55 protein-coding genes (2 of these 55 only partly in view) are annotated in these 57,671 nt (G+C 62.2%); 24 read left to right on the top strand and 31 right to left on the bottom strand.

Translation table 11 applies throughout. From position 1 onward, the window contains the following. The 5 genes from YH3_RS09885 to YH3_RS09865 all read right to left on the bottom strand — a co-directional run. Positions 1 to 1,287 carry the 5' portion of an AMP-binding protein gene (locus YH3_RS09885; protein WP_064443315.1) on the bottom strand. It extends 315 nt beyond the left edge of the window, so 1,287 of the gene's 1,602 nt are visible here — the first part of the coding sequence; its start codon is at positions 1,285 to 1,287; the stop codon falls past the left edge of the window. Positions 1,288 to 1,426: 139 nt separating this feature from the next. Then, positions 1,427 to 1,924 carry a YbjN domain-containing protein gene (locus tag YH3_RS09880; protein WP_047268888.1) on the bottom strand — a complete coding sequence of 166 codons (498 nt, stop codon included), beginning with the start codon at positions 1,922 to 1,924 and terminating at the stop codon, positions 1,427 to 1,429. Beyond that, entirely contained in the window at positions 1,921 to 3,249 is a 1,329-nt protein-coding gene (gene mshA / locus YH3_RS09875) for a D-inositol-3-phosphate glycosyltransferase (RefSeq protein ID WP_003941843.1), read from the bottom strand. Before mshA ends, YH3_RS09880 begins: the two co-directional genes overlap by 4 nt. A 42-nt stretch (positions 3,250 to 3,291) precedes the next feature. Further along, entirely contained in the window at positions 3,292 to 4,119 is an 828-nt protein-coding gene (locus YH3_RS09870; RefSeq protein WP_042452989.1) for an alpha/beta fold hydrolase, read from the bottom strand. Beyond that, on the bottom strand, positions 4,065 to 5,291 hold the full coding sequence (locus YH3_RS09865; RefSeq protein ID WP_064443314.1) for an MFS transporter: 1,227 nt from the start codon (positions 5,289 to 5,291) through the stop codon (positions 4,065 to 4,067). The genes YH3_RS09870 and YH3_RS09865 overlap by 55 nt, the downstream gene beginning before the upstream one ends. 111 nt (positions 5,292 to 5,402) lie before the next feature. Here YH3_RS09865 and YH3_RS09860 point away from each other — a divergent pair, with 111 nt between their 5' ends. From YH3_RS09860 to YH3_RS09850, 3 genes are all read left to right on the top strand, one after another. Then, complete coding sequence (locus YH3_RS09860) at positions 5,403 to 6,176, top strand: PIG-L family deacetylase (protein WP_003942001.1); 774 nt, start codon at positions 5,403 to 5,405, stop codon at positions 6,174 to 6,176. Between the two features lie 64 nt (positions 6,177 to 6,240). Beyond that, positions 6,241 to 6,633: a PaaI family thioesterase gene (locus tag YH3_RS09855; RefSeq protein ID WP_003942017.1), complete on the top strand. Its 393-nt coding sequence runs from the start codon at positions 6,241 to 6,243 to the stop codon at positions 6,631 to 6,633. After that, positions 6,630 to 7,634 (top strand): tocopherol cyclase family protein, encoded by a 1,005-nt coding sequence (locus YH3_RS09850; RefSeq protein ID WP_064443313.1) that lies wholly within the window; start codon positions 6,630 to 6,632, stop codon positions 7,632 to 7,634. The genes YH3_RS09855 and YH3_RS09850 overlap by 4 nt, the downstream gene beginning before the upstream one ends. Here the strand turns inward: YH3_RS09850 and YH3_RS09845 are convergent. Next, entirely contained in the window at positions 7,600 to 8,469 is an 870-nt protein-coding gene (locus YH3_RS09845) for a LysR family transcriptional regulator (RefSeq protein ID WP_064443312.1), read from the bottom strand. The two genes, YH3_RS09850 and YH3_RS09845, sit on opposite strands and share 35 nt — an antisense overlap. Before the next feature lie 70 nt (positions 8,470 to 8,539). Here YH3_RS09845 and YH3_RS09840 point away from each other — a divergent pair, with 70 nt between their 5' ends. Further along, positions 8,540 to 8,899, top strand: coding sequence for a nuclear transport factor 2 family protein (locus tag YH3_RS09840; RefSeq protein ID WP_054187841.1), 360 nt, complete (start codon positions 8,540 to 8,542; stop codon positions 8,897 to 8,899). Positions 8,900 to 8,914: 15 nt separating this feature from the next. Here the strand turns inward: YH3_RS09840 and YH3_RS09835 are convergent, their stop codons facing one another. Next, a complete protein-coding gene (locus tag YH3_RS09835; protein ID WP_074447122.1) occupies positions 8,915 to 10,186 on the bottom strand; it encodes an ROK family transcriptional regulator in 1,272 nt (423 codons plus the stop codon). 342 nt (positions 10,187 to 10,528) lie between these two features. On the opposite strand from YH3_RS09835, the gene YH3_RS09830 reads away from it, so the two are divergent. The 3 genes from YH3_RS09830 to YH3_RS09820 are packed head-to-tail and all read left to right on the top strand — an operon-like array spanning position 10,529 to position 14,589. After that, the gene (locus YH3_RS09830; protein WP_042452972.1) at positions 10,529 to 11,506 is read left to right on the top strand and encodes a TauD/TfdA family dioxygenase; all 978 of its coding nucleotides are present in this window, start codon (positions 10,529 to 10,531) and stop codon (positions 11,504 to 11,506) included. After that, positions 11,503 to 13,824 (top strand): arylsulfatase, encoded by a 2,322-nt coding sequence (locus YH3_RS09825; protein ID WP_054187842.1) that lies wholly within the window; start codon positions 11,503 to 11,505, stop codon positions 13,822 to 13,824. Before YH3_RS09830 ends, YH3_RS09825 begins: the two co-directional genes overlap by 4 nt. 15 nt (positions 13,825 to 13,839) lie before the next feature. Beyond that, the gene (locus YH3_RS09820) at positions 13,840 to 14,589 is read left to right on the top strand and encodes an SDR family NAD(P)-dependent oxidoreductase (protein WP_003942076.1); all 750 of its coding nucleotides are present in this window, start codon (positions 13,840 to 13,842) and stop codon (positions 14,587 to 14,589) included. A 15-nt stretch (positions 14,590 to 14,604) separates the two neighbouring features. Here the strand turns inward: YH3_RS09820 and YH3_RS09815 are convergent, their stop codons facing one another. From YH3_RS09815 to YH3_RS09800, 4 genes are all read right to left on the bottom strand, one after another. After that, the gene (locus tag YH3_RS09815) at positions 14,605 to 15,363 is read right to left on the bottom strand and encodes an ESX secretion-associated protein EspG (protein WP_003941991.1); all 759 of its coding nucleotides are present in this window, start codon (positions 15,361 to 15,363) and stop codon (positions 14,605 to 14,607) included. Beyond that, positions 15,360 to 16,898: a hypothetical protein gene (locus YH3_RS09810; RefSeq protein ID WP_064443311.1), complete on the bottom strand. Its 1,539-nt coding sequence runs from the start codon at positions 16,896 to 16,898 to the stop codon at positions 15,360 to 15,362. The genes YH3_RS09815 and YH3_RS09810 overlap by 4 nt, the downstream gene beginning before the upstream one ends. 120 nt (positions 16,899 to 17,018) lie before the next feature. Continuing rightward, a complete protein-coding gene (locus YH3_RS09805) occupies positions 17,019 to 18,215 on the bottom strand; it encodes an Ig-like domain-containing protein (RefSeq protein ID WP_042452959.1) in 1,197 nt (398 codons plus the stop codon). A 32-nt stretch (positions 18,216 to 18,247) separates the two neighbouring features. Then, complete coding sequence (locus tag YH3_RS09800; protein ID WP_064443506.1) at positions 18,248 to 19,291, bottom strand: UDP-N-acetylmuramate dehydrogenase; 1,044 nt, start codon at positions 19,289 to 19,291, stop codon at positions 18,248 to 18,250. A 74-nt stretch (positions 19,292 to 19,365) separates the two neighbouring features. On the opposite strand from YH3_RS09800, the gene YH3_RS09795 reads away from it, so the two are divergent. From YH3_RS09795 to YH3_RS09785, 3 genes are all read left to right on the top strand, one after another. Further along, positions 19,366 to 19,863 (top strand): DUF2505 domain-containing protein, encoded by a 498-nt coding sequence (locus YH3_RS09795; RefSeq protein ID WP_042452956.1) that lies wholly within the window; start codon positions 19,366 to 19,368, stop codon positions 19,861 to 19,863. A 76-nt stretch (positions 19,864 to 19,939) separates the two neighbouring features. Then, positions 19,940 to 20,440, top strand: a complete 501-nt coding sequence (locus YH3_RS09790) for a DUF2505 domain-containing protein (RefSeq protein ID WP_007735352.1) — start codon at positions 19,940 to 19,942, stop codon at positions 20,438 to 20,440. Between the two features lie 7 nt (positions 20,441 to 20,447). Then, a complete protein-coding gene (locus YH3_RS09785) occupies positions 20,448 to 21,236 on the top strand; it encodes a hypothetical protein (RefSeq protein ID WP_003941937.1) in 789 nt (262 codons plus the stop codon). A gap of 70 nt (positions 21,237 to 21,306) precedes the next feature. Here the strand turns inward: YH3_RS09785 and YH3_RS09780 are convergent, their stop codons facing one another. From YH3_RS09780 to YH3_RS09770, 3 genes are all read right to left on the bottom strand, one after another. Next, complete coding sequence (locus YH3_RS09780) at positions 21,307 to 23,340, bottom strand: Ig-like domain-containing protein (RefSeq protein ID WP_064443310.1); 2,034 nt, start codon at positions 23,338 to 23,340, stop codon at positions 21,307 to 21,309. An 81-nt stretch (positions 23,341 to 23,421) separates the two neighbouring features. Continuing rightward, on the bottom strand, positions 23,422 to 24,852 hold the full coding sequence (locus YH3_RS09775) for an Ig-like domain-containing protein (RefSeq protein ID WP_064443309.1): 1,431 nt from the start codon (positions 24,850 to 24,852) through the stop codon (positions 23,422 to 23,424). 310 nt (positions 24,853 to 25,162) lie between these two features. After that, entirely contained in the window at positions 25,163 to 25,741 is a 579-nt protein-coding gene (locus YH3_RS09770; RefSeq protein ID WP_003941523.1) for a hypothetical protein, read from the bottom strand. Positions 25,742 to 25,868: 127 nt separating this feature from the next. On the opposite strand from YH3_RS09770, the gene YH3_RS09765 reads away from it, so the two are divergent. Further along, the gene (locus YH3_RS09765; protein WP_007735358.1) at positions 25,869 to 26,639 is read left to right on the top strand and encodes a DUF2993 domain-containing protein; all 771 of its coding nucleotides are present in this window, start codon (positions 25,869 to 25,871) and stop codon (positions 26,637 to 26,639) included. Here the strand turns inward: YH3_RS09765 and deoC are convergent. Next, the gene (deoC, locus tag YH3_RS09760) at positions 26,636 to 27,301 is read right to left on the bottom strand and encodes a deoxyribose-phosphate aldolase (RefSeq protein ID WP_007735361.1); all 666 of its coding nucleotides are present in this window, start codon (positions 27,299 to 27,301) and stop codon (positions 26,636 to 26,638) included. The genes YH3_RS09765 and deoC overlap by 4 nt on opposite strands. A gap of 64 nt (positions 27,302 to 27,365) precedes the next feature. On the opposite strand from deoC, the gene purU reads away from it, so the two are divergent. Beyond that, a complete protein-coding gene (purU, locus tag YH3_RS09755) occupies positions 27,366 to 28,253 on the top strand; it encodes a formyltetrahydrofolate deformylase (protein WP_064443308.1) in 888 nt (295 codons plus the stop codon). 12 nt (positions 28,254 to 28,265) lie between these two features. Here the strand turns inward: purU and YH3_RS09750 are convergent, their stop codons facing one another. The 5 genes from YH3_RS09750 to YH3_RS09730 all read right to left on the bottom strand — a co-directional run bounded on the left by YH3_RS09750 (position 28,266) and on the right by YH3_RS09730 (position 32,568). After that, a complete protein-coding gene (locus YH3_RS09750; RefSeq protein ID WP_021333908.1) occupies positions 28,266 to 29,297 on the bottom strand; it encodes an alpha/beta fold hydrolase in 1,032 nt (343 codons plus the stop codon). A gap of 168 nt (positions 29,298 to 29,465) precedes the next feature. After that, positions 29,466 to 29,762 (bottom strand): DUF2516 family protein, encoded by a 297-nt coding sequence (locus YH3_RS09745; protein ID WP_003941505.1) that lies wholly within the window; start codon positions 29,760 to 29,762, stop codon positions 29,466 to 29,468. Positions 29,763 to 29,857: 95 nt separating this feature from the next. After that, positions 29,858 to 30,685, bottom strand: a complete 828-nt coding sequence (locus tag YH3_RS09740) for a heparin-binding hemagglutinin (protein ID WP_003941552.1) — start codon at positions 30,683 to 30,685, stop codon at positions 29,858 to 29,860. Further along, a complete protein-coding gene (locus tag YH3_RS09735; protein WP_003941483.1) occupies positions 30,678 to 31,184 on the bottom strand; it encodes a helix-turn-helix domain-containing protein in 507 nt (168 codons plus the stop codon). Before YH3_RS09735 ends, YH3_RS09740 begins: the two co-directional genes overlap by 8 nt. Before the next feature lie 103 nt (positions 31,185 to 31,287). Continuing rightward, a complete protein-coding gene (locus YH3_RS09730; RefSeq protein WP_064443307.1) occupies positions 31,288 to 32,568 on the bottom strand; it encodes a DUF445 domain-containing protein in 1,281 nt (426 codons plus the stop codon). Positions 32,569 to 32,738: 170 nt separating this feature from the next. Between YH3_RS09730 and YH3_RS09725 the strand changes: the two genes are divergently transcribed. Together YH3_RS09725 and YH3_RS09720 are read left to right on the top strand one after the other, a co-directional pair. Beyond that, positions 32,739 to 33,473 (top strand): TetR/AcrR family transcriptional regulator, encoded by a 735-nt coding sequence (locus YH3_RS09725; protein ID WP_003941527.1) that lies wholly within the window; start codon positions 32,739 to 32,741, stop codon positions 33,471 to 33,473. A gap of 57 nt (positions 33,474 to 33,530) precedes the next feature. Further along, positions 33,531 to 34,385 (top strand): polyphosphate kinase 2 family protein, encoded by an 855-nt coding sequence (locus YH3_RS09720; RefSeq protein WP_064443306.1) that lies wholly within the window; start codon positions 33,531 to 33,533, stop codon positions 34,383 to 34,385. Between the two features lie 16 nt (positions 34,386 to 34,401). On the opposite strand, the gene YH3_RS09715 is transcribed toward YH3_RS09720, so the two are convergent. Further along, complete coding sequence (locus YH3_RS09715) at positions 34,402 to 34,623, bottom strand: hypothetical protein (protein WP_003941546.1); 222 nt, start codon at positions 34,621 to 34,623, stop codon at positions 34,402 to 34,404. Positions 34,624 to 34,737: 114 nt separating this feature from the next. Between YH3_RS09715 and YH3_RS09710 the strand changes: the two genes are divergently transcribed. Beyond that, entirely contained in the window at positions 34,738 to 35,307 is a 570-nt protein-coding gene (locus YH3_RS09710) for a DUF2231 domain-containing protein (RefSeq protein WP_003941554.1), read from the top strand. Positions 35,308 to 35,329: 22 nt separating this feature from the next. Here YH3_RS09710 and YH3_RS09705 read toward each other — a convergent pair whose 3' ends face one another. Next, entirely contained in the window at positions 35,330 to 35,743 is a 414-nt protein-coding gene (locus YH3_RS09705; RefSeq protein ID WP_003941464.1) for a DUF6292 family protein, read from the bottom strand. A gap of 120 nt (positions 35,744 to 35,863) precedes the next feature. On the opposite strand from YH3_RS09705, the gene YH3_RS09700 reads away from it, so the two are divergent. After that, the gene (locus YH3_RS09700) at positions 35,864 to 37,132 is read left to right on the top strand and encodes a glycosyltransferase (RefSeq protein WP_007735371.1); all 1,269 of its coding nucleotides are present in this window, start codon (positions 35,864 to 35,866) and stop codon (positions 37,130 to 37,132) included. 54 nt (positions 37,133 to 37,186) lie between these two features. Here YH3_RS09700 and YH3_RS09695 read toward each other — a convergent pair whose 3' ends face one another. Continuing rightward, complete coding sequence (locus YH3_RS09695) at positions 37,187 to 37,630, bottom strand: STAS domain-containing protein (RefSeq protein WP_007735372.1); 444 nt, start codon at positions 37,628 to 37,630, stop codon at positions 37,187 to 37,189. Between the two features lie 391 nt (positions 37,631 to 38,021). Here YH3_RS09695 and YH3_RS09685 point away from each other — a divergent pair, with 391 nt between their 5' ends. Beyond that, the gene (locus YH3_RS09685; protein WP_003941553.1) at positions 38,022 to 38,453 is read left to right on the top strand and encodes an ATP-binding protein; all 432 of its coding nucleotides are present in this window, start codon (positions 38,022 to 38,024) and stop codon (positions 38,451 to 38,453) included. After that, positions 38,450 to 39,244: an RNA polymerase sigma factor SigF gene (locus YH3_RS09680; protein ID WP_003941515.1), complete on the top strand. Its 795-nt coding sequence runs from the start codon at positions 38,450 to 38,452 to the stop codon at positions 39,242 to 39,244. Before YH3_RS09685 ends, YH3_RS09680 begins: the two co-directional genes overlap by 4 nt. A gap of 37 nt (positions 39,245 to 39,281) precedes the next feature. On the opposite strand, the gene YH3_RS09675 is transcribed toward YH3_RS09680, so the two are convergent. The 4 genes from YH3_RS09675 to aceA form a co-directional block, all read right to left on the bottom strand. After that, positions 39,282 to 40,322 (bottom strand): NAD(P)-dependent alcohol dehydrogenase, encoded by a 1,041-nt coding sequence (locus tag YH3_RS09675; RefSeq protein WP_003941488.1) that lies wholly within the window; start codon positions 40,320 to 40,322, stop codon positions 39,282 to 39,284. Between the two features lie 72 nt (positions 40,323 to 40,394). Further along, positions 40,395 to 42,701, bottom strand: a complete 2,307-nt coding sequence (gene metE, locus YH3_RS09670; protein WP_064443305.1) for a 5-methyltetrahydropteroyltriglutamate--homocysteine S-methyltransferase — start codon at positions 42,699 to 42,701, stop codon at positions 40,395 to 40,397. Between the two features lie 91 nt (positions 42,702 to 42,792). After that, the gene (locus YH3_RS09665) at positions 42,793 to 43,689 is read right to left on the bottom strand and encodes a 3-hydroxybutyryl-CoA dehydrogenase (protein ID WP_003941541.1); all 897 of its coding nucleotides are present in this window, start codon (positions 43,687 to 43,689) and stop codon (positions 42,793 to 42,795) included. A 184-nt stretch (positions 43,690 to 43,873) separates the two neighbouring features. Continuing rightward, the gene (gene aceA / locus YH3_RS09660) at positions 43,874 to 45,163 is read right to left on the bottom strand and encodes an isocitrate lyase (protein ID WP_003941533.1); all 1,290 of its coding nucleotides are present in this window, start codon (positions 45,161 to 45,163) and stop codon (positions 43,874 to 43,876) included. Between the two features lie 503 nt (positions 45,164 to 45,666). Between aceA and YH3_RS09655 the strand changes: the two genes are divergently transcribed. The 6 genes from YH3_RS09655 (at position 45,667) to ramB (ending at position 53,395) form a co-directional block, all read left to right on the top strand. After that, positions 45,667 to 46,290 carry a serine/threonine protein kinase gene (locus tag YH3_RS09655; protein WP_223304378.1) on the top strand — a complete coding sequence of 208 codons (624 nt, stop codon included), beginning with the start codon at positions 45,667 to 45,669 and terminating at the stop codon, positions 46,288 to 46,290. A gap of 59 nt (positions 46,291 to 46,349) precedes the next feature. Continuing rightward, the gene (locus tag YH3_RS09650) at positions 46,350 to 48,863 is read left to right on the top strand and encodes an AAA family ATPase (RefSeq protein ID WP_064443304.1); all 2,514 of its coding nucleotides are present in this window, start codon (positions 46,350 to 46,352) and stop codon (positions 48,861 to 48,863) included. Further along, positions 48,860 to 50,206, top strand: a complete 1,347-nt coding sequence (locus tag YH3_RS09645) for an McrC family protein (RefSeq protein ID WP_064443303.1) — start codon at positions 48,860 to 48,862, stop codon at positions 50,204 to 50,206. The genes YH3_RS09650 and YH3_RS09645 overlap by 4 nt, the downstream gene beginning before the upstream one ends. A 9-nt stretch (positions 50,207 to 50,215) precedes the next feature. Beyond that, positions 50,216 to 50,503: an FmdB family zinc ribbon protein gene (locus YH3_RS34905; protein ID WP_037129638.1), complete on the top strand. Its 288-nt coding sequence runs from the start codon at positions 50,216 to 50,218 to the stop codon at positions 50,501 to 50,503. A gap of 94 nt (positions 50,504 to 50,597) precedes the next feature. Beyond that, a complete protein-coding gene (fmdA, locus tag YH3_RS09640) occupies positions 50,598 to 51,857 on the top strand; it encodes a formamidase (protein ID WP_042923284.1) in 1,260 nt (419 codons plus the stop codon). 125 nt (positions 51,858 to 51,982) lie between these two features. Next, positions 51,983 to 53,395 (top strand): acetate metabolism transcriptional regulator RamB, encoded by a 1,413-nt coding sequence (gene ramB / locus YH3_RS09635; RefSeq protein ID WP_003941547.1) that lies wholly within the window; start codon positions 51,983 to 51,985, stop codon positions 53,393 to 53,395. Positions 53,396 to 53,400: 5 nt separating this feature from the next. Here ramB and YH3_RS09630 read toward each other — a convergent pair whose 3' ends face one another. The 4 genes from YH3_RS09630 to YH3_RS09615 all read right to left on the bottom strand — a co-directional run. After that, positions 53,401 to 54,423 (bottom strand): alpha/beta hydrolase, encoded by a 1,023-nt coding sequence (locus tag YH3_RS09630; protein WP_064443302.1) that lies wholly within the window; start codon positions 54,421 to 54,423, stop codon positions 53,401 to 53,403. A gap of 131 nt (positions 54,424 to 54,554) precedes the next feature. Beyond that, entirely contained in the window at positions 54,555 to 55,574 is a 1,020-nt protein-coding gene (locus YH3_RS09625; RefSeq protein WP_064443301.1) for an alpha/beta hydrolase, read from the bottom strand. Positions 55,575 to 55,642: 68 nt separating this feature from the next. Continuing rightward, positions 55,643 to 57,283: a class I adenylate-forming enzyme family protein gene (locus YH3_RS09620; RefSeq protein WP_047268871.1), complete on the bottom strand. Its 1,641-nt coding sequence runs from the start codon at positions 57,281 to 57,283 to the stop codon at positions 55,643 to 55,645. A gap of 9 nt (positions 57,284 to 57,292) precedes the next feature. Beyond that, positions 57,293 to 57,671, bottom strand: the 3' portion of a protein-coding gene (locus tag YH3_RS09615; protein ID WP_064443300.1) for an ABC transporter ATP-binding protein. The gene runs 326 nt beyond the window's last position; only the last 379 of its 705 coding nucleotides appear in the window; the start codon falls outside the window, past its right edge; the stop codon is at positions 57,293 to 57,295.

Genomic DNA, 57,671 nt, shown 5'->3' with positions numbered 1-57,671 from the left:
GAGGCGGTCGACGATCTTGACGACGCCGTCGCCGTCGACGGTCGCGATGTCACCGGTGTGCAGGTAACCGTCGTCGTCGAGGGTGTCCTTGGTGGCCTGGTCGTTGCCGAGGTAGCCGAGCATGATGTTCGGGCCCTTGCACCACAGTTCGCCGGGCTCGCTGACGCCGTCCGAGCCGAGAGGCGGGTACGCGACCTCTTCGCCCGTTCCGGGGTCGACGAGCTTGCATTCCATGTTGGCGATGGTCGGACCGCACGTGTCGAGGGCGATGTCGTCACGATCGAACGGGATCGCGTGCGAGACCGGGCTCATCTCGGACATGCCGTAGCCCTGGCGGACGTGGCAGTTCAACCGGTCGGCGACGGCCTTGCCGAGCGCCGCGTCGAGCGGGGCCGCACCGGAGAAGATGGTGTGCACGCTCGAGAGGTCGTACTGATCGACGAGCGGATGCTTGGCCAGCGCGACGGCAACGGGCGGTGCGACGAAGATGTACGTCGACTTCTGCTCGGCGACGATCCGCAGGAACTCGACGAGATCGAACTTCGGCATCGTGATGAGGCTCGCGCGGCGATAGAGCGCAGCGTTGAGCAGGACCGTCATGCCGTAGATGTGGAAGAACGGCAGGACCGCGAGAATCTTGTCGTCGGTCTCGATACCCATCCGCGGAATGATCTGGCAGACGTTGGCCACGAGGTTGCGATGAGTGAGCATGACCCCCTTGGGTCGGCCGGTGGTGCCCGAGGAGTACGGCAGCACCGCGAGTTGGGTGGCCGGATCGAAGGAGACCTCGGGCGCCGCTGCACCCTCGCCGAGCAGATCACGCAGCGAGAGGTGGCCTTCGGCCCCGTCGAGCACGAACACGTTCTCGGCCGGGATACCGACCAGGTCAGCAGCGGCCTTTGCCTGCGGCAGGAGCGGCGAGACGGTGAAGAGGAACTTGGCCTTGGAATCGGTGAGCTGCTTGGCGATGTCCTCGGCGGTGTAGAGCGCGTTGATCGTGGTCGCGACGCCACCGGCACGAAGGATGCCGTGGAAGACGGAACCGAAGGCCGGGACGTTGGGCGAATGCAGTCCGACCACGTCGCCGACGGCGAGTCCGCGCGCTGCGAGAGCGCCTGCAACGCCGTTGATCTGTGCGATCAGCGAAGCGTATGAGGTGACTGCGCCCGAACTGCCCTCGACGAATGCCGTCTTGTCGAGGTCTGCGGGGTCGGTATTTCCGAACAGGAAGTCATAGACGCTGAGGTTGGGGATTTCAACGTCGGGGAACGGACTCTTGAAGCTCACTGTGCTCCTCGAAAAGTTGCGCGGCGGGGTGGTGTGACCAACTTACTGTGACTCACGGGAACAGTATTATTCCGTGACGACAGTCACAAGTAAAGGCCACTTTACGTGACACATCCGCGATGTGTCTCACCCCGCTCGATCAGCTCTGCGCGGGCTCCTCCTCGATGAGGTGCTTGAACGGTTCGAGATTCGCCAGCGACTCGCCTCGCGACACCCGCCACGCCCACTCACGCTTGATGGACGAGGAGAAGCCGAGTTCGAGGATGACGTTGAAATCGCCGTCGGCGGCTTCGAGAACCTGACCGAGCACTCGGTCGAGTTCATCGCCGGTCACGGCATGCTCCGCGATCTTGCCGACCAGGTAGATGTCCCCGACCTTGTCGAGTGTGTACGCCACCCCGTACAGACGGCGGTTGCGCTTGAGCAGGAACTTGTAGACGCCTTCGAAGTTCTCGTCCACCTTGCGGCACACGAAGGCCTCGACCCGCACACCGTGATTGCCAACGGTGAGCAGAGTCGACGTCTTGAGTTTGTGTTCACCGGGAAGTTCGACGATGAAATGCGCGTCGTCTTTTCTGGTGAAGTCGAGTTCACGCTCGGTGAGGGCCTGCTCGATGGTGTCCGAAATGCTGCTCATGTACGCACTCCCCCGGTCCGGCGCAGACGCCACAGACCCCGCGCACGGCGGGGCGAGAAGTCGCTGGGACCGGTTCCGTTGTTGTAGTTGACTGCGGCTTTGCGATAGCTCTCGAGCAAACCGTCCGCGGTGTGTTCCCACGAGAAATTTTCGGCGTGACGCGGTGCCTGCGCGGCGAGTTCGGCCAAGCGCGTCGGTGCTGTCACCAAAGATTCGAGGGCGCCGGCCCAGTCTTCGGTGCGGTGTCCTTGAACCAGCAGGCCTGTCTCCCCGTTGCGTACGGCTACTCCCAGTCCGCCGACGTCGGCGGCGATCACGGGAGTTCCGCAGGCTTGAGCTTCGATGGCGACCAATCCGAAGGACTCCGAATAGCTCGGCACCGCAACCAGATCCGAGGCACGGTAGACATCGGCGAGACGCTCAGGAGCCTGCGGCGGCAAGAACGTCACCTGCGCTGTGATGCCGAGTGAGCGTGCCAGTTCGATCAGCACGTCCGGCCGCGCGAGGCCAGTTCCGGACGGCCCGCCGACGACGAGGATGCGCAACGGCAACTCGGGGCGACGGCTGATCACTTCGGCGGCAGCACGCAGCAGAACGTCCGGCGCTTTCAGAGGTTGGATCCGGCCGACGAAAGTCACGACGACCTCGCCCGGGTCCAACCCCAACGACGCGCGGGCGGAATCGCGATCGCCCGGTCGGTAGCGGGTGAGATCGGCGCCGGGAGCCACGACGTCGATACGCGTGGGATCTGCGCCGTACAACTCGTGCAGCGCCTTGGCTTCGTCGGTGGTGTTGGCGACCAGGCGATCGGACTCGGCGACTACTTGCTGCTCGCCGATCTGACGTGCTGCCGGCTCCGGGGTGTCTCCCTCGGCAAGCGAAAGATTCTTCACCGCCGCGAGGGTGTGGGCGGTGTGTACGAGGGGCACGCCCCAGCGGTCGCGGGCCAGCCAGCCGACCTGACCGGACAACCAGTAGTGCGAGTGAATCAGGCTGTAGTACCCGGGCTCGTGGCGCGCTTCCTCCCGCAGAACTCCTGCGACGAAGGCACACAGTTGAGTCGGCAGATCCGCCTTGTCCAGCCCTTCGAAGGGACCAGCAGCAATGTTCCGAACCCGCACTCCGGGAGCGGCGTCCACCACGGGTGCGTCGGCCGAGGACGTCGCGCGGGTGAATATCTCCACCTCGACGCCACGTTTGGCGAGCTGAATGGCGGATTGCAGAACGTAGACGTTCATCCCACCCGCGTCACCGGTGCCGGGTTGCGCCAATGGCGAGGTGTGGACCGAGAGAACGGCCACCCGGCGAGGGCGCGAAATGTGCATGGGCGTCACGACTCCATACTGCCCCCTCACCGGGCGCGAACTCTAACCGAGGCTCGAGATGAAGGTTCGCACTTCGGACACGAATCGTGTCGGATCCTCCACGAACGGGCCGTGATTGCAGCCTTCCCAGTACGACGCCTGGGACTTGGGAATCAGTTCCTCGGCGTGCTTACCTGCGCTCACGTCGACGACGGAGTCGTCGGTTCCGTGCAGAACGAGGACCGGGATGTCCAGGTTGCGAAGCAACTCGTCGTGACCGACAGCACGGTTGAACAGTGCTGCGCGCACCCGCGGACGCGTCGAGAGGCTGTACCCGAACAAGGCCTGCGACGCTGCACCCTTGCCCTCGGGTGGGCCGGTGAGAGCATTGCCGAAAGCGCCGAGTGCACGGATCGCCTCGCGGGGATCTTCGGACATCGCGCCGGGAACTGCGCTACGCATCGCCGAGCCGACCTTGCCACCTTTTTCGCCGCGCCCGATGCTGGTGATCGCCCCGACCAGAACCGCACCCGCCACCGCGCCGGTGCCGTGCGCTGCCAGGTAATCGCAGATCACCAGACCGCCGTACGACCAGCCGAGCAGGATCGCGTTCTCGGTGACGCCTTCGGCCGCAAGAACAGCCGCGACGTCGCCGGCCCAGTTCGCGGAATCGTCGTATCCGGATTCGGGCGCATCGGAGTAACCGTGGCCGCGCAGATCGACGGCGATCAGCCGATAGTCCGCGGCCAGGTCCGCGAGGACCTGCTCGCCCCAGCACTGCGAGGACTGAGCCCAGCCGTGCAGCAACACCAGCGGGGTCCCCGCCGAATTTCCGGTTACTCGATAGACGATGGACGTGCCGTCGACGCTGACGGCTTCACGAATAGACATGCCGTCACGATAGAGGCTGCGACTGCGGCGCCGACGGCGAGTATGTAGGCCGACGGGACGCCGTAGCGATCGATCAGCTGTCCGGCCAGCGCAGACCCGAGCGCCACGCCGACGCCGAGGCCGGTAACCGTCAGGGTCATTCCCTCGGTGAGCTTTTCCGGCGGGACGATCTGTTCGACCAGGGCTGTCGCGATGATGAGCGTCGGTGCGATGGTCGCGCCCGCCAGCACGTAGGCACCCGCAAGTGCGGCCACGTTTCCGACCAACAGAAGCGGGACGCTGAGAACGGCGACCGCCGAGGACGCGATCATCAACTGCCCGCGCAGCGATCGCGCCGGGTGCATCGACCCGAAGATCAGTCCCGCGATTCCCGAACCGCCGGCGAACAGCGCGAGGACCAGCGTCGCCGACCCCGGCGAATTCTGTTCCTTGGTGAACGCGATGGCGCCGACGTCGATGACGCCGAAGATCGTTCCGAGCATCACCATGATCACGATGACGATCCACATCACGTGGTTACCGAGAACCGATCGTCCGCGGCCGGGTCGACGCGGATGCACCTTCGGTTCGGTTCTGCGCTGTATGACCAGCAGCAGGGTTCCGGTGACCAGCAGGATCAACCCTGCCAGTGGTCCAGCCTCGGGGAAGAGCCCGATGCTCAGACCTACCGAGATGACCGGGCCCGCCACGAAGCAGAGCTCGTCCACCACCGATTCGAAGGCGAAGGCGGTGCGCATCTGAGGTTTTCCGACGTAGATCGCGACCCATCGGGCGCGAATCATCGCCCCGATCGTCGGCGTGGCGCCGCCAGGCACAATCAGCACGAACAGCAGCCAGTCGGGAGCTTCCATCCGGACTGCGAGCAGGAGCGCCCCGATCGCGGTGACGCTCACGGCTGCGGCAATCGGCAGGACCGCTCGCTGTCCGAAGCGGTCGACCGCACGCGAGACCGCGGGCGCGATGATCGCCGACGAGAGCGCAAAAACCGCGGCGAGCGCGCCGGCGAGCGCGTAGTCACCACGAAGTTGCGAGATCATCGTCACGATTCCGATACCGATCATGGCGATCGGCAGCCTTGCGACAAATCCGGCGGCCGAGAAGGCGACCGATCCGGGGGCGGCAAAGATCTCGCGGTAGGCGCTCAGCAGGCCTTTGTTGGTGGATTCGCTCATGTCAGCTTCTCGTGCACTGAACAAGGTTCACAGAGCCGAGGCCGACTCGACAAATCGTTTTCACTGTGCGCTCGGGTTGACCTGTCGGTAACTTGCCTTACGATTGCGCGAATGAGTGTCCTGGTGTGTTTCCACGCCCATCCCGATGACGAAGTTTTCACTACGGGCGGCGTGATGAGAATGGCCGCCGACGCAGGTCACCGCGTCGTAGTCGTCACCGCTACCGACGGTGCTCTCGGTGAATTCCCCGACGGACTGTTGGACGAATACGAGACGTTGGCTCAGCGCCGCAGCCGTGAGCTCGAGGCGTCCACCGACGCGTTGGGTGCCAGTCGCGTCGTGTCCCTGCACTACCCGGATTCGGGGATGGTGGGTACGCCCGAGAACGAGAATCCGGAAGCGTTCTGCAACGTCGACGTCGAGAAGGCCGCCGAGCGTCTGGCCGAGGTTCTTCGTGAAGAGAACGCCGATGTCCTGACCATCTACGACCCCAACGGCGGATACGGCCACCCGGATCACATCCAGGTCCACCACGTCGGCGTTCGTGCTGCAGAACTCGCGGGCACGCCGTTCGTCTACGAGGCGTCCACCAACCGCGATCACATGAAGATGCTGATGCAGGCCAACCCCGAGTGGACCGAGGAGGCGCAGCCGCCGGACATCGAATCGTTCGGGCTTCCGGCTGACCAACTCACCACCGCGGTCGATGTCAGTTCGGTGATCTCGTCCAAGCGCGCGGCCATGTACGCGCACGCAACGCAGGTCGGCGATTTCGGCCCGTTCCTCGAAATGCCGACGGAGCAACTCGCCGCGGCATTCGGCACCGAGTGGTTCCGTCGTCGCAACGCGCCGGAAGGGCTGTCGGAAACCGCCCTGCCCCTGTGAGTCACCGCCCTCGATAAACCGAAGTCCCGACGGAGGTTTCGGCGGCTCGTTACCATCGGTAGGCATGGACCTCGAACAACTTGTCGCGAGCATGCCTTTTGCAGTTCACACCGGTATTCAGTTGGACAGCGCGGCACCCGAACAGGTTGTCGGCCATCTGGATTGGGACAGCCACCGCACCACCGCCGGCAACGGAATGCACGGCGGCGCCTTGATGACGCTGGCAGACAGCGTCGGCGCCGTCTGTGCATTCCTCAATCTGCCGCCCGGCGCAAGTACGTCCACCACCAGTTCGTCGACCGTCTTCACTCGCGGCGTGCGCAAGGGCACGGTCACCGCAACCGCCCGGCCACTGCATGCGGGGCGCAGCACCGTCGCGGTGGTGACCGAGATCCGCGACGACGAGGGCCGCCTCGTCGCTCAGGTCACCGCATCACAGGCAGTACTGGGACCGTGAAGCTTCCCGCGTACCGCGCTTCGGGTGCCACCCTGCCGTACGGCAATCTGCTTGCCTCCCATGACGTTGCGATGGAGGGTTACTTCTGGCGATTCACGATGCCAGACAGCGGACGGGTGGTGATCGCGCTCGCCGGAATCAACAAGGCCGACGGCGACAGCTGGTCGACGCTCGGTCTCGCGGCACACCCAGGCGGATTCCTCCGCACTGCTGAGCATCCGAATGGATCGGCCGATCCCCGTATCCTGGGGGCCTACGCCGACAACGCTTTCCGCGGCAATGCCGATCGACTCCAGGTCGATTTCGGCGACAGTCATCTCGACGTACGCATCAGTAATCAGCGATTCTGGCCGCACCGCCGCTTCGGGGGGTCGAGTTACTTCCAATCAGTTCCCGCACTCAATCAGTACTGGCATCCGTGGCTGCTCGGCGGCCGGGTCGAGGGAAGCGCCGTCATCGACGGACAGAGCTGGGATCTCACCGGAGCGCAGGTGTACGGCGAGAAGAACTGGGGAAAGGGAGGATTCCCGGAATCCTGGTGGTGGGGACAGGCACAGGGGTTCACCGATCCTCGAGCCTGCGTGGCGTTTGCCGGCGGACAGGTCAGCGCCGGACCTCTGCGCACCGAAGTCACCGCCGTCGTTGCCGCGCTACCGGACGGAACGGTGTTGCGGCTGGGTAATCCTCTGACGTCACAGGTGGAGACGACGGTGTCCGACGATCGCTGGACGCTTCGGGGTTACAGCCGGAAGTGGAGCGTCGACATCGACGGGACCGCACCCATCGCCGACGCACACATACTTCCTGTTCCGATACCTGCCGAGCGTCGAAACGTGCCAGGAGCGCTCGAGCATCTCGGTGGAACGATGTCGGTCATCGTCCGGCGACGCGGCACCATCGTCTGGAAGGACAGGTCGAGGTTGGCTGCTCTCGAGCACGGCGGATTGGATCGGGCGCAGGCCGAACTCACTCGGCGGGAACAGCTCTCGCAAGATCGATGAGAGCGGAGGCCGCAGGATTCTTGCCGCCCGACGAACGCCAGACCAATTCCAGCCGAGATCGCGCCTCCGGTTCGAGATCGATCCGATGCAACTCCCCCACTGCCGACTCGGGAAGCACGGCCATTCCCAGCCCCTGCGCGGCCAATGAAACGATGATGCCGAGGTTGCTTGCCTCGAGCGCAACCGTCGGCGTGGTGCCGGCCGCGGCGCACGCGAAGTTCAGACACGTCCTGATACCGGTTCCCTCCGGCAGACAGATGACCGATCGCGTGGCGAGCTCGGCAAACGGTAGAGACGACACCTCGGCCAGCGGATGATCCGTTGCCACTCCGGCCACCAGTCGTTCGTCGGTGATCACCCTCGATTCGAGCCCTTCCGGCAGCTCTCCCGCCACCCCGATGACGGCTATGTCGAAGGTTCCGTCCGACACTCCGGCAAGCAGACTGCGCGAATCGTCCTCGGCCAGCGAGATGTCCAGGCCGGGGTGTCTGGTGTGCAACCGACTGAGCAGATCGGTCAGATCGGCGGAGGCACAGGCGGTGACCATCCCGACCGAAACGGAGCCGCGAACAAGTCCGTTCAGGGCATCGACAGCGTCGCGGGTGCTCTGAACGGAAGCAAGTGCAGCGTAGGCGTGTGGGAGGACAGCTCGCCCGGCGTCGGTCAGACAAACGGTTCGACCACTACGGTCGAGCAATTCCTGCCCCAGCTCACGTTCCAGCCTTTTGACCTGCGCACTCACACCCGGCTGGGCTACGTGAAGCCGCTCGGCGGCGCGAGTGAAATTAGCTTCCTCAACGACAGCGACAAAGTACTCGAGTTGCCGAAGTTCCATAACTGCTAATTCTAGCTGCGAGACAAACTAGATCTTGGACTTATCGCCGGTGCGGTAGAACGATGGAAGCATGACAACAACAGATGACGTTCAGAAGGCCGGAACCCCGGAAGACATCGCGAAGCTTTTCGTGCAGTTCGCCAACGCTGGTGACGCAGACGCCGTCGCCGCACTTTACGAGGAGGATGCGGTGATGGCCTTCCCGCCCGGGTCCCTCACCGTGGGCCGCCAAGCCATCCGCGAGGTGATCTCTCAGATGCTGGCAGCTGCACCGAGATTCACCGTCGAGGAATCTCTACCGACGGTGATCAGCGGCGACCTGGCAATGACCTCGACCAAACCTTCCGACGGAACCGGCGGGCGCACGCAGGTCGCGCGCCGCCAGCCCGACGGATCTTGGTTGCGAGTCTTGGATCGACCGGAACTCTGACTACCCTCTTCGCAGTCAGACGGCCGACGCGCGGCGCATAGCCGCAGCGGGATCAGCAAACAGTGAACTCAGTGACACGACCGTGGAAGCGTATTCCTGAACCCGATTGCCGAAACCGGTAATTCGAATGTCCTTACGCTCCAAGGAGGATGCCGTCGAGAAGGCCTCGGCGACATGGGGCACCCCGGCGGGATAGTCGGTAAATGCCTGACCACCCAGAATCACCCGATCCGGGTTGAACAGGTCACGCAGCATCGCCACTGTCCGGCCGAGGACGCGTGCTCGATCAACCAGAAGCTCGTGTGCCGGAATGGAACCCGACGACGCGGCCCGGTAGACGTCCGCGATCGTGACACGCTCGCTGCCCTGGATCACGGCGCCCGAAGACAAAGCCTGCGCGACTACGGCGCGGTCACTGATCGTCGCTTCAAGGCAACCCACGGCTCCGCAGGTGCACCGTGCGGACGAACCGGTGGGGAGGTGCGCGATCGAACCGGGTCCGCTGGACGGCGTGTGTACTCGCCCTTCGAAAGTGATTGCGATGCCGGCAGTTTCACGAGCGTAGAAGTACAAGCCGGTAGTGCCCGGCGTCGGGGCTTCGGCACGATCGGTGCTGAGCAGAAGTTCCGACGCGGCCATCGCCTCGACGTGGGCGGCTACCGATACAGGGAGATCCAAGCCGGCTCCGATGATGGACCCGACCTTGGCGCCCTTCCATCCCAGACGCGGGTGATCGACGACTCCGGTCGCTGAATCGACGCGACCGCCGATGGCCACGCCGACGGCAAGCGGACGACGCTTGTGCCACCGCGAGGCAAAGGATTTGGCCGAGCGCGCAATCGTGGCAAGCGCGACAGCAGAATTGGTGGCAGGCGTCGGAATCTCGACGGCGCCGAGCACCTTTCCTCGAATGTCGCTGGCGATGATGCTGGTGACGACGGCACCGATGTGGATGCCGACTGTCAGATAAGGCTCGTGGTTGACCTCGAACGGAACTCGCGGACGCCCGATTGCTCCGGAGGCCGTCAGGTCCGCGCGTTCGCGCAGGATCCCGAGGTCCAGCAGGCTCGTGACCTGCCGGTTCACGGTGGCGATGCTCAGCCCTGATGCCTTTGCCGCAGTGTCACGTGAGAGCGGCCCACGGGATCGAGCAATGCGCAACACAGTCGCAGACGGACCGTCGGCGATGCGTAGTTCGGGCGCAACTATCTGGGTACGGGTCCGGGTTCCCGAGAGCGCGGTTCGCGATCGGATATTCGGAATGGCGGAGATTGTGGGTGTCGACATGGCTGTCCCTTGCAGAAGGAGGAGAAGGCGCATATCTCTGTCGACCGAGAAATCAGCGTTTCCACTGGTCACACGAAGAAATAGACAGAAAAGGCGCAGAAATTAGCTGCAGAAAGAACGGCGGCGACAACACAGCTCTCGCGCCAGAGGCAGACGCGAACCAAGCGCAGCGGTCACATAGGTGACCCGCAAAGCGGCAGGCTGGTCGGTCGACATGGCTCCAAAAGTAGCAGCTTCACCGAGATTCACAAATCAGGTGCGGTAACGATCACACTGAACGCAACCCTGTCGGGGCGAAATCTCGCGTGTTTGGGTGGGCACACTCCCCACGAAAGGTGCACCATGTCTACAGCTTTCGCCAAGCCGACCCTCACGAATTCGGCATCAACGAACGGAGCGGCCGTTGACGCCGCTCGCGGCACTGTCACCACCCTCGGCGCGCATATCGGCGCCCGAATCGACGGAATCACTCTCGGCGGGCATCTCGACCCGGCGACGATTTCCCTCATCCGGCAAGCACTTCTCGAACACAAGGTGATCTTCTTTCGCGGGCAAGACCACCTCGACAACGATTCGCAGTACGAGTTCGCCCAACTGCTGGGTACCCCGACCACTGCCCACCCCACCGTGAAGTCGCACGGCGCAAAAGTTCTGCCCATCGACTCGGACCTGGGCAAGGCCAACAGCTGGCACACCGACGTCACCTTCGTCGACCGCATCCCCAAGGCTTCGATCCTGCGCGCGGTGCAGCTACCCGAATACGGCGGTTCCACGACGTGGGCGTCAGGGGTAGCCGCCTACAACGGACTGCCGGATCCGCTCAAGGCGCTCGCGGAGAACCTCTGGGCTCGCCACACGAACGTCTACGACTATGCGGCAACCAGCGCCGAGCGGCTCACCGAAGATCGCACGGCCGCCTACCGCGAGGAGTTCCAGTCCACGTACTTCGAGACGGAACACCCGGTGGTGCGGGTCCACCCCGAAACCGGAGAACGCACGCTCGTCCTCGGACATTTTGTCAAGAACTTCGTCGGGTTGAGCACCGAACAGTCGAACGGTGTATTCAAGCTCTTGCAGGATCACGCCATCAAGCTCGAGTACACGACGCGGTGGAACTGGGAAGCGGGTGACGTCGCGATCTGGGACAACCGCGCCACCCAGCACTACGCGATCGCCGACTACGACGATCAGTACCGGCGGCTGGAGCGCATCACCCTTGCCGGCGACATCCCGGTCAACATCCACGGGGAACGAAGCCGCAGCATCGCCGGCGACGCTTCCGAATACTCGATCATCGAAGGCGCCTCGACTCTCCCATGACTTCACCGGATTCCGCCCCTCCTCCGCACGCCCGCGGATACGAAGGCTTCGAGGGTCGAATCGGCCGCACCGCAGCCGATTCGACCCCGTCGTGGCCCACCTCCACGACCCCGATTCCCGGATCACCCAACATCGTCGTGGTTCTGATCGACGACATGGGGTACAGCGACATCGGGCCGTTCGGCTCCGAGATCGAGACTCCCACCCTCGACCGCCTTGCCGCGCAGGGCATTCGGATGACCAACTATCACACGACGCCCCTCTGCTCTCCGTCGCGCGCAGCTCTTCTCACCGGCCTGAATCCGCACCGCGCCGGGTACGGTTTTGTCGCCAACGCCGATCCCGGCTACCCCGGACTGCGTCTGGAATTGGCCGACGACGTCCAGACACTCCCCGAAATCCTCCGCGGCGCGGGCTATGCGACCTATGCCGTCGGCAAGTGGCACCTCGTACGCGACGCCAACCTGGCCCCGGGACGAAGTCGTGACTCCTGGCCGACGCAGCGCGGTTTCGATCGCTACTACGGCTCACTCGAAGGCCTCAACTCCTTCTACTATCCCAATCAACTGATCTCCGACAATTCTGTGGTCGACGTGGACGAGTACCCCGAGGGGTACTACCTCACCGACGATCTGACCGACAAAGCGGTCGGGTACATCAAGGACCTCCGCGCCCACGATCAGGACAAGCCGTTCTTCCTCTACTTCGCACACGTCGCCATGCACGGACCGTTGCAGGCCAAGCCTGCCGACCAGGAAAAGTACCGCGGCCGCTACGACGAAGGGTGGGATCGAATCCGCGAGTCGCGGTTCGCCTCTCAGCTCGTGCAAGGCCTCTTTCCGGAAGGTACGCAACAAGCACCGCGAAACTCCGAACCCGGCTTCGACGTCCCCGAATGGGAATCACTCACGCCGGAAGTGCAGTCCAGGTTCGCCCGCTACATGGAGGTGTACGCGGCGATGGTCGACTCGATCGATCAGAGCGTCGGACGCATCGTCGACACCCTGGACGAACTCGGCGAGCTCGACAACACGATCATCGTCTTCACCTCCGACAACGGCGGCACCGCCGAGGGCGGTTCGGACGGGACCCGAAGCTACTTCGCACAGTTCGCGCATATTCAGGATCCGGACTGGGTGGGCGATGTCCCCCACGACGAATCCCTCATCGGCGGACCTGAATTGGGCGTCCACTATCCACGTGGATGGGGACAGACGTCCAACACCCCGTTCCGGTTCTACAAAGGGCAATCCTTTGCCGGCGGGATCCGTGTTCCTTTTCTCCTGTCCTGGCCCGCTGGACTGAAACCCGGAGCAGACGACAACGGGATTCGCGACCAGTTCGCGTACGTCACCGACCTGACCCCTACGCTGCTCGAACTGGCCGGAATCGACGCACCCAGTGTGCGAAACGGGCTCCCGGTGAAAGAGTTCGACGGGGTGTCTTCCGCGTCCGTTCTGCGTTCGTCTGCCGCTCCGAGCACTCACACCGAGCAGTACACCGAGATGACCGGCAACCGTGGCTACTACAAGGACGGCTGGAAACTGCTGGCTCTCACCCCGGCGGACATCGACAAACCGCACTGGCAGTTGTTCGACGTCCGCACCGACCCGACCGAGCTCGACGACCTGGCATCACGGTTTCCCGACAAGGTTCGCGAACTCGCCGAGGCCTGGGACCACTCGGCGTGGGCGAACACCGTGTTTCCTCTACTCGGCAATACCGTCGGCGCGGTTCGCCGTCCGGAGGAAGGAGCACTCTCACGCCCGGTGCGACTACTTGCCGGAACGCCCCCGCTGGAGCGCTACCGCTCATCCAAGCTGATCGGGTTCCGCGACTTCGACATCACGGTCGAACTCGACGGTTACCGCGAAGGTGACGCCGGTGTCCTTGTCGCCCATGGCGATCCGCAGGGTGGGTACCTTCTCTACGTCGAGGACGGGCATCTGCATCTCGGGTACAACGCGTTCGGTTCCTACTCCGTTGTCGACGCCGGACCGCTGGCGCTCGGCACCGAACGCATCGAGCTGTCGGTGACGGTGGTACCGCGGTTGCGTTGGGATCTCCACGTCAGCGTCGACGGCATTCACGCGGGCCAGCTGCTCGGGCAAGTACAACTGGTGGGAATGGCGCCGTGGACCGGTATCTCGGTCGGTGTCGACGCCAGGGGACCTGTGTCGTGGGAGGTACGACGACGCCATGGTCCCTTCCGGTACAGCGGCGCGCTGCGCGCCGTCACCTACACACCCGGCCGGATACAAGTACCGCGTCGTCACATCGAATCCATCGAACGGGAAGCAGAGTATGCCGCCGACTAGCCCTACGATTGCATCATGACCATTTCTTCCGATGCCCGCATCGCCGTAGTCACCGGAGCCAGCTCCGGAATCGGTGAGGCCACCGCCCGCACCCTGGCAGCTCAGGGATTCCACGTCGTGATCGGTGCTCGCCGCGTCGATCGTCTCGAGAAGATCGCCGAGGAAATCGGTGGTACCGCTCTCGAACTCGACGTCACCGACGAGGATTCCGTCGACGCGTTTGCGGCCGTGGTCCCACGTGTCGACGTGTTGGTCAACAACGCGGGTGGTGCAAAGGGTCTGGCAACAGTCCTGGACGCGGATCTGGACGACTGGCGGTGGATGTGGGAGACCAATGTTCTGGGCACGTTGCGTGTGACGAAGGCACTGCTGCCCAAGCTGATCGATTCGGGTGACGGTCTGGTCGTGACCATCACCTCGGTGGCCGCGCTGGAGGCATACGACAACGGCTCGGGCTACACCACCGCCAAGCACGCTCAAGCCGTCCTTCATCGGACATTGCGTGGTGAACTGTTGGGCAAGCCCGTTCGACTGACCGAAATCGCGCCGGGAGCCGTCGAGACGGAGTTCTCACTCGTCCGGTTCGAGGGCGATCAGGACAAGGCCGACAAGGTGTACGAGGGAATCACACCGTTGGTGGCGCAGGACATCGCCGAGATCATCGGTTTTGTCGCGTCGCGGCCGTCACATGTGAACCTCGATCAGATCATCGTCAAGCCGAGGGATCAGGCAAGCCCCGGTCGGTTCCACCGCACCACCAGCTAGTTCGAATCGTTCTGACTAACCAGTGCGAATCACCCGGTGCAGGACGAGGCCGAGATTGCGTGCAATCTCGGCCTCCGTCATTTCCGTGGAAGCGCTACGGGCACTTACGGTTTCACCAGCGGTGACGATGTACCGACCATCTCCGGCATAGTCGTACCAGTGGAACGTTATTCCGTCGTCTGTCGGTCTGCTGTCCAGCGCTCCTCCCGGGTATGTGGTGACTTCACCTATCGAGGTCCGCTCTCGGCCGAAGAATCTGCTCACTTCCTCGCTCCCGCGCGCACCGGCAGCACTGCTCAGAAAGCTCGCTCTACCGGAAGTTTTCGGCCTTTCGATGCTCACACCACGCTCCGATCCAGCGGGGCAGGTCGGCAGGTGATCGACGAGCATCCGTGGAATTGCCGATGGGCGTACCACGGTGAAAACCACGTCGGAGCCACAGTCGACAGTCCTGCCGGGCAGTTGAGTCAGGAGCACCCCCAGGTCGCCGGCAACAACGCCGTGCAATCGCGTCACCGTACTCATGTTCTGCCCGTGAAAACCGGAAACCTCAACGCGAGCATCAGGATTCGCAAGAGCACCGAGAACGTGATGCAGCCGATCGTCGAGCAACCAAGCCAGGTGTGCTCCCGCTCGACGTCGCTCTTCTGTCAGCTCGTTCATGGTTTCGGCCGTCGGACGAAACCGCAGCGGGTACGGGAGTCGGTCACGTCCGACCGCTTCCCAGAGAATCTGGAATTCGAGGCCGGTGAACTGCCACTGCATGGTGGTCATTCGCCCAGCACCGCCGGGGAGACCATCGGTAGGTCGCCGACCAGGGCATTGCCGTTCTCGACTGTGACGAGGTAGCCGGGGGTGTCGTGAACGTTGTCTTCGTCTTGCCCTTGCCCTCGTCCCGGTGCCATGCCGCCGACGCCACCCATCGCGCCCCGACCGCTCTGCGCGCCCGTCGCCGAGGTACCGCCAGTTCCGTTGACGCCCCCACGCCCGCCATTGGCGAGGCCGCCCACGCCGCCAGGGCCGAGAGCGCCACCTCCGGTTCCACCTGGCCCGAAGCCTCCGGTACCGATTCCACCTGCGGAACCACCACCCGAACCGCTACCCATGAGGCCTGAAGGCACTCCGGAACCGAGCTGAGCACCATTCGGAGTTGCACGAGCTAGGCCATCTGGCGCTGCACCGGCGGACAGTGGACCGGCATATGCCGCCGTGGTCCCGGCCGGGTCGGAATCGGTTCCGGATCGAACTGCATCGACGTTCGGATTCCCTTGGGCATCAACGCCGCTACGGTTGTCACCATTTCCGGAATCGGTGCCGGATGGATTCTGACCGGAACCGTGTCCGGGCGGGTTTGCCCCGCCGGAGTTTCCACCGTCCGCTCCCCCGCCAATTCCGCCACCCGATGTAGATGGCGTGCCGAGCCCGTTTCCTGGACCCGAAAAGTTCCCGCCGTCGGCACCACCACCACCGAATGCGCCGCCACTTCCAGCCCCGCCACTTCCAGCCCCTCCACCGCCGGTGACCGGATTGAATGCGGCCGGGAGGATCGGCACCTGATCGTCCGCACGCTTCATGGACGGCAGATACACGTCCTTCATCACCTGGCGCGCTTGACGTTCGGCTTCTTCCGCTTCGTATTGGGCCTGCTTCCATGTAGCCCCGGGAACCATGCTGAGAAACCTCTCGACCGTCGAGGCGCCGTCGGGGGCCGGAATCGAGCGTTTGGCCTCGTCGAGTGCGATCTTCGCCTCCTCGATCTTGTTCGAGATCAGATCGACCCGCACCTTCAGCTCACCCGCATCAGCCGAGTAGACCAGCACTGCTTCCAGCGCAGCCGAGCCGCCGCGCCCCTGCCAGCCTTCGGTGATCGCACCGTTCACGTCGTTCTGGAACTTCCCGATGCCGGCTTCGACCCGGCCTGCAATGGCCTTCCAAGCCTCACCGATCGCACTCAGGGTTGCCGGATTCATCTCGTTGACGTGGTCGAAGATTTCGGAGTGCGACATCGCATCGAACGGATCGTCGTCCACGATTGCGTGTTCGCTGTACTCGAGCGACGACGTCTGAGCGGTGAGGGCATCGCGCTCACCCCAGGCTCGTGCGCGCTCCACATCGGCGTCGACGGTCGCAGCAGCCATCTCGTCGTCGAACGCGCCGCGGTCGTCGGTTATGGATTGCACCAGAGCAGATGTAGCGATTGCGCTCGCGATGGGAGTGCCGACAACTGGCAATGCCGCCACGCCAGCAGGCACGGCCTGCGTCGCTTCGGAGATTCTTCCCAGCACGTCTTCCAGAAATGGAATGCCCACCGCTGTCCCCCTGAAGTCGAAAACCCCCGTCGGACTCCCCCGAGCCGACAGCACTTACCTGTACAGACGCAAGCAGAGCCCGGACGGTTCCCTCATCCACGGATTTACCGCAGTACAGAGTTACGGCAGTGCCGACATCGACTTCCAGGTCGGCAGATCGATTGCCCAGTCGTAGATGTCGCCGTCCGCAGGAGACAGGTCGATCGACGTGCCGGTCACCTCTACGGGGTCACCGTAGAGGGCGGTTCCGAAGTATTCCTGCGCGTCGGATGTCGACAGGTTGATGCAACCGTTCGTGACGTTCGACGAGCCCTGCACCCCGGTGGTCTCAGGATTGGCGTGGATGAATTCGCCGTTGTTGGAGATGCGCACGGCCCAACGCTCACGCACGTTCTCGTAGAACGGCGGATTGGACATCATGAAGTCTTCGTACTTCTCCGTCACCATGTGAATGCCGCTGCGCGTGACGTTGCGAGGTTCGTTTCCCTCGCCGTAGCTGACGGGAATGTCCATGATCGTCTGACCGTCGCGCACCACCTGCATGCGGTGGCTGGGCGCATTCGCCTTCACGATCTGGCTACGACCGATCGTGAAGTCGAGCGTGAGATCCTGGTCGCCGAAGGCGCCACCGCCGTAGTTCAAGCCGTATAGCTTGGCGTCCAGATGGACAGTCGTGCCCGGCACCCAGTAATCGGCCGGACGCCAATGGGCCCGCGATCCGCCGTTGTCGTCGGCCAGCCAAGCCCACGATCCGGCGGTGGGCGGCACGGTGGTCACGACAAGCGCCTTCTCGACGGCCGCCTTGTCGACGACGGAGTTGTCGAACTGCAACGTGATCGGTGCCGCGATACCAACTTCTTGGCCGTCGGCGATGTTGAGGGTGGCGCCGGTGGTCGACTCCGGGGCAACCGTCGTAAAGCTCCCTTGGACTGGCACGGATTTACCGTCGGTCCCGGTTGCCGAGCCCGACCACGAATACGTGGTGCCGTAGCCGAGTGCCTCACTGACGGTGAACGATGTCTTGTCAGGCGACAATTGTCCTGCAACGGCTTTACCGGCCGCATTGCTGAGGCTGACGTCGGACAGCGTTCCCTGGGTCACGGCTACCGAGACGGGGGCGACCGGGCTGACATCTTTGGTGCCGGGCGCCGGCGTCGACACCACGGTCGCCACCGGTGCTGGCTCGGCGGCCGCCGCGCCGCCCTGTCCGTCCTTGCCACCGATCGTGCAGCCGACGACGGCCACCATCACAGCGAGCAATACAGCTACCAACGCAACAAGACGCGAACGACTTCTCCTACCACCCAGCTCATGCACTTCAACAGGCTACCTGCGGGCTCTGTCAGGAATCAGACGGTGCAGCCCACAGTTACCGGTTCCGGTTCCAGGCGGACGCCGAACGCGGCCTCGACTCCGTCGCGCACTGCCCGCGCGAGCGAGACCACATCCGCACTCGTTGCGGACCCTCTGTTGGTCAACGCCAAGGTGTGTTTGGTCGACAGCCTGGCCGGTGCATCTTCGCCGGGATAACCCTTCGAGAATCCGGCCCGTTCGATCAACCATCCGGCCGAGAGCTTGGTTCCACCACTGCCGGGGAACTGCGGCACGGTGACGTCGCCGAGCTGTTCGGCGATGGCTGCGAGCACGGCAGGCAGCTTGTCGTCGGGCACCACGGGGTTGGTGAAGAAGGAACCCGCGCTCCAGGTGTCGTGGTCGTACGGATCGAGCACCATCGCCTTACCCGTCCGAAGTCCCAGAACTGCCTCGCGGACCTGCGACGCAGGTAACCGCTCGCCTTCTTCTGCCCCCAGTGCGGTGAACAGTTCGCGGTACGCGAGCGGGGCGCTCAATCCGTCGGTCGACGCGTCGAATTCGACGGCGAGAACCAGTGCTGCGTCCGAATGCTTGAGGACGCTCGACCGGTAACCCAAGTCGAGTTTCGACGGTTCGACCCACGACACTTCGCTACTGCGTCGGTCGAGCAATTGAACCCGCCGGAGCCGCGAGCCCACCTCGACGCCGTACGCGCCGACGTTCTGCACCGGCGTCGCACCGGTCGAGCCCGGAATCCCGGACAGGCACTCGAGGCCACCCAGTTCCGCGGCGACCGATTGACCGACTACTTCGTCCCACACGGCACCCGCTTCGGCAACGACGCGGTCCGTGTCGAGGCTCACGGTGGTGTTGGCCACACGAACGACAACTCCGTCGAATCCCGAGTCGGAGATCACGAGATTGGATCCGCCGGCGAGAATCAGCGTCGGGATCTGCTCGCGATCGAGCAGCGTCACGACGTCGATCAACGACTGCGTCGTCGGACATTCGGCGAGCAGCCGCGCCGGTCCCCCGATTCGGAGCGTCGTCAATCCCGACAAGTCAACGTTCTCGGACACGAAAGCGCCTGATTCCACGACGCGTCTGCCAATGGTTACGTCCCACACATCGATAAACGGTAGCCTCCACAATCGTGAGCCGTCGCATCGAGCATTCGTCGAAGTACACAGTCCCCGCCGAGAAGGTCCATGAGGCGGTGACCTCCGAGCAGTACTGGCGCGACCGAATCGTCGCTGTCGGTGGTCCCGGCGCAACGATCGAAGAGCTGACCGTTCGCGACGAGACCGTCGCGGTCACGATGTCGCAGATCATTGCCGCAGAGCATCTCCCCAGCATGGTGTCGAAAGTCGTCAACGGCGACATCGTCATCAAGCGCAGTGAAACGATGGCGCCTTTCAAGGACGGCAAGGCCACCGGCACCTTCTCCGCCCACGTCGACGGCGTTCCCGCCCGTGTCGAGGGCACGCAGGTGCTGACAGGTGACGAGAACTCCGCCACTCTCGAGATCGACGGTGAGGTCGAGGTCAAGATCCCGTTCCTCGGCGGAAAGATCGAAAGTGCGATTGTCGACGAGGTTGTCCGGCTCATCCAAGCCGAACAGGACTTCACCCGGGAGTGGATCACGAAGTAAAACCCTGCGGGCGGCGGCAGTTGTGGATACAGCCAATTTGGCTTGTCACAGCGTGTAACCGGTATTCTTTCCGATCATGGCTCGCCGCATCGACTACTCCGCCCGCTATCAGCACTCCCCCGAGCAGGTCTATGCGGCGCTGGCGGACCGCTCGTACTGGGAGGCCCGTGTCGAGGAGATGCGCAAGCATTCCGAGAACCATGTGGAACATTTCGAGGTCACCGATTCCGGAATCGATCTCGTGCTGCACCACATTCTCCCGCGCACCGATTTGCCGGACATTGCTCAGACGGTGATGAAGAAGGATCTGGTCATCACCCGTAAGGAGTCGTACGGCGCCTTCGGTGACACCGTGACCGGAACGTACGAAGCGTCCATCCCGGCCGGGCCGGGGAGTTTGTCCGGCACCATGGAGTTGTTCGCGACCGATACCGGGTCCACGCTGCGAACCACGTCCGAGGCCAAGGTCTTCATACCGTTCATCGGCGCGAAGTTGGAGCAACTGATGCTCATCAACCTCGTAGATCTGTTCCGCACCGAAGCCCAGGTCACCGCGACCTGGCTCGCTGCACGCTGAACCCGCCGTGAAGAAAGCTCCACCCCCGAAGATCGAGGGGGTCATCACCCGTGGCACGACGGGAATCAACAGACTGCGACGTAGTGACCGGTGGATCGTGCACAACCGCACTATCGCGCACGCCCTGAACAACGCGACCGATCCGTTGATCGTCGACCTCGGGTACGGGGCGAGGCCCGACACCACCTTCGAGATGGCAAGCCGCCTCACCGCTGTCCGGCGGGATCGACGCGTCATCGGGCTCGAGATCGACCCCGCCCGCGTGGTCGAGAGTCGTGACGGTGTCAGCTTCGCCCGTGGTGGATTCGAACTTGCCGGTCTCACACCCGTCTTCGTACGCGCCTTCAACGTGCTCCGGCAGTACCCGGAGGAGGCTGTGGACTCTGCGTGGTCACACATTCAGTCCGGTCTCGCACCGGGCGGGCTGCTACTCGACGGAACCTGCGACGAACTCGGAAGGCGTTGCGCTTGGGTGCTTCTCGACGCTGATCGTCCATTGACCCTGACACTGGCCTGGGACCCCTTCGACATCGAGCGTCCTTCCGACATCGCGGAACGTCTCCCGAAGGCTCTCATCCACCGCAACGTTCCCGGTGAGCCGATCCACGCGTTGCTCAGCGCGGCCGATCGAGCCTGGGCCACCGCCGCGCCGCACGCCTCGTTCGGACCTCGCCATCGTTGGGCTGCCGCATTGGAAATTCTTCGGGCGCAGGGAATTCCCGTGCAACCCGCGCGGCGACGTCTTCGTGACTGCATCCTGACCGTGCCCTGGCACGTCGTAGCGCCGAATCCCTGAACTCACAGACGGGAAACGCCCCGCCGCGGAGGTGTTCTCCGCAGCGAGGCGTCTGTGTGCAGGCGTCGGGCTAGGACCCGAAGATGTTTTCCAGGCTTCCCAGTGAACCGGTCGAACTGCCGCCGTTGCCGGGATCCCCGCCGTCGGACGCTGCCGTTACCCTGACAGTGACTGCGGCCTGGGTCTCGGAACCGAGATAGCCGTCAGTTCCACTGAACACCGCGGTGATTCGGCGATCTCCGAGTTCGGTGAAGGTGTGCGAGAGCGTGGCCTTACCGTTCACCACCGCAACTGGTCCACCGATCGGGGTGGTTCCGTCCATGAACTGAACCGTTCCTGCGCTGAGCGTAGGTACCACTGCCGCAACAAGATCGACCTTCGCGCCCTTGACCGCTGACGCCGGAGCGCTCACGGTGATGGACGTTTCCTGATCCTCCGCGGCCGGAGCCGTGACCGAAACCGACTGAGCAGCCGAGGTAGAGGTGAGGAATCCCGCGGCACCCGAGTACACGGCCGTGATGTCATGCGTGCCGACGCTCGCGAACTCGTGCATGATCGACGCCTTGCCCTCGACGACCGGCACCGGCGAGCCGAGATTGCCCGAGCCGTCCTTGAACTGCACTGTGCCGCCCACCGGCGTCGGCGTGACGGTTACCGACAGACCAACTGCCGTACCGGTTTTTGCATCCGCCGGAACGGTCAAGACCGTCTGGGTCTGCTGGTCGGTGGGAGCCGGCGCCTTGACGTTCACGGTCTGGGCGTTCGATGTCGAGCCCAGGTAGTTACCCGAACCCGAGAACACTGCGGTGATGCTGTACTCACCCGCCACGTTGAAGGTCGGCGTGGTTGTTGCCTTACCCGAGGCGTCCACGGGAACCGGGGATCCCAGATCCCTGCCACCTTCCTTGAACTGCACGGTTCCGCCTGCAGCACCGGTCGAGACGGAGGCAGTGAACGACAAGGCCTCCCCTGTCGAACCTGTCGACGGGCCGACGAGGGTAGTCGTTGTGTTCTCCTCGACCACCACCGGAGCGACTGTCAACGCATGTGGCGCCGACGTCGAAGTCTGGTAGACACCGGAACCGGAGTACACCGCCACGATCGAATGCGCTCCGACTGCATAGGAATTCGTCAGCGAAGCCTTGCCGTTGGCATCGACGGGAACGGCGCCGCCGAGGTCGGTTGCACCGTCCTTGAACTGCACCGTGCCACCCGCCGGAGTGGGCGACACCGTAGCCTCGACGGTCACGGACTCACCTGCAACTGCACTTGCGGGACCGGTGATCGCGGTTGCAGTGCTCTTGTCCGCTTCGGACACTACGACGTCGACAGCCGACGACGTGGAGGTCGCCACCTTTGCATTACCGAGATACTTGGCCGTCACGCTGTGGGTTCGGACGTCAGCCGGTGTCCAGGCAAGCGTTGCAACACCATTGGCGAGCGCGCCCGCACCGACCTTGGTGGCACCGTCGAAGAACTCCACCGAATCACCGTCGGCACCACCGGTCACCGTCGCGCTCAACGGAACAGGTTGTCCCAACTTCACGCCACTGGTCGGTGACAGCGTCGTCGTCGAGACGTTCTTCTGAACGTTGATCGACGGACCACGACCATTCGTCGTGTCGTCAACGAACACCGTGCCGTCGAAATGCACCGTCGTCGACAAATCAGTACCACGAGCACAATCCGCACCGACGCGATACTGGAATTCGAACGTCTTGACGTCACCACCCCACATCGGCCATTCCGTAGCACCCGCACTCAAACGAACAGAATCAGTAGCCACCTCGTTGACACGGAACGCACTACCGTTCACCGTCGCCGAACCATCGACATACGTCATACACGCCGGATGAAAATCGCGCACCGCATACAGATTGTGAACCGCGGCAGTTCGCTTGAACACCGTCTTCGACGTGATCACATCACCCTCGGACGGCGTCCCGTTACTGATCGTCCGAGTCACCTTGTACCCGTCGGAATTGAACTCCGCCGTCACCGGAGCCGCACCAGCAACCCCGACACCCGCAACCACCGCGAAACCCGCAGCAACAGCAAAAACACTCAAACCTGCAACTGCACGGCGTGCAGAACCTACAGACATAGCTTTTCCTTCTCGAGAAGTGAGCGAAATGGGTGATGCCCCACCGCCGAACGCGGGCGGGGCACCACCAGGTGTCGGCGGCTAGGAGCCGAAGATGTTGCCGAGGCTGCCGAGCGAACCGGTGCCGTTGCCTGGTTCTTCACCGTCGACGGGTGCGGCGATCTGGACGGAGACCTGATCGGAGGATGCCGTCACCGTGCCGGCACCCGAGTACTCCGCCGCGACAACTCGCTGTCCCTGAGTTGCGGGCTTCCACGAAAGGCTGGCCTTTCCGGATGAATCGACCGTAGCCGTGCCGATGACGGTCTCGCCGTCCTTGAAGGTGACTGTGCCACCCGCATTGGCGGGGCTGATTTGAGCGGAGATCGTCTGGGCAACGCCGACCTGGCCCGCCACTACGCTGAGATCTGTTGTGGAGCTTGTTGTTCCGGCGGGCTGTTCGGCGACTGTCACATTCGCGGTGGTACTCGACCCAGTGACGCCGGATCTGCCGGAGAACACAGCCTCGACGGTCTGCGCACCGGCAACCGTCGGAACCCAGGCGTAGGTCGCTTCACCGTTGCCTGCCACCGGCACCGAAGCGAGCACCGTTCCGCCGACCTTGAACGTGACCGTTCCACCGGTGCCCGACGCGGACACAGTCGCTTTGAGATTGGTCGACTTGCCGACCTGCGCGCCCGAGATCGGCGCCAGCGTCGTACTGGACTGAGCATCGGCCTGCGAAACGTTCACGATCAGCGCTGCCGAAGCGGAACCGACGGCACGCGCCGTGTCGGCGAACTTCGCTGTGATCGAGTGGTCTCCACGGGTCGTCGGTGTCCAGGCAAGTATTGCAACACCATTGGCGAGCGCGCCCGCACCGATCTTGGAACCGGCGTCGAAGAACTCCACCGAATCACCGTCGGCACCACCGGTCACCGTCGCGCTCAGCGTCACCGGCTGCCCCACCTGAGCGCCACTGACCGGTGACACGGCGGTCGTCGACACGTTCTTCTGAACGTTGATCGACGGACCACGACCATTCGTCGTGTCGTCAACGAACACCGTGCCGTCGAAATGCACCGTCGTCGACAAATCAGTACCACGAGCACAATCCGCACCGACGCGATACTGGAATTCGAACGTCTTGACGTCACCACCCCACATCGGCCATTCCGTAGCACCCGCACTCAAACGAACAGAATCAGTAGCCACCTCGTTGACACGGAACGCACTACCGTTCACCGTCGCCGAACCATCGACATACGTCATACACGCCGGATGAAAATCGCGCACCGCATACAGATTGTGAACCGCGGCAGTTCGCTTGAACACCGTCTTCGACGTGATCACATCACCCTCGGACGGCGTCCCGTTACTGATCGTCCGAGTCACCTTGTACCCGTCGGAATTGAACTCCGCCGTCACCGGAGCCGCACCAGCAACCCCGACGCCCGCAACCACCGCGAAGCCCGCAGAAACAGCAAAAACACTCAACCCACCGACAACACGACGAACACCACTCACGGACATCCAGATCCCTCTCGACAACGGGGCAGACAGGCGTCCAGGACAAGCGTCCGTCTGCTTTCGATGCCGTGACGTTATCCCATTGACTGTAAAGTAACTACGCTTTTCGCAGATTTAGTTCATCGGCGACATCGCCGAACTGCAATAACAGTGGGCTGAACGTCCCGAACCGCACATCTGGATGCGTTCTTACCTGCGCTAAAGACAAAACAGTCGCCCGAAAATAGCGATTTACAAATCTCTGATATCGGCGTCATCTTCGATTTCGGGCGTGATGCCAGAAGGTCGCAGGAGCCTCGAAGATCTCTCTCGGCTACAGGCTTGCGGCCAGAGCCAACTCGACCCGAACAGCAACGTCGACGCTCGCGTTCTCACACGAGAGATACAGCTCGTGCGCGTCCAGTCGACCTATCGCGACCGCATCGGCGACTACTTCGTTGAGCAGGACTTGAGAAATTCCACCGGAAGCGAGGTCGTGCACGGTACGCAAAGGCGTGGTGATGCGGATGGGCCCGATCTGTTCACACTCGTCGTCCGCGAGCGGCAGTCGGTGCAGCGCTACCTGGCGGGTCGGCGCCGCGAGAGGGTGCGCAACGGAGAGGTGAATGAAGCGAGGTTGCAGGTGCCCGAGGCCATGCAGATCTGCGGCACTGTAGTGCGAGACGGTGGCGCTACCGGCGAACCACGTGCACCACTTCGCGAACTCGTCCAAGGCGGTATGTCTGACGCGTTCGAGGCGAAAAAGCCCGCGGCACTCACATGTCCATGTTCCGGATTCCGTCATTTCTTCCATCAACGCCAGACCGAAACCCAGTTCGGATGCCTGGAGAGCCGTGACAAATCCGCACTGTCGCAGCGCCAGCAACTCGAGTGATTCGTAGTCCGAAGCCATGACCACCTCCGGTGACCGTCGAAAACGCCGTTTCGAACAGACTACGGGCGAGTGTGTCGCGCATCACAGGAATGAGGAAGTGCGTATTCACAGAGTTCGTTCAGACTCGTCGGGAAGAATCTGGCGAATGACTGTCGCAGCGAACAACCCTCGTCCGCGCAACCGAGTGCTCATCATCCTTCTCGTGGTGATCGCCGTACTCGTCGCGGCGCTCGTCGGTGGAGAACTGTACGTACGCAACCAGGTGAAGACCTGCATGGCCGATCAGTTCCAGAGCGAACTGGGATCCCAGGTCGACGTCGGGTTGAGCTGGAAGCCCGTACTCCTGCAGGCAGTCGACAAGAAGGTGCCGTACATCAGCATCGACAGTGACGACTCTTCGTTCGGCCCCGCAACGGGAATGCAGGTTCACGCGAAGGTGAACGACATCAACTTGCAGCCCTCGGCGGGCAACAGCGGCACCATCGGCAGCTCCAGCGCCGACGTCACCTGGTCTACCGCAGGCATTCTCGCCACCTTGCAGGAACAGACCTTCGGCGGGCTCGTCTCCGGCGTCACCGCCGACTCGAGCGCCGGAACACTCGCGTTCGACGTCGGTCCGGTCGGGCTCGCGAAGCTCACGGTCAAGCCCACCGTCACCAACGGTGTGGTCGACGTCCAGACCGTCGGCGCCGAGATTCTCGGATTGGGTCTGCCGACCGATCTGGTCGACGGCATCGTCCAGACACTCACCGACAGCCTGCAGACCTACCCGCTGGACATGAAGCCCACGAAGCTGACCGTCACCGACGACGCTATCCAGATCTCGTTGGAGGGCGGCGCTTACGCCATGCCCGTCGCCGACGCGAACAACCAGAACACCTCGGCGGTTCCGGACAGCTGCGGCCTGCTGACCTAGTCGGCCAGACCGTCCAATACTGCTCGACTTCCGGATAGTCCGAGGCGGGTGGCGCCGGCCGCGATCATGTCGAGCGCTGCCTGCGTCGTACGTATTCCGCCACTGGCCTTGACTCCCACGCCCGGGCCGACCGTCTGCGCCATCAGTGCGACGGCCTCAACCGTCGCTCCACCCGCGGGGTGGAAGCCGGTCGAGGTCTTGACGAAGTTCGCCCCGGCATGCACAGCTGCGCGGCAACATTCGACGATGGCCTCGTCGGACAGCGCTGCGGTTTCGAGGATCACTTTGAGGATCGCACTCTCCCCCATCGCCTCGCGGACGGTGAGGATATCGGCCAACACCGCGCTGTAGTCGCCGGCGACCGCCGCTCCTACGTCGATGACCATGTCGATCTCGGCTGCGCCTTGATCGACGGCCAGTCGCGCTTCAGCACCCTTGACCAGCGAATGATGTTTCCCCGACGGGAATCCGACGACGGCCGCCGTCACAAGTCCCTCGGCGCGAATCGGCAACATCGACGGCGAGACGCAGACAGCCAGCACACCGAGGCTGCGTGCTTCGTCGATCAGGGCGGTCACATCGGCCGCGGTGGCTTCGGGTTTGAGGAGAGTGTGGTCCACCATCGCGGCAACCTGGGAACGAGTGAGTGCAGCTTCAGACATGTTGGAAAGCTTGGCACACCACCACGCGACCGTCGCTGCAGCCGCACCTGAGAGACTAGGCCGCATGACCGCTGCACCATCGATCGATGATCGTCGCTTTGTTCTGTCCCTCGGCTGCCCCGACACCACGGGCATCGTCGCACGCATCTCGACCTTTCTCACCGACGTCGGTGGATGGATCGTGGAGGCCGCATACCACGCCGATGCCGACACCGGATGGTTCTTCACGCGTCAGGCGGTCCGTGCATCGTCGGTGAGCATGAACATCGACGAGCTTCGTGAACGGTTCAAAGCTGTTGCGGCCGAGATCGGTCCGGAAACCGAGTGGACTCTTCACGACTCCGGCGCACCCAAGAAGATCGTGTTGCTCGTGAGCAAGGAAGGTCACTGCTTGCATGACCTCCTTGGCCGCGCCGCGGGCGGGGAACTCCCCGCAGAAATCAGCGCCGTCGTCGGAAACCACGAAGATCTGCGCAGTGTCACCGAGCGCCACGGGATCGACTTCCACCATGTTCCGTTCGCCAAGGACCCGGCAGAACGGGGACCGTCCTTCGAGAAGGTCCGCGCCCTGGTCGACGCTCACAATCCCGACGCCGTGGTTCTTGCCCGATTCATGCAGGTGCTGCCCGAATCACTGTGCGAGCACTGGGCCGGGCGCGCGATCAACATTCACCACAGCTTCTTGCCGTCGTTCATCGGTGCCCGCCCCTATCACCAGGCGTTCGCCCGCGGCGTGAAGTTGATCGGCGCCACCTGCCACTACGTGACCGCCGAACTCGATGCCGGTCCGATCATCGAGCAGGACGTGATCCGTGTGGACCACGCCGACGATGTCGCCGACATGGTCCGTCAGGGTCGAGACATCGAAAAGCTCGTACTCTCCCGCGGACTGCGCTGGCACCTCGAGGATCGTGTGCTGGTCCACGGGCGCAAGACGGTCGTCTTCAGCTAGAGCTGCGTTGCGCTAGAGATTGCGCAGTCGCACGATTTCCTTGTCGAACTCGTCGATGTTCTCGATCGACGACATGTGACCGACGCCCGGCAACACGATCAACCGTTCGAGGTTGCCGGCGTCGTCGAGGACTTGCGCAAGCTTGCGCGCATGGACCGGCGGAGTGAGCCGATCGAGCGAACCGACGAGCACGGTGGTCGGCACTTCGAGATTGTCGAGTCCCTCGTGAATGTCGAGGGTGCTCAGCGCCGCTCCCCAACCTCCACGGATGCGGGGCTTGCACTCACGAACGATGTTCTCGCAGAACTGAATCTCGGCCTTGGTCGCGTTCGGTGACATCGAGACGTACTGGATCGCCTTCGTCATGGCGCCCGAGGAGACGAACGGAACGGGCGAACTGAGGATGGCGCGGCCCACGGGGACCGGCACGCGAGGGAAACGATTGGGCAGTGGGATGACCGTGGTCTCGGCGATCAACCTTTCGCTCGCGGTGCTCGCGAGCATGACCGCCGACGCGTACTTCTTGACCTCGTCGGGGTGACGACCCGCCCAGGCGATGATGCTCATCCCGCCCATGCTGTGACCGACGATGACGGCCTTCTTGTCCTCGCGAACCGTGGCCGCCAGCACTGCAGAGAGATCGTCGGCAAGGACGTCCGGGCCGAGCGGAAGATTGCCGACGGTGCTGCGGCCATGACCGCGCTGATCGTAGGTGATGACCCGATATTCGCCGGCAAGCGCATTGACCTGCGGGTACCAGAATTCGGTGGAGCACGTCCAGCCGTGACTGAGAACGATCGGATCGCCGTCGACGGGACCGTAAGCCCGGACATTGATGATCGCACCGTCGTCGGTGGTCAGTTCGCTGATGTCAGCTTTGAGCGTCGGAGTCTTCAGGAGTGCATTGGGCTCGACGTCGCTCGAAAGAGTCAACCCACGCGTGGATCGCCGATGACGGATCCCAGCGACGGCCGCGACGAGTGCTCCCACTCCGACGGCGCCTGCCAGTACTCGAAGCTCTGTGGTGCGCGAACGACTGGACATGCATTTACCCCTGACTGCTGCTGACGACAGACGGATGCAATCTATGTGTGACTGCCGTTAACCGACACTATCACTCGAACAACGCCCGTTGTCAGCGTTGGAGAGAAGAGTGGGGCAGCACACCATGAGCCGGGAACCACGGCTCGGAATGAGCGGGAGTACGGCAAACTACCAGCGAGAACCGCCGTGCTGAATGTCGTCCACCCGCGGGCGAACGTCGACGAGATACACGCACACTGCAACGACCGCGATGATGCCCAGGAGCCCGACTGGGGACGTCGCCAAGAGAATCAACGCCGCGACGATCAGAATTCCCAGCCAGATCGGCTTGGTCAATTTGTTGACCGCGGTGAAAGCGTCAGGACGCTGCCTGACGGCATGAACGATCGCGTAGACAGCACCCACCAATGCGAGCACTTTGAGTGCGAGAAAGATCAGACCGACTAGCCCATCGACTTGAGTCACAACTACATCCTAAGTTCTCATCCGGTTCCCGACGAACACGAAGGCTCCCACACTCGGCTGAGTGAGGGAGCCTTCGTCAGGTGGAGCTGGGCAAATCAGGCCTTCTTGGCCGGAGCAGCCTTCTTGGCCGGAGCCGGTGCGGTGGCCTTGGCGGGAGCAGCCTTGGCGGGTGCAGCCTTGGCCGGAGCGGCCTTCTTCGCGGCGGTGGTCGCGCGCTCCTGGACGTCGGAAGCAGCAGCGGTCACGCGAGCGGCAGCTTCCTTGGAAGCCTCGTCAGCCTGGTCACCGAGGTCGAGGACCTTCAGTGCAGCCTCGTCGCCTGCGTCGGCGATCTTCTCACCGGCGTCAGAGATCTTCTCGCCGACCTCTTCTGCGGTGTCGGAGATGCGTCCGGCAGCGCGGCCGGCCAGCTTGGCAGCCTGCTCGCCTACGGCGCGCGTCTGACGAGCAACGGTTCCGAGTGCGTCTTCGGTCAGCTCGACGGCGTCGCCGAGTGCCGACTCTGCAGCAGCGATGCCTTCTTCGACTGCGGGCTGCTTGCGGATGCGCTCGACTGCGTCTTCGCCACGTTCTGCGAGGGAGTTGTACAGATCTCCGGCAACCTTGAGGTATGCCTCGGCGACCTTGCGGAGTTCCTCGGGTGAGAACTTCTCGCGCAGCTCGGCGAGCTCTTCGGGCAGCTCGGACGGCAGGCCTGCGAGACGCTCGCGCAGCGCATCGACGCTCTCGGCAACGTCACCCTGGACGGAAGCGAGCTTCTCGCGAGCACCGTCGACACGGCCGTTGACATCGCCCTGGGTGTTCTCGGCGCGCTCACGAACCTGAGCAACTACATCGGCCACGGCCTGGACAACCAGGTCGCCTGCGCCGACGGCGGCGTAGAGCGAGGTCTTGACGCTGTCGATGGCGTTCTTGTCAGTCATCTTGTTCTCCTAGTGAAGTCTCGGTGTCTGGAATTGCGGCCGATTCAGCGAAATCGGGCGCTGCGGCTGGTCTTGACGACTCGTTCTCGCGACAGAACGAGTCGTAGATTTCGAGCAGTACTTGCTTCTGCCGTTCGTTGATGGCCGTCTCGGCCAACACCGCGTCCCTGATGGGACTGTGCGGGCGTTGCTCGAGATATCCCGCTTGGACGTACAGCACTTCTGATGAGACTCGAAGGCCCTTGGCGATTTGCGCCAGTACGTCCGCCGACGGTTTGCGCAATCCGCGTTCGATCTGACTCAGATACGGATTGCTGACGCCAGCGAGTTGAGCGAGTTGGCGCATCGAAACTTGGGCGGCTTCCCGCTGTGCACGAATGAACCCCCCGATGTCGTGTGCCGCAGAGCTGACGACGCGAGCTGCCAAGTCGCTTGCTCCGGCTGCGGCACCGGATGATTCACGATCTCCGTCATCGGAGTTCGTCGACTTCGCTGGCATTGCGTCCTCCCTTTCCAGTGGACATTTCCCAGGATAGGAGAGGGTGCTAACTATTGCAAGCACTACTGCTAGCACTCGTGGTGGACGTCACATACCGGACAGCTCAGCCGAAGATGAGCGTCGAAATCGTGTAGATCAGCAGTCCGGCGATCGAGCCCACAACGGTGCCGTTGATACGGATGAACTGAAGATCTCGACCGACCTGCAACTCGATCTTCTGGCTCGCTTCGTCGGCGTCCCACCGCTCGACGGTGTCACTGATGACTCCAGTGATCTCGTCGGTGTAGTTCTCCGCGATGTACTTGGTGCCCTGCACCAGCCAGCCGTCGACCTTCTCACGCATGGACTCGTCGTCACGCAGCCTGACTCCGAAGCCGGCGACGTTCTCGGCGACCTTGGTCCGCAGGGTGCTGTTCGGATCGTCGACGGACTCCATGATGAGCCGCTTGGCAACCTGCCATGTCGACGACGCCAGACCCGTCACTTCCTCGCGACCCATGATCTCGGCCTTGATCCCCTCGGCCTTCTTGATGGTCTCCGGGTCGTTCTGCAGATCATCGGCGAAGTCGATCAGGAAGCGGTTGGCGGCGAGGCGTACCTCGTGTTCGGGGTTGGAACGGACCTTCCAGGTGAACTCGACGAGTTCCTTGTATATCTTCTCCCCCAGCATGGCGTCGACGAACTTCGGCGACCACGCGGGCGAATCGCGAACGATCACACGATCGATCGTCTCCTGGCTGCCGAGAGCCCACTGATGCGCCCGCTCGGCAAGCAATTCGATGATCGGCAGTTGCTTGTTGTCCTTGAGAAGTTCACCGAGCACTCGGCCGATCGGCGGTCCCCACATGGGCTCGGCCAGACGCTTCACGATCGTGTTGTCGATGATCTGGGCGATGTCCTCGTCGCGAAGAACCTCGACCATGCCGCGCAAGACCGTCGACGTCTCGGCGGCGACGCGAGCGGAATTGGCAGGTTCGGCCATCCACGTGCCGAGCCGCAGCGGAATCTGCGCCTGCTGCACCTTGGCCGACACAACCTCGGGAGCCAGGAAGTTTTGACCGACGAATGAGCTCAGGCTGGCTCCGAGCTGGTCTTTCTTACGCTTGATGATGGCAGTGTGCGGGATGGGAAGGCCCATCGGATGACGGAAGAGCGCGGTGACGGCAAACCAGTCGGCAAGCGCGCCGACCATGCCTGCCTCGGACGCGGCCCGGACGTACCCGACCCACTCTCCGGCGCCGCGGGATTCCTGCCACCGGCAGAAGATGTAGACCACCGTCGCGAAGCCCAGAAGGCCAGTAGCGAAGACCTTCATCTTGCGAAGGTCCCGACGCTTGGCGGCGTCGTCGAAGGCGGAGAGGCTCAGTTGCTGCACCCTCGCCATTGTGCCGAAAGGTGTGACGCGGCGTAGCGCGAGCGACACGAAGTCCGATTCTGCAGGACCTAATCCCCCGAACTGCGGATGTGAGTGCCCGAGATAAAGGCGCGGACATTAAGCTGGACCGGAAAGTAGACCGATCGGACGTGGCTCGCACCACAGATATGAGATGACTCGTGGCCAAGAATGCCGTGCAGGACAACGAGCAGGTAGACGGCCCAGTCGTTGCTGATGCGAAGCCCGAGAAATCCGACGGTCGGAAGCGTCGTTGGCGTGAGCACAAGATCGCTCGCCGCGAGGAACTCGTCGACGGCACCATCGCCGCCATCCGCGCGCGCGGCCGTGAGATCGGCATGGACGAGATCGCGTCCGAGATCGGTGTCTCCAAGACCGTGCTCTACCGATACTTCGCCGACAAGAGCGACCTCACGACCGCCACGATGATGCGGTACGTCGAGACCATCCTGTCGCCGCGTATCTACGAAGCGATCAGTGGCGATCTCGACGATTTCGAACTCACCCAGGCGAGCATCACCGCATACGTCGAGACGGTGGCATCCGACCCCGACATCTACCTCTACGTCATGGCCAACGGCGCCGGCGCCAACCGCGACGTCGTTGCCGATTCCGAGCGCATGATCGCCGAATTGCTCTCCACGGTGTTGGGCAATCGTCTTCGCGAGATGGAGATGGATTCCGGCGGTTCGCTGCCGTGGGCGTTCGGGATCGTGGGCGGAATTCAGCTCGCGACGCACTGGTGGATCTCCAACAAGTCGATGTCCGCGGAATCGCTGATCGACTACCTCACGATGATGACGTGGGGCGGCATCACCGGCATAGCGGCGGTCAACGGATCACCGGCCAAGTTCAAGTCGGTTCCGCATCCCCTCGTCAAGCCTGCCGAGGACTGACTCGCCCGAGACCGAACTTTCGGGCCACCGGGCGCGATCCTGTGGCACTCTTTCGGCATGGCACAAGACTCGCTGTGGGAAACACCGGCCGCCAAGACCCTGCGGGCGGAGCCCGGGTTCGAACTCGATCAACTCGATCGCAACAGCACTCCGGGATTCACCGGAAACAAAGCTGACGGCGAACGTCTGCTCGAGGAGCGCGGCGCGGTTCTGTCCGACCTGCAGGAGTTGCTGTACGCCAACGGCCGGTCAGGGGACAGTCGTTCAGTCCTGCTGGTCCTGCAAGGAATGGACACCGCAGGCAAGGGCGGCATGGTCCGACACGTGATCGGTCACGTGGATCCTTCGGGAGTTCAGCACGCGGCCTTCGGCGTCCCGACCGAAGAGGAAAAGCAACATCACTACCTTTGGCGGATCAAGAAGGAACTCCCCCGCGGCGGCTATCTCGGTGTGTTCGATCGCTCCCACTACGAGGACGTCCTGGTAGTGCGCGTCCACGATCTTGTCCCGGAGGATGTCTGGAGCAAGCGCTACGACGAGATCAACACGTTCGAAAAGGAACTCGTCGACGCCGGAACCACTATCGTGAAAGTCGCGATGTTCGTCTCGCTCGACGAGCAGAAGAAGCGACTCGAAGAACGTCTCGACCGCCCGGACAAGTATTGGAAGTACAACCCCGGCGACGTGACCGAACGCGGTTTGTGGCCTGCATATCAACAGGCGTATCAGGCAATGCTCGACAAGACGTCGACCGAGCACGCGCCGTGGTACGTCGTGCCGTGTGATCGGAAGTGGTACAGCCGCATTGCGGTCACGGAGCTACTGATCGACGCTCTGGAAAAGCTCGATCTCGACTGGCCCCCTGCCGACTTCGACATCGAGGCGGAGAAGGCACGACTCGCACAGTCTTGATCAGAAGCAGGCCTGATCAGAACAGGTGTGGGGACTCGCGGTGCACTTTGTGGTCGTGACGCACAGTACTGGCGTACAGGGCTACCGCGAGGCTGATGCACGCGACGCCGGCGAGGCCGGCGATCAATGCCCAACCACCCTGGCCTGAACCTGCCGCCACCAGAAAACTGCCGAGGCAGACCACTGTGGCCAGCACCAGGAAATACGACGCCCACGCTGCAAAGAGATTGAGCTTCATCGTTCGCTCCTCCGGTCGGATCTCTTTCGTTTCGACCGTACGCCGGAGCATGACGGTCGACAAGACACTGCCGTCGCGAGGTTTCCCGACGTCTACGCCGGGTAGCCGAATTACATGGACATCGGAACTCTTTATCGCGGAATCGAATCCGCTCGCGGACTGGACGGTCCGTCCACTGGCCTCAGGCGCAGAATCCTCGAGATCACGGAGCGATCCGACCGATCGCGCACTGTCGCCGCACTTCTGCGCGGCGCCGCCGTCGGGCATCCCATCCATCCTGCCCTCGTGACCATTCCCGCGGGCGCGTGGACGGCTTCGTTGGTCTTCGATGTTCTAGGCGATCCGCAGACTGCACGACGGCTGATCGGGCTCGGATTGGTTTCGACTCCGCCGGCTTTGCTGACGGGATGGCTGGACTGGTCCGAACGTGGCGACGTCGCACGCCGAGTGGGGCTGGTGCACGCGGCGTCGAATGCAGTGGGGATCTGGTCTTTTGCGGCGTCGTACAGGCTACGCGGAAAGGACTCACTCGCGCTGGCGCGAGTGCTGTCGGTGCTGGGGCTCACCGCGGTCGGTGTCGGTGGCGCGCTCGGTGGTCACATCGTTTTCAAGCTCATGGACGATCCGGCCGTGGAGGCTGCAGCGACTCCGGTTCTCGATCCCATCCTGGATGTAGTCAACTGAGCCGATCGGACCTCGATACTGTTCAGGCGTAAGCACTTCCGGAGTAGCTCCGCAGTTCTCGCGCGGTCTCGTCCGAATCCGCCAATGGTCTGTTCATGACCCAGTGTGGGCTGCGCGTGCCCAGTGTCGCGGCAAAATCGGCGACGGCGTCCGGGGTCGGCACTGCGTGTTCGCCCAGATATCCGAGAACGATGAGGTCCTCCCCTGATCTGGTCTCCACGGCCAGGGCCCAACCGCACGTCTCCTCCCACAGCAAAGCCACCTCGCGCCCGGGGAAACGCGGCACAGTTCGGTCCAATGCGATGTAAGCCTCCAGAGGGTGCTCGCGCCTGCAACACCACTGCTCGATGCCGGCCCCCACACCGACCGCCACCCGTTGTACGTACCGCTCGAACCCGAGTCCGACGGTTGCGTCGACCAGCATTTGTTCTGTCATCGAACCTCACTCCTCGCCATCGTGTTTGGAATGTGCCCAGCGCTGACCGCGTCGAAACCCGGTTCAGATCACGGACTCCGGGTATCCCCAGACGAACCGATCAAGTGGAGAGGGGACCCGATGAAGTACTCGCCCGCTATGGCTCCCGGACGAATGCTGAAGATCTCCATGGTGTCGGTGAACGCCGATCCACTCGCACCGGTGGGCTGCTCGGCAGCCGGTGCACAGAACCTGCACGTCGACGAACTGTCTGCCGCCTTGGTTCGTGCCGGACACGACGTCACCGTCTTCACCAGGCGTGCCCACGCCGGTGGGCCGGACCGCGTTCGCGCCCGCGCCGGGTACTCCGTCGACTATCTCGAGGCCGGCCCGACGCAGGCTCTCCCGGATGCCGACATCCTCCCTCACCTGGGAACCTTTGCCAGCATTCTGCGCGCTCAGTGGAGTACCGACCGACCCGATGTGGTGCACTCGCACTTCTGGATGTCCGGTGTGGCAACGGAACTCGCGACCCGATCGCTCGGCATCCCCGTACTTCAGACATTCCATTCCCTGGGATCTGCGGCGCACCGCCACCTCGGAGCAGCCGACGACAGCCCCTCGGAGCGGACTCACCTGGAACCGTTGATCGCCAGGGGCGCAACCCATGTCATCGCGACCAGTTCGGACGAAATCTTCGATCTGGTCCGGCAGGGATCACCGCGATCACGGACCACGATGGTGCCCTCGGGCGTGGACACCGAAGCATTCACCCCGGAGGGACCCGCCGCGAAGAAAACCGCACCGCATCGATTGATCTGCGTCGGAAGACTGGTGGAGCAGAAGGGCTTCGATGTTGCCGTCGCCGCGCTGGCTTCGCTGCCGGATACGGAGTTGGTGGTGATCGGCGGGCCACCCGTCGCGCAGCTGAGCACCGACGAAGTGGCGATCCGCTTGGTCAAGCTCGCCGAGCGCCTCGGCGTCGCAGATCGCGTCCAATTGTTGGGACGGGTTCCGCACCGCCAACTACCGAAACTGATGCGATCGGCCGACGCCCTCGTGTGCACCCCTCGATACGAACCGTTCGGAATCGCGGCGCTGGAAGCAATGGCGTGCGGAGTTCCCGTAGTCGCGACTCCTGTTGGCGGACTGCGGGATACGGTGATCGACGGACTCACCGGGCGTCGGGTCCCGGTCAACAACCCGGTGGAAACCGCGCGCGCAGTCCGCCATCTTCTCGACGACGAGGATGAAGGCGCGGCGTTTGCACGGCAGAGCCGGGCCCGAGCGTGCGAATCGTATTCGTGGGATCACGTCGCCACCGAAGTGGTCCGCACCTACGGCCGCTGCGTCACAGCACCGCCGAGAGCCCGCCAACACAAGGGCACTCACCGAAGTGAAGTGCACTGACGCTGACGGGCTCTACGAAACTGAATTCGCGAAGCTTGGACTGAAACTGCGTGATCAAGCGGGGAAACGTCGGGTCTCTTCGAGTCCGATTGCATGATCGAGCGACTCGTAGCAGGCAAACATCGACTCCTGACCAGCTGCTTTGAGCAACCTTTGCACCGGGCGGGCGCAGACGAGCGCGAGTGTGCCGCCCACGTCGCGTGATCGCGTCGACAGGACCGACAGTACGGACAAGCCGCACGTCCCCATGAATTCGAGTTCGGATAGATCGACGACCAGCGTCCGGTCCGCGGCCACGTGGTACGTCAAGAAGTCACGAAAAGCATTGGCGCTCATCAGATCGATCTCACCACGAACTTTGATCACAGCGGTGTGTGCACTGATGCGGTGCGCGTGAAACGATGCGGTCGCTGTCCCGGTCGCGGGAGGTCCGTAGTCTACCGATCCCTTCGCCGCGTTCGTAAAGCCTGAAATAGATGATCCTGGAACAACAGTCATGGTTCTCCCATCCCGCAACGGTTTACACTCTGCAAAAGAGAAGGGACCTCCGAAGGAGACGCACGATGAACGGGTCTCCAGAAATACGGATAAATCCCTCATCGGCTGTGTGCTCAACCTCGGTTTGAAACAGTACGCCAGCATGACGGACGTCACAAGTGCGTTGCGACCATTCGTTTCGGTGTTCCGAACAAAAATGTGGTTTGGTCTGCGGTTCCGCGAGGTAATCCGATGTTGCGATCGCCAACGGTCGTGAGCAGAATCGTGTCGTTTACCCCGGCACCACCATCGACCAAATTTCGTGTTCGGGGGTCACTGTGAAGGTCGGGATGGGTATCGTTCTCGGCACCAGACTTCACCGCGACCCCTGGTACGACGATCCGGAGAACTTATGGCACACCTCAGCGCACTCGAGCCCGATCAGGATCAGACTCAGCCAGTTGTGGAGTTGAGGATTCAAGCGACTCTCGATCAGCTGTCGATTTTGCGTGCACTGGCCGCCACCGTTGCCATTCAGGAAAACTTCGACCTCGACGCCATCGCCGACATCAAACTGGCCATGGACGAAATCTGTACGCATCTGATCGTTCGCGCTGCGCCTGATTCGGTTCTGGTGTGTCGGTTCGTCTTCACGCCGCCGCAATTGCACGTGTCCGTGTCCACGACGACCACGGAGTACGAGGACAGCAGTCAGCGTTCGTTCGGGTGGCACATCCTCACCGAACTCACCGATTCGATATCGCTCGACCAGGAAGAGAACCTCGGCGGCGTCGGCTACATCACCACCATGAAGTTCACCAAGGCCCTCAGCGGGCGCCTGTGACCGCTTCCGCAGACGGCCCGTCACGCCCGCGTCGGCGGTCCACCGACGAATATCGGGACGTAATACCAGTTTTCGAGGAACTGCGGACCCTCGAGCCCCACAGCCCGGAGTACGAACGAGTGCGCACTGCACTCATCACCAGATGCCTACCGTTGGCCGAGCACATCGCCAGACGATTCGACGGTCGTGGCGAGGCACACGACGATCTGGTTCAGGTGGCGCGTCTCGGTCTGGTCAACGCCGTCGACCGTTTCGATTCCACGCGCGGATCCGATTTCGTCTCCTTCGCAGTTCCCACCGTGATGGGCGAGGTTCGACGACACTTCCGCGACACCGGTTGGGCATTGCGGGTTCCCCGCCGGATGAAGGAGTTGCACTTCCAACTCGGGCAGGCCATCAGCGAGCTGTCACAACAGCTCGGGCACGCGCCGACCGTCGACGAGTTGGCCGAGACGTTGGGGATCGAACGCGAAGAAGTTGCCCAGGCCTTGATCGCCGGCAACGCGTATCAGACGGTCTCGGTCGACGGTGCCGCGTCCAATCACACCGACGATCTCCCGCTCGTGGAGACACTCGGTGACTACGACGCAGCACTCGAGAACGTCGAGAATCACGAGGCGTTGCGTCCGCTCCTCGACAAGCTGCCCGAGCGAGAGCGGACGGTGTTGATGCTCAGATTCTTCGGAAATCTGACGCAGACACAGATCGCCGAGAAAGTCGGTGTGTCCCAGATGCACGTGTCGAGGTTGCTCGCGAAGACATTGAGTAATCTTCGCGAGCAACTCGACTGAGCTCCGCGAACAATTCGACTGAGCAGGACCGAGCGGGTCAGATTGTTGCGGTGTCGATCACGAATCGGTATCGAACGTCGCTCTTGATCACGCGCTCGTAAGCGTCGTTGATGTCGCTCGCCGGGATCAGTTCGATTTCTGCGCCGATGCCGTGCTCGGCGCAGAAGTCGAGCATCTCCTGTGTCTGCGGGATACCGCCGACCATGGAGCCGGCGAGGCTACGACGGTTTGCGGCGAGCGAGAATGCTCGAACTTCGATCGGCTTCTCGGGCAGGCCGAGTTCGACGAGAGTGCCGTTGATGGCAAGCAAGGACATGTAGGCGTCGATGTCGAGGTTGACCGAGACCGTGTTGAGGATCAGGTCGAACTCGCCGCGAAGAGCCTTGAACGTCTCACGGTCGTTGGTCGCGTAGTAGTGATCGGCGCCGAGGCGAAGCCCGTCGTCTTTCTTGCCGAGCGTCTGGCTCAGGACGGTGACTTCCGCTCCGAGCGCCTTGGCGATCTTCACACCGACGTGCCCGAGGCCGCCGAAACCGATGATGGCGACCTTCTTGCCGGGGCCGGCGTTCCAGTGCCGCAGCGGTGAGTACAAGGTGATGCCCGCGCACAGGAGCGGCGCTGCAACGTCGAGTTCGATGCCCTCCGGGATCGAGAGCACGAAGTGCTCGGTGACGACGATGTGCGTCGAGTAGCCACCCTGAGTGCGCTCGCCGTCGCGGCCGGTGGCGTTGTACGTACCCGTCACACCCTTGCGGCAGTACTGCTCTTCACCGGCGGTGCAGGCGTCGCACTCCCCGCACGAGTCGACGAAGCAGCCGACGCCCACTCGGTCGCCGACCTTGTGCTTGGTGACATCGGACCCCACGGCGGCGACGACGCCGGCGATTTCGTGTCCGGGGACGATCGGGTACTTGGCTCCGCCCCACTCGTTGCGAGCGGTGTGGATGTCGGAATGGCAGATGCCGGCAAATTTGATGTCGATGAGAATGTCCAGTGGACCGAGCTCGCGGCGTTCGACAGTGGTCTTCTCGAGGGGACCGTCAGCGGACGTCGCGGCATAAGCAGCAGCAGTAACCATGCACACATGCCTACCCGTGCATGGAGGGACCTGCAACTCGCAGGCCCCTCCATGACTTGTTCTTTACGTGACTTACCCGGCGTCGCGCTCGGCTTGCTCGGCCCGACGACGCAGGCGCCTCGCGGCCGCAACCATATTGCGCAGCGAAGGCTCGAGTTGCCACGGATGGCGGGTCTTGAGGCCGCCGTCCGGGTTTGCCCACAAGCGATCGAGAGAGATCGATTCGCTTGCCTCGGTGAGCAATTCGTCGAGTTCGTCGATGTCGGGAATCCGAGCCGAGCGAGATTCGTAGACACCGGGGCCGACGCCGTGCGTGAGCGCGCCTTCCTTGAGTGCTTCGAGAACCCACGTGATGGAGCGGGTCGCGACGATAGCCGTCACATCGGCGTCCAACCGTTCGATGGCGTCGACCACCGACGACCGAGCGGAGTACGTCAGATGTGTGTGGATCTGTGTTTCCGGCTTCGCTCCACCTGTTGCCAGACGGAACGCGTCGACGGCCCACTCCAGGTAGGCCTCCCGGCCGTCCTCACGCAGTGGCAGCAGTTCACGAATTGCCGGTTCGTCCACCTGGATGATGGCGATTCCGGCAGCTTCGAGATCCGCGATTTCGTCTCGAATGACAAGTGCCAGTTGCTCTGCCGTTTCGTAGAGCGGCTGATCCTGGCGAACGAACGAACGGGCGATCATGGTGACCGGACCCGTCAGCATTCCCTTGACCGGCTTGTCGGTCAGCGACTGCGCGTACGCAATCCACTCGACCGTCATCGGCTTCGGACGTGCGATGTCGCCGTAGAGAATCGGCGGACGCGTGCAACGAGATCCGTAGGCCTGAACCCAACCGTTGTGCGTGAAGGCATAGCCCTCGAGCAGTTCGGCGAAGTACTGGACCATGTCGTTGCGCTCGTGCTCGCCGTGCACGAAAACATCGAGACCGATGTCCTCTTGCAGACGGATTGTGCGCTCGATCTCTTCCTGGATGCGCTTGTAGTAGTCGTCCCACTCCAAACGCCCCTGGCCGAGTTCGTAACGAGCCTGGCGAATCGCGTCGGTCTGCGGGAACGAACCCAGTGTCTGGGCCGGCACCAAGGGCAGATTCAACCGTTCCTGCTGAGCCTTACGACGCTCCTCGTACGGTGCACGCACACGATCTTCGGGCTTGATCGCGTTCACCCGAGCACGGACAGCGTGCTTGAGCTTGAAGTGCACCTTCGTCGGACGCTTACGCCACTTGTCCGAAGGACCTTCGGCGAGCGCCTTCGCCAGTGAGACGACTTCGCCGACCTTCTGCTTCGCAAAAGCCAGACGGTCTGCGACGTCTCCCGGAATGTCGTACTCGGAGAGCACGTCGTACGGCACGTGCAGCAGCGACGACGACGTGGAGACGACGAGGTCAGGCACAACGTCTTTGAGTTCGTTCAGGTACGTCAAGGTGTTGAACCGGTCGACGCGCCAGACGTTGCGACCGTCGACGACGCCCGCGTAGATGCGCTTGCGCTTGATGTTCGGCACCGCGGCCAGTTCCTCGGCCGTGATCTTGCCGTGCACCAGGTCCAGACCGAAGGCTTCGATCTTGGTGGGCGCCAAGATGTTGAGGGCTTCGCCGAACTTGCCGTACGGACCCGTCACCAACAGGCGCGGGCGCAGCGGGGCCGTCGAAAGCTTCTCGTACGCACGTCCCAGAGCGGCTAGCTCCTCGGGGGTGCGGTCCTCGGTGACCGAAGGCTCGTCCAACTGAACACAGGTCGCACCGGCCTTGGCGAGCTGCTCGAAGAGCTTCTCGTACTCGGGCAGGAGCGCGTCCAACAGGTCGAGCGGGGTGAAGTTCGGATCGGACTTCTCGGTGGCAGGTCCGACCTTCGAAAGCAGAAGCAGCGAGACGGGCCCCATGATGACGGGGCGCAATTCGATGCCGCGCGCCTTCGCACGTTCGAACTCGTCGAGAAGTGCATCCGAGTTGAGCGAGAACACTGTGTTCGCGTCGATCTCGGGCTGACGGTAGTAGTAGTTCGTACCGAAGAAGCGCACCAGCTCGAGAGGCGGGAAGTCCGGGCGGCCGCGGGCCATCGTGAAGTAGAAATCGAGCGGCTCGAGGGCGCCCTCGAGCGGCTTGAACCGCTCCGGCACTGCGCCGAAGAGCAGCGCATTGTCGAGCACGTGATCGTAGAAGGAGAAGGTGTTGCCGGGGACCTGGCTCAATCCCGTCGCAGCCAATTCGCTCCAGGTCGATTCCTGGAGTTCCTTGGCGACCGCGAGAAGTGCGTCCTTGTCCGAAGTGCCGTGCCAGTAGGACTCGAGGGCGCGCTTGAGCTCACGGCGCGGCCCGATGCGCGGATACCCCAGGACGCTGGAGCCGAATGCTGCAGTGCTGCTGGACATGCGGTCGACCTTTCTAACCGAGGGGCGCGAGCGCCCTGTGCGCCTTTGTGGTAGCCGGAACTACCAGAAAGGCGCACAGGGGCGTTGGGCCTTAGCTTGCCTGCTTGGTGGAGCGACCGTTGTCGGCGTATTCGTAGAAGCCCGCGCCGGACTTCTTGCCGGTCAAGCCGGCTTCGACCATACGCAGGAGCAGCGGCGGAGCGGAGTACAGCGGCTCCTTGAACTCTTCGTACATGGAGTCGGCGATGGACTTGACGGTGTCGAGTCCGACCAGGTCCGTCAGAGCCAGCGGACCCATGGGGTGCGCGAGGCCGAGAACCGTTGCCTTGTCGATGTCTTCCTTGGTCGCGAAGCCCGACTCGACCATGCGGATCGCCGAGAGCAGGTACGGCACCAGGAGTGCGTTGACGACGAAGCCGGAGCGGTCGGCACTGCGGACGACCTGCTTGCCGAGGATGTCGCTGGCAAAAGCCTCGGCGCGCTGCGAGACGGAGGCACTGGTCTTGAGCGTCGTCACCAATTCGACGAGCGGCAGAACCGGAACCGGGTTGAAGAAGTGCATGCCGATGACTCGCTCGGGACGCTTGGTCGAGATGCCGAGCTTCATGATCGGGATCGACGACGTGTTGGACGCGAGAACCGCATCCGGGTCCGTCACGACCGCGTCGAGCTCGGCGAAGATTTCGCTCTTGATCTTCTCGTCTTCGACGACGGCCTCCACGACGAGCTGGCGGTCCGCGAAATCTCCCAGATCGGAGGTGAAACGCAGACGCCATGCGGCCTGCTCACGCTCACGTTCTGTGATCTTTCCGCTGCTCACGCCGCGGTCGAGCGAACGCAGGATGCGTGAACGCCCGGCTGCTGCAAGCTCGCGAGTCTGCTCGAAGACCAGAACATCGACATGTGCGCGGGCGCACACCTCGGCGATTCCGGCACCCATGATTCCGGCGCCGATAACGCCGACGCGCTGAATTTTTTCGCTGGTCACGTCAGCTCCTTGTTTGTCTCGTGGAGTTTGTCTGGTGAAGGTGTTGCAAAACAAGCACTTCGAACTGCGTCGACGCTGGTGGCCGACGCAATCGGAACTGCCTTGAAGACGAGAGAAAGTAGTGCGGTGATACAAGCAGGGGAGAGACCCGAAGCCGAGCCTCTCCCCCACCCGAAGTCAGTTCTTAGTGGAACTGTCCCTCTTCGGTGGAGCCCTTGAGAGCTGCCGTCGAGGTGTTGGGGTCAACGGTGGTGGCGATGGTGTCGAAGTAGCCGGCGCCAACCTCACGCTGGTGCTTGATGGCGGTGAAGCCACGCTCTTCGGCAGCCTTGAACTCGCGCTCCTGCAGGTCGACGAATGCCGTCATGCCTTCGCGGGCGTAGCCGTAGGCAAGGTCGAACATGCCGTAGTTGAGCGAGTGGAAGCCGGCCAGCGTGATGAACTGGAACTTGAAGCCCATTGCGCCGAGCTCCTTCTGGAACTTCGCGATGGTCGCGTCGTCCAGGTGCGCCTTCCAGTTGAAGGAAGGGGAGCAGTTGTAGGCCAGGAGCTGGTCCGGGAATTCGCTGCGAACGGACTCGGCGAACTTCTTTGCAACCTCGAGATCCGGCACGCCAGTCTCCATCCAGATGAGGTCTGCGTACGGTGCGTAAGCCTTGGCGCGAGCGATGCAGGGCTCGATGCCGTTCTTGACGCCGTAGAAGCCTTCAGCCGTGCGGGTTCCGTCGAGGAACGGGCGGTCACGCTCGTCCACGTCGGAGGTGATGAGGGTTGCGGCCTCAGCGTCGGTGCGGGCGATGATGACGGACGGAACGTCCGCGACGTCGGAAGCCAGGCGAGCCGAGGTCAGGGTGCGGATGTGCTGCTGCGTGGGGATGAGCACCTTGCCGCCGAGGTGGCCGCACTTCTTCTCCGAAGCGAGCTGATCCTCCCAGTGGACACCGGCAGCGCCGGCGCCGATCATGGCCTTCTGCAGCTCGTAAGCGTTGAGAGCGCCACCGAAGCCGGCTTCGGCGTCGGCAACGATCGGAGCGAGCCAGTTGCTTACGGAGGTGTCACCCTCGGTCTTGGCGATCTCGTCGGCGCGCAGCAGTGCGTTGTTGATGCGACGGACGACGGTCGGAACCGAGTTGGCCGGGTAGAGGCTCTGGTCCGGGTACGTGTGGCCCGAGAGGTTCGCATCGCCGGCAACCTGCCAACCGGAGAGGTAGATGGCCTTCAGGCCGGCGCGAACCTGCTGCACAGCCATGTTGCCGGTAAGTGCACCGAGGGAGTTGATGTAGTCCTCGTTGTTCACGAGATCCCACAGGATCTCGGATCCGCGACGAGCGAGGGTCTGCTCCTCGACGACGGTGCCCTGGAGCTTGACGACCTGATCGGCCGTGTAGTTACGAGTAACGCCCTTCCAGCGAGGGTTGGTGTCCCAATCCTGCTGGAGCTCAGCTGCGGTCTTCGGGGTGCCGGTGGTCGACATCAAGACTCCATCTCTTTGATCTGCTGGTCCGGCCTGTTGTGAGCAGTACGTGCGTACTACTTCACATACTTGCCAGGCCCTTCTTGTGTACTTACCGAGAATGGCACATCGAAAAAGTGCCGTCTACCTGTTGCTAATGCCAATCTTCGCTACCTTTTCAACACACTTTGCTAAGTCTGTGAAGATTCCTACGCGACTGGTACTACCCAATCGGACAGGTTCCGTACTGGCGAGTAGGAAAGAAACCGCAGGCTGTGAACGAAATGCACTCAACTCCGCCGCTTGCGAATTCCGGCAGTTCGCACGCCACTCGGAACAGGCCCGTCCGCTACTTCGGAGCCAACTTCACTACCCGCGAGTGACCGCAATCACTCCTCGGCAACAGCCTTCGCTAGGACAATTCCGGGATCTACCCCTGGGAAAGCCGGAGACAACCCGTTCGCCGGCCATATGCTGTCGAACCATGACTTGTCGTTCGACGCCCCCGACCGGGCGATAAAGCGGTGCCGGACAACTATCAGCGGCCACCGAACAACCAGGCATGGTCGCAATCCGGTCCACAGCCGCCGCAGTTGGGCTACCGAGCCGCGCCGCAGTCGTATCCCCCGCCCCAGGGATTCCCGCCTGCACCGCCACGTGGAAATCCGCCGCCGCGTCGGCCCGGCTGGGTGATTCCGGTATCCGTAATCGGAGTCATCACTGTGTTGGCTCTCTTCGGCGGGCTTGCCTGGGTCCTCTGGCCGAAGGACGTCCCCAACTCGGCCGCCGGTGGCGCCGCCCACACCACCATCAGCGCCGCGAACACACCCGGCACCACGACAACCGCTCCCAGCACGACATCCCCGACGACCACACGCGCCGCGAACTTCCCGGCCGGTGCGTCCGCCTGCCCCGGCGGGCAGCCGGCCGGAAGTTACAAGGAGTCCGCGACAAGTGGGGGCAAAACTTCATGTGAGTTTGCCGAGGCGGTTCGGATCGCCTACGGGAACTCCGGTGCAACCGGTGCATCCAGCACCGTGTCCGCACGTAGTCCGGTGACCGGCAAGGAGTACACGATGGCATGCAAGGTGACCTCCGGCATCGTCACCTGTACCGGCGGAGACAACGCGGTTGTGTACTTGCGCTGACTACCCGATTCCGAGCCGTTCTGAATCCACAAACAAACCCCGACCAGGAGTCCAACTTCATGCCTTCGATCAAAGAAGCCGTCGCGAACAAATATCACGTGCGCGAACCTGATTTGGCACAGCAGCAAGAACAGCAACATCGGGATTTCTTGAGGCAGTTCCCACGAAGTCGTTGGCGTGATTTGACACTCGACGACTACGCACTGGGGACCGAATCAAGCATCGATGGATACTCGTACGCTCTCGAGTGGGGAACAACGGTCCTGGGCAGCATCAAAGGCGGCAGCGCGCTGAAACATGTCATCTACTTCAAACGAAAGACGTCGGAGTGGCACTTTCCCACCGACTTCGACCGCGTCGGAGACGCGTGGGATGCGCTTCATGCTTCGTTTCTCGAGATGTTGGACATGGCTGATCACGGCCAATGGAATGACATCGGACAAATCCCAATCCTGAATCGCGCGAAGACAGTTCGACTGAAAACACTTTTCCTGTACTTTCCCGACCAAGTACTGCCTGTCTACAGCCATAATCACCTCAGCTATTTCGCCCGCGAACTCGGAATCGAAGGCGACACAGACCCTCTGGTCGTAAATCGAAGAATTCTCGCCAAACTTCGGACGATCGAGGGACTGGAGTCCTCAGATACCAGAGACCTCGGACAGTTCCTCTACGAGTGGGCAACACCTCCGGGATGGATAGCCGCCAGGTATTGGAAAATCGCTCCTGGTCACAACGCTGACAGGTGGGCCGAATGCCTTGAAGGTGGTTACATCTGTGTGGGCTGGGATGAGATCGGCGATCTATCGCTCTTCGACTCGGTCGAGGATTTCCGTCACGCGTTCGCTGAAACCTACTCGGATCGCTACAACGGCAACAAATCGAAACTGACGTTCAAGGCCAGAGAACTTTACCAACTGACCGAAATACGTGCGGGAGACAAGATCGTCGCCAACAACGGCGTTAGCGAAGTGCTGGCGGTTGGAACCGTTCTTGATTCAACGTACCAGTGGCAACCCGACCGCCCGGACTATCGACACACAATTGCTGTCGATTGGGATGAGTCGCTCGCTACAAGGCTTGATCCTCCTGAACGATCATGGGGCACAGTCACGATCAAGTCCGTCACCCCAAAGTTGCAGTCGCGAATCCTGAACCCGGTCGCCCACGATCCGTCGGACGAGGAGGTCGAAGTCCTCCCGATCGATCCTGCCCAAGAGGCGTTGTACCGGACTTGGATGTCAGTGCTCGAACGCAAGAAACAGATCATCTTCTACGGGCCACCCGGCACGGGAAAAACCCGTGCGGCGAAGGGGTTTTCCCAATGGATTCTCAACCAGCAGTATGCATTGCCCGACGCAGATTCAGATGACTGGATGGAAGCCACCTATGACACCAGCAAGGCTTGGTGGGTCACAGCGAATCCCGAACGCTACTCTTGGAAGAGCATGTTCGACGAGGGTTGGGTCGACTTTTCACGCGGTGAGAAGAAAAAACACTTCAGTCAGATCAATACCGGAGATGTCGTGGTCTGCTATGAAGCGGCACCGACTCAGCGAATAGTCGCACTGGCTCGAGTAGTCTCAATCAACGACGACCTCGAGGATCCGAATCCTCTGATGCTCAAGCCAATTCGAAGGCTCCCACGCGGACCACATTGGAAGACCATCAAGTCGGACTCCGTCCTGGCAGGGTCTGAACCGGTTCAAATCAGTGCCTCTGGCACCCTGTTTGCACTCGATCCCGGGCAGTTCCGCCGTATCCTAGAACTTTCCGGTGTCTCCGATGAATATCTCGGCCAACCCGCAGACGACATCGCACCATATTTAACTCAGGTCACTTTTCACGCGTCCTACTCGTACGAAGAGTTCATCGAGGGATACCGCCCAGTCGAAACAAGTGGAGGTCTCGCACTCGGACTACGCGACGGTATCGTCAAGCGAATTGCTTCAACCGCAGTCGCGGAACCGGACAGCGTGTACGTCCTGCTGATCGATGAGATCAATCGCGCAAACATCCCACGCGTCTTCGGAGAACTCATGACGGTAATCGAGGCGGACAAGCGCGGAATCCCGGTCAAGTTGCCGGCGAGTGGCGATCTGCTTCGCATACCAAATAACTTGCACTTGATAGGAACAATGAATACCGCTGATCGCAGTATTCGTAACCTGGACAGCGCTCTACGACGGAGGTTTGGGTTCATCGAATTGCTGCCCGATGTAGGCGTTCTCGAAGGGGCAGTCATCGACGGACTGGAACTCGATTTCTTCCTGTCGGAGATGAATACAAGGATAACCAACAGCGTCGGTCGCGAACATCAAATAGGCCAGTCGTACTTCTTGCTCGACAGTGAACCCATCACCACCGCGGCACAATTCGCAGAAATCATGAGAATGGAAATAATTCCGCTCTTGCAAGAGATCGTATTCGACGACTACTCCAAGCTCGCCGATTACCTTGGCCGCGAGATCGTTGATGCAGCGAACCAAAGTTTGATCTCCATTGAGGACGACGGCATTTTGATCTCTGCACTGATCAAGGCATACCGCGTCGAACTTGGTGACAATCGGTGACAGCCGTCGTAGAACTCCGGGAATTTCAGACGAAAAACGTATCGGCGCCCGCCCCGCCTCCCCGTACGAGGGAGGCCATCTCCCGCGACTTGGCGGGCCGTATCGATCTGCAGTGGCTCACCGATGATCTCCTTCGGATCACAGCGACGTCGTGGGTCGGAGTTGCACGACTGCCCAGAGGCCCGAGCATCCACGTCCGGCCCAAATTGGCCGGTTCCGACCTGAACGTCATCACGATGATCTGTGCAACCGGAGATATCCGGATCGACGACATGCCCACAATTCACCAACATGTCGACACGACGACCGGTGACAGCGCTGTCGAACTAATATGTCAGTTATTGGTATCCGCTGCGCACGATGTGATGAAGCGGGGAGTAGTCCGGGACTATCGCGCTGCGGGAGATGACTTAACCGTGATGCGGGGACGACTCGACCTGAACCGACAAGCCTCGAGACATTTCTTGCGCGTCGATCGATTGGCGTGCCGTTACGAAGAATTCGACTACGACACCACTGAAAACCGGATCATAACGACCGCACTCCGACTCGCGGGACAGCTGACTTCGAACGCTAATCTCCGTCAGCGTGCATGGATTCTGTACGAGAACTTCAACGCGATGGCACCCACCCCCTTTGTGTACACGCCTTCGATCAGGAAATCGATGACATACCACCGCGGAAATGAACACTATCGGAGTGCTCACGTGTGGTCGCTGGCCTTGCTCGACGGCATCTCGATCAACAAGCCATTCGATGATGCTGGTGACCGCGCAACGACGTTCATGATCGACATGAACCGACTGTTCGAGAAGTTCGTCGGATGGCTACTTGGTCAGATGATTACCGATCAGATCACGCAGATTCGCGCCCAAGGTGTGAACCGATCGGTTTTGCACAGCGGCGACCGGCCATGGGGCTCAATTCGGCCCGACTACGTGGTCACCCGCAACGGAATGCGCAGTGCGATCGATGCCAAGTACAAACTGTACGACCGAAAATCTCCGAGCGCGGCTGACGTCTATCAACTACTGATTTACTCGCAGGCCTATCGCGGAACCGAAGGTCGCCCCCACTCCATCCTGATCTATCCATCGGAAGACAGCGTCAGTGATTTTCGGGTTGACTTGAAACCCGAAGGCTCGATATTGGGCTCGGTTTCCACAGTCGGTATCCCACTCGCTGAACTTGTGCAGGCTGTGCGTTCTGGATTCCCCCTTGCATCAACCACGACCGCATCCGCGCTGCGGCGCCTACTTGGTCTCGATCCAGATACAGGCGATCGTCGAATTGGAGGACACGACACAGGACAAAGACATGCGGGTCCGGCGATGCTCCGATAGCGTGACCGCATGCCTCTGTACGAGTTTCGCTGTACCGGCTGCGGCCCGCTCGAGCGGTCGTTCGCGATGGCCGAAGTGCCCCAGTCGATTACTTGCCCCCAGTGCAGTCTCGAGTCCAAGCGGGTGGTCTCGTCTCCCCGGTTGAGTCACGCGTCGTCGGCCGCGATGGGTCTACTGGACAGCACTGCTCGATCGGCTCACGAGCCTGCCGTGGTCAGTGGGTCGCTACCGGGCCGCGGCCGGCAATCTGCGCCGACGACATCCAATCCGTTGCACCGCAAGCTACCTCGCCCCTGAGCGTCCTCACCGCGCGTCCTCGCCGTGAGTCCCGATCCGACACGAAAGTCCTGCCGCCACGAGTTTTCCGTTTCTTCGAGAATGAGGAGTGCATATGCCTGAACTGCTGTTTCCACTCGATTCCGCCAAGAAATTCACCGACCAGGCAATCGTCGGCCACAATCGGTGGCACCCGGACATCCCGGCGGCGGTGACGGTGAAACCCGGTGATGCGTTTCGTGTCCATTGCCGCGAATGGTTCGACGGCGCAATACACAACGACGACTCAGCCGACGACATTCTCAATGCACCACTGACCACGGTCCACACGCTGTCCGGCCCCTTTGCCGTCGAAGGCGCGAAGCCCGGCGACCTCTTGATCGTCGACATCTTGGATATCGGGCCTATCCCCCAAGAAGATTCGGGTCCGTTGGCCGGCCAAGGCTGGGGGTACACGGGTATCTTCCCTCGGAACAACGGCGGTGGCTTCCTCACCGAACAGTTCCCCGATGCGTACAAAGCCGTCTGGGATTTCTCCGGCCAAACGGCGACGTCGCGTCACATTCCGCACGTCTCGTTCACGGGCATCGTCCACCCGGGACTCATGGGCACGGCTCCGTCGGCAGCCTTGCTCGCCAAGTGGAATGCCCGCGAGGGCGCCCTCATTGCCACCGATCCCAATCGGGTTCCCCCGCTTGCACTTCCGCCCGAGCCCCGCGATGCAGTACTGGGAACCTTGACCGGTGACGAGTACACACGCGTGGCCGGCGAGGCGGCGCGCACCGCTCCCCCTCGCGAGAACGGTGGAAACCAGGACATCAAGAACCTCACCAAGGGCAGCCGAATCTTCTATCCGGTATTCGTGGACGGTGCGAATCTGTCGGTCGGCGATCTTCACTTCTCCCAGGGCGACGGAGAGATCACTTTCTGCGGTGCCATCGAGATGGGCGGCTTCATCGATCTTCGTGTGGACATCATCAAGGGCGGAATGGATACCTACGGCGTTTCCGAGAACGCCATCTTCATGCCGGGCAACACGGATCCGCAGTATTCCGAGTGGCTTGCGTTCTCGGGCACTTCCGTCACGTTGGACGGCGAACAGAAGTACCTGGATTCACATCTGTCCTACCAGCGTGCGTGCTTGCATGCGATCGAGTATCTGACCAAGTTCGGGTACGCGCCAGAGCAGGCGTACCTGCTACTCGGTGCGGCGCCGATCGAGGGTCGCCTGTCGGGTGTCGTGGATATCCCCAACTCGTGTTCGACGGTCTATCTCCCGACTGCGATCTTCGACTTCCCCCTTGCACCCTCGTCGAGCGGGCCGTTCCAGATCGATCCCGGAATCGGCGCCCCTCGATCGGAGAACAGGGTCTAGGCCTCCGGCCCCGTGAGTGGTTAGGGAGTGCCGAGGCTCCTCAACCACTCACGGGGGCGGAGCCCCTGTGCGAAGACTGCGAACCCACCTTTGCGAAGCCGGACTGTCACTCGTATCCTGGGAAAATGTCGAAAACCTTTGTCGGTGTCCGGCTCCGCCAACTGCGGACCGAGCGCGGGTTGAGTCAGGCTTCGCTGGCCAAGACGCTCGAGATCTCGGCAAGCTATCTCAATCAGATCGAGCACGACGTCCGGCCACTCACCGTGCCGGTGCTCCTGCGAATCAGTGAAGTCTTCGGTGTCGACACCACCTTCTTCTCCCCGCAGGACGACACACGCCTGATCGCGGAAATGCGTGAAGTTGCCCTCGATCAGGAGATGGGTATCGACGCCGACGCCCACGAAATCGCGGAGATGGTCTCCACCCACCCGGGCCTGGCCAAGGCGATGGTGAACATGCATCGCCGCTTCCGGAACACGACGGCGCAGCTCGCCGCAGCCACGGAGGACCGTTTCTCGGACGGCAGCGGCAGCGGTTCGATCACCATGCCGCACGAGGAAGTGCGCGACTACTTCTATCAGCGACAGAACTACATCCACGATCTCGACACCGCAGCCGAAGAACTCACGGCCCGGATGCGCTTTCACCGTGGCGACGTCGCCGGCGAGATCGCCAGACGCCTCGAGTCCGTCCATGACGTGCAGATCGTTCGACGAGTCGACTTGGGCGAGAACATACTTCACCGTTACGACCCGGACACCAGGGTCCTGGAAATTTCCGCAAGGCTCTCCGGCGGGCAACAGGTCTTCAAGTTCGCGACAGAACTCGCATACCTCGAGCATGGCGACCTGCTCGACTCGTTGGTGGCCGAGGGCAACTTCACCAGCGAAGCGTCGGTCTCCCTGGCGAAGCTTGGTTTGGCCAACTATTTCGCCGCGGCCACCGTGCTGCCCTACAGCCAGTTTCACGAGGTTGCCGAGGACTTCCGGTACGACATCGAGCGCATGTCCGCCTTCTATTCCGCGAGCTACGAGACGATCTGCCACCGCCTCTCGACCCTGCAGCGCCCCAAACTTCGCGGGGTTCCGTTCATGTTCGTGCGTGTCGATCGTGCCGGAAACATGTCGAAGCGTCAGTCCGCCACCGGATTCCACTTCTCCACCAGCGGCGGTACGTGCCCGCTGTGGAACGTCTACGAGACGTTCTCGTATCCGGGCAAGATCATGCCTCAGATCGCGCAGATGCCCGACGGTCGTCGATACCTCTGGGTTGCGCGCACGGTCGAACGTCGAGCGGCTCGATACGGACAGCCCGCAAAGATCTTCGCCATCGGATTGGGATGCGAGATTCGACACGCCCACCGACTCGTCTACAGCGACGGTCTGGATCTGGACGAGTCGAATCCGGGAACGCCGATCGGCTCGGGCTGCCGTGTCTGCGAACGCCTCAATTGTCCGCAGCGTGCCTTCCCTCCGTTGGGTAAAGACCTCGACATCAGCGAGCACCGGAGTTCGATTTCGCCGTACGTGATTCGCTGACCGCGCTAACGCACGTGGTCGCGTAGGAACGCGACTGTGCGATCGAACGCGATCACCCCGTCCACGGTGTCGAGGTCGAACTGATATTCGTGGTCGAGTGCAGGCTCGTGATCGTCCGGGTAGAACAGTGCATCGACCTCGACGCCCAGATCGGCGAGCCGTTCTGCCATGGGTTTCGACTGGTTGGCGGTCAGTGGGTCGACATTTCCGCCGGTGATGAACGTCGCTGGAAAGTCCGAGGTCACATGACCCAGTGTCGACATCTGACCCACTGCAGTCGACCCGTCGAAGTCCCTCGTTCCGAGGTACCCCCACAGCGATTGCTTGTCGACGCCCCAACCGAAGTACTTCCCCTGTGACAGCAGCGGTTTCAGATCGAAGACCCCACAGTCGAGGACAACTCCGCGTATCTGCTCGGGACGTAATGCCGGCTCCACACCCATTTCCGACGCGTAGTCAGGGCTGGTCATGACGGTCGCCAACTGACTGGACAACTGCGCGCCTGCCGAATCTCCGGCAAGAAAGAGGTTGTTCGAATCGACATGCAACCTGTCCGCATTGCTCACGATGAATCGATACGCGTCGTTAAGCTGATTCACTGCGGTGGGGTAATACGCGTCCGGCCCCAGTGAATAGTCCACCGAAATCACAGTGAACCCTTGATCGGCCAGTAGTTTGTAGTAACCGTCGGTGTCGGTTTTCGAACCCGCTATCCAGCCACCGCCGTGCACCCAGACCACCGTGGGTAGCGCCGAAGTGGACTCCGACGGGTAGTACGCGTCCAGTTGTGCATCGTCGTCGCCGTCGCGGTACGACTGATCGAGAATCGAGACGATTCCTGACGGTGCATGCCTGTCGAGTTGTGCGTGAGTCGCTTCGGAGCCACCCGCTGACATCCACCGTACGAGGAGAACTCCTGGCCACGGACTGACGAGTGCCGCGGTTACCCCGGACAGCAGAATGACGACGAATACCGCCGCGATTCCGACAATGCGCCTTCGCCGTCTGTCGGGGGAAGACGCGCGCACAACAACTCCTGGGGTCGGATCGGATTCACCCAGGCTAGACCAAAAGGACTAGTTGAGAATTCCCTGGCAACGCACCCGCGGAGCTTTGTCCAAAATGACCATTTTCGCAGTGGTTCACCACAATCCGACATTTAGCCGGTATGAGCCTCGAGAAACTGAACCGTGCGATCGAGCGCAGTGAGACCGTCGGCATTGTCCAGATCGAACTGATACTCGTGACCGAGCGCCGGAACGTGATCGGCCGGATAGAACAGTGTGTCGACCGCAACTCCCAACCCGGTCAATTTGTCAGCCATCGGTTTCGACTGAGAATCTGTCAAAGGATCCGCGTTGCCGCCGCTGATGTAGGCAGGCGGAAATCGATCGGTGACGTAGTTCAAGGTCGACATCTGATCCGCTGCGTCGGTACTCATGAAGTCACGCACGCCGGTATACGCCCAGAGGGACCGATCAACGCCCCAGCCGATGATGCCGGGTCCGCCGACCATGTTCCCGACGTCGTAGATTCCACAGTTCAGGATTACTCCATGTAACTGATCCGGCCGCAGCGACGGGACCACGCCCACACGGTTCGCATAGGCGGGATCAGTGATGAGAGTGGCGAGCTGACTCGAGAGTTGCGCTCCCGCAGAATCACCGGCGAGAACGATCTTCGTCGGATCAACATGCAGTCGTTCCGCATTCGCGACGACGTACGCGTGAGCCTCGTTGAGCTGCCGCACTGCAGTCGGATAGTAGTGCTCGGGTCCGAGTGAGTAGTCCAGGGACACAACGGTGTAGCCACGAGAGGCCAGCAACTCGTAGTACGGCGCGTAGTTGGACTTGCTTCCCGAGATCCAGGCACCTCCATGAGTCCAGATCACCGTAGGCAATGCGGTCGTCGTCGCTGCGGGAAAGTAGATATCCAGGTATGCGTCGTCGTCATCGGCGCGGTACTGCTGGTCCTTGATCGAGTCGACGCCTTCGGGTGCGTGCTTCTCGAGCGCCTCGGTGACTTTCACGGCATCACGATCGAAGACCCATCGCACGGTGAGTGCGCCAGGTCTCGGGCTCAGAACGAAGGCCAGAACCACGGCTCCGACGAGAACGAACACAATTGCCAGAGCCCACAGCAAGCGCCTGCGCCACCGATGCGGTGAAGGGTTCGTCATCGGGTTTCCTTCACTCTCGGCACAATGTCCGGATCAGCGTAACGCGAAGCCGGTACCGCCAAGTGCGATCAGCCGAGTTCAGCGATCCGCCTCTGCGCGAGTGCCTTGACTTCACCCTTGGCTACTTTGCCGCCTGCCGCCATCGGCAATTCGGCGACCGTCATCACGTACTCGGGTATGTACTCGCGGGTCACTCCTCGGCTCTGCAGCCAGGCGGTCAGATCCTCCGAACTCAGATCGTCATCGGCGGACACGACGACCGCACAGACCTTCTCACCGAACAGCGGATCGTCGACCCCGACCACGGCGACCAACTCCACCGAAGGGTGCGCGCGCACGTACTCCTCGACTTCGACCGCGGAGATGTTCTTGCCGCCACGAATGATGATGTCGGCTTTGCGCCCGACCACACGCACCCGTCCTGTCTCGTCGATCTCGACGATGTCGCCGAGAAGCATCCAACCGTCATCGGTGTACAACTCGTCGTTCGCATCGGTGTCCCCCCAATAGCCCTGACACATCAGCGGTCCGTTCACCCCAGGCTGACCGCGGCGGACGGAGCCGGTCATTTCCTTTGCCGCATCGTCGAATACACGAACTTGCATGCGATCGATGACGTGGCCGCACGTCTTCAGTCGGGTGTCGGAATCGTCCGAAACCGTCGTCACCGAGACGGCGCCGGTTTCGTTCGATCCGTAGAACTGCAGGACAGCCGCTCCGGTACGTTGTTCGAATGCCAGCGCCTCCGAATAGGGCACGGCTTCACCACCGGTGAACATGAAACGAAGTGACGAGAGATCGGCCGATTCCGCGGCCTCCGAACGCAACAGCATCTTGAATTGTGTACTCACACAATTCAAAGCAGTCACCCGTTCGCGCTCGATCAACTCGATCATCACCGAAACGTCGAAGCGTTCCATGACGACATTGCGAGCACCGAGTAGTGCCGGCAGGAAATGCGAAGTCCAGAGGCCGAATCCGAAAGGTGCTGGAACCGCGCCGAGGAACACCTCATCCGAACCGATCGCCGCCGCCTCGGCGGCAATCTCGGAGAAACCAACCCAACGATCCTCGGTTTGTGTGACCAGTTTGGGTAGGCCCGTTGTGCCGGAGGTCGAGTTCAGCATCGAAACGGCTGACGTGACAAAACACGGACTGGTTGCGGGGAACTGCTTTAGCTCGACCGGCAACGAGGTGAGTTCGCCGTTTGCGCTCACGCGTTCGAAACTCACGTCGGCGCGTTCGTCGGCGAAGACGACGTCCAGTCCGGGATGCTCTGCCCGCAGACTCGCCACGAGTTCGGCGGTATCGACGCCGCGCAGCGTGCGAGTGGTGACGAGTACGGAGGCTTCCGAGCGGGCGATCAGATGAGAGATCTCGCGAATGCCCGAGCGCGAACCGATTCCGACGGCGACGCGGCCGGTACGAAATGCTGCGCAGAGAGCCGCATGGAATACAGCGGTGTCTGGGAGCAACACGGCTACATGTCCGTATCCCTCACCAGCTAGATCCAGCGCCGACGCGATCGCATCGGCAGCCGCGTCGTACTGCTTCCACGACACCCTCGATTCCGGAGTGACAAAGGCGGTTTCGTCCGGGATGGTCTCAGACCAATGCCTGACCATTTCGCTGATGCTGACGCCGGCGAAGCGGTCCGGATTCGTGGCGAATTCACCGACGGTGAAGTCGAGTGTCTTCGTTTCAAGCATGATCGTCGATCATCTCCCGTCGGCGCTGAGGACGCCCATCGATTGTTTGTACGCGTTGTCCAGTGTCGCTGCGGAATCGCATTCGCGGACGAGTTCGCCGCGCTGCATGACATATCCGCGGTCGACAACCGATTTCAGTGCAGTAAGTGCCGGTTCCGTCACGATGACGGTCACACCCTCGGCGGCCAGACCCCCGACCAATGCTCGCAGCTCCGCGACGATTTTCGGTGCCAGTCCTGTCATCATCTCGTCGAGGAGCAACACCTTCGGGGTTTCCAGAAGGGCCCGCCCCAGAACCAACATCTGCTGCTCACCACCGCTGAGGACCCCGGCATAACTCTCCGAGCGTTCACGCAGGATCGGGAACCTCTCGAAAGCTGTTTCCACG

Origin of the sequence: Rhodococcus sp. YH3-3, assembly GCF_001653035.1 — a bacterium.
GTDB classification, from domain to species: Bacteria; Actinomycetota; Actinomycetes; order Mycobacteriales; family Mycobacteriaceae; genus Rhodococcus_F; species Rhodococcus_F qingshengii.
Note: the sequence above shows the minus strand (reverse complement) of the source record. Positions and strands in the feature narration are given on the sequence as shown.

Bases quoted from the DNA above. Each gene is read 5' to 3' on its own strand.
- YH3_RS09830 (WP_042452972.1), top strand. From the start codon at position 10,529: ATGTCTACAGCTTTCGCCAAGCCGACCCTCACGAATTCGGCATCAACG.
- YH3_RS09880 (WP_047268888.1), bottom strand. From the start codon at position 1,924: ATGAGCAGCATTTCGGACACCATCGAGCAGGCCCTCACCGAGCGTGAA.
- YH3_RS09650 (WP_064443304.1), top strand. From the start codon at position 46,350: ATGCCTTCGATCAAAGAAGCCGTCGCGAACAAATATCACGTGCGCGAA.
- YH3_RS09625 (WP_064443301.1), bottom strand. From the start codon at position 55,574: ATGACGAACCCTTCACCGCATCGGTGGCGCAGGCGCTTGCTGTGGGCT.
- YH3_RS09765 (WP_007735358.1), top strand. From the start codon at position 25,869: ATGACTGTCGCAGCGAACAACCCTCGTCCGCGCAACCGAGTGCTCATC.
- mshA (WP_003941843.1), bottom strand. From the start codon at position 3,249: ATGCACATTTCGCGCCCTCGCCGGGTGGCCGTTCTCTCGGTCCACACC.
- YH3_RS09835 (WP_074447122.1), bottom strand. From the start codon at position 10,186: ATGTCGACACCCACAATCTCCGCCATTCCGAATATCCGATCGCGAACC.
- YH3_RS09740 (WP_003941552.1), bottom strand. From the start codon at position 30,685: ATGACTGACAAGAACGCCATCGACAGCGTCAAGACCTCGCTCTACGCC.
- YH3_RS09720 (WP_064443306.1), top strand. From the start codon at position 33,531: ATGGCACAAGACTCGCTGTGGGAAACACCGGCCGCCAAGACCCTGCGG.
- aceA (WP_003941533.1), bottom strand. From the start codon at position 45,163: ATGTCGACCACCGGCACCCCGAAGACCGCAGCTGAGCTCCAGCAGGAT.
- YH3_RS09855 (WP_003942017.1), top strand. From the start codon at position 6,241: ATGGACCTCGAACAACTTGTCGCGAGCATGCCTTTTGCAGTTCACACC.
- YH3_RS09705 (WP_003941464.1), bottom strand. From the start codon at position 35,743: ATGACAGAACAAATGCTGGTCGACGCAACCGTCGGACTCGGGTTCGAG.
- YH3_RS09790 (WP_007735352.1), top strand. From the start codon at position 19,940: ATGGCTCGCCGCATCGACTACTCCGCCCGCTATCAGCACTCCCCCGAG.
- YH3_RS09620 (WP_047268871.1), bottom strand. From the start codon at position 57,283: ATGCTTGAAACGAAGACACTCGACTTCACCGTCGGTGAATTCGCCACG.
- YH3_RS09825 (WP_054187842.1), top strand. From the start codon at position 11,503: ATGACTTCACCGGATTCCGCCCCTCCTCCGCACGCCCGCGGATACGAA.
- YH3_RS09715 (WP_003941546.1), bottom strand. From the start codon at position 34,623: ATGAAGCTCAATCTCTTTGCAGCGTGGGCGTCGTATTTCCTGGTGCTG.
- YH3_RS09870 (WP_042452989.1), bottom strand. From the start codon at position 4,119: ATGTCTATTCGTGAAGCCGTCAGCGTCGACGGCACGTCCATCGTCTAT.
- YH3_RS09840 (WP_054187841.1), top strand. From the start codon at position 8,540: ATGACAACAACAGATGACGTTCAGAAGGCCGGAACCCCGGAAGACATC.
- YH3_RS09685 (WP_003941553.1), top strand. From the start codon at position 38,022: ATGGCACACCTCAGCGCACTCGAGCCCGATCAGGATCAGACTCAGCCA.
- YH3_RS34905 (WP_037129638.1), top strand. From the start codon at position 50,216: ATGCCTCTGTACGAGTTTCGCTGTACCGGCTGCGGCCCGCTCGAGCGG.
- YH3_RS09700 (WP_007735371.1), top strand. From the start codon at position 35,864: ATGAAGTACTCGCCCGCTATGGCTCCCGGACGAATGCTGAAGATCTCC.
- YH3_RS09775 (WP_064443309.1), bottom strand. From the start codon at position 24,852: ATGTCCGTGAGTGGTGTTCGTCGTGTTGTCGGTGGGTTGAGTGTTTTT.
- YH3_RS09695 (WP_007735372.1), bottom strand. From the start codon at position 37,630: ATGACTGTTGTTCCAGGATCATCTATTTCAGGCTTTACGAACGCGGCG.
- fmdA (WP_042923284.1), top strand. From the start codon at position 50,598: ATGCCTGAACTGCTGTTTCCACTCGATTCCGCCAAGAAATTCACCGAC.
- YH3_RS09770 (WP_003941523.1), bottom strand. From the start codon at position 25,741: ATGGCTTCGGACTACGAATCACTCGAGTTGCTGGCGCTGCGACAGTGC.
- YH3_RS09865 (WP_064443314.1), bottom strand. From the start codon at position 5,291: ATGAGCGAATCCACCAACAAAGGCCTGCTGAGCGCCTACCGCGAGATC.
- ramB (WP_003941547.1), top strand. From the start codon at position 51,983: ATGTCGAAAACCTTTGTCGGTGTCCGGCTCCGCCAACTGCGGACCGAG.
- YH3_RS09860 (WP_003942001.1), top strand. From the start codon at position 5,403: ATGAGTGTCCTGGTGTGTTTCCACGCCCATCCCGATGACGAAGTTTTC.
- YH3_RS09820 (WP_003942076.1), top strand. From the start codon at position 13,840: ATGACCATTTCTTCCGATGCCCGCATCGCCGTAGTCACCGGAGCCAGC.
- deoC (WP_007735361.1), bottom strand. From the start codon at position 27,301: ATGTCTGAAGCTGCACTCACTCGTTCCCAGGTTGCCGCGATGGTGGAC.
- YH3_RS09815 (WP_003941991.1), bottom strand. From the start codon at position 15,363: ATGACCACCATGCAGTGGCAGTTCACCGGCCTCGAATTCCAGATTCTC.
- YH3_RS09710 (WP_003941554.1), top strand. From the start codon at position 34,738: ATGGACATCGGAACTCTTTATCGCGGAATCGAATCCGCTCGCGGACTG.
- YH3_RS09735 (WP_003941483.1), bottom strand. From the start codon at position 31,184: ATGCCAGCGAAGTCGACGAACTCCGATGACGGAGATCGTGAATCATCC.
- YH3_RS09730 (WP_064443307.1), bottom strand. From the start codon at position 32,568: ATGGCGAGGGTGCAGCAACTGAGCCTCTCCGCCTTCGACGACGCCGCC.
- metE (WP_064443305.1), bottom strand. From the start codon at position 42,701: ATGTCCAGCAGCACTGCAGCATTCGGCTCCAGCGTCCTGGGGTATCCG.
- YH3_RS09750 (WP_021333908.1), bottom strand. From the start codon at position 29,297: ATGTCCAGTCGTTCGCGCACCACAGAGCTTCGAGTACTGGCAGGCGCC.
- YH3_RS09845 (WP_064443312.1), bottom strand. From the start codon at position 8,469: ATGGAACTTCGGCAACTCGAGTACTTTGTCGCTGTCGTTGAGGAAGCT.
- YH3_RS09675 (WP_003941488.1), bottom strand. From the start codon at position 40,322: ATGGTTACTGCTGCTGCTTATGCCGCGACGTCCGCTGACGGTCCCCTC.
- purU (WP_064443308.1), top strand. From the start codon at position 27,366: ATGACCGCTGCACCATCGATCGATGATCGTCGCTTTGTTCTGTCCCTC.
- YH3_RS09780 (WP_064443310.1), bottom strand. From the start codon at position 23,340: ATGTCTGTAGGTTCTGCACGCCGTGCAGTTGCAGGTTTGAGTGTTTTT.